Raw genomic sequence first — 57,671 nt, 5'->3', positions numbered from 1 at the left:
GTTCACCGTATAACCTGTAATTCCCTTCAGTACGTTCAGGAGTTGAAAGCAACCCTTCCTTCTCGTAATACCGAATTGTTTGTATCGAACACCCTGTCGTTTTTGAAAGTTCACCTATCTTCATAAAACTTTAGTCCTAAATCTTGACTCTATAGTCACTATAGACTTTATAGTTAAGTTATCAAGCAAATAACTAAGGCCGTGCAATGAGTGGTTGTGGTTGCGAAGTCGAACTAAAAGATGCGAAACAAAAACATGTGCTGTATTGGTTGCTAGGTATTAATGCGGTTATGTTCTGCGTTGAGATTACTGTGGGCCTATATGCAAACTCAACGGCTTTGATAGCAGATTCAATGGATATGCTGGCTGACGCAATTGTCTATGGTATTGCTCTATATGCCGTGAGCCGATCTTTAAAGCATAAAGCCAATGCAGCCCTTATCAGCGGTTACTTTCAGCTGACACTCGGAATACTGGTAATCTTTGACATAGTAAGAAGACTCGGAGAAGGTGAGCCTCACTCTTGGTTCATGATCGGCTTTGGTTTTGTAGCATTAATAGCAAACGTCATTTGTTTAGTTTTAATCAGAAAGCAAAGCAATGGTGAAGTCCATATGCGTGCAAGCTGGATATTTTCAGCCAACGATGTGATCGCAAACTTGGGGGTCATTGCTGCTGGTGTTTTAGTGATGCTACTTGATTCTCGCTGGCCTGACATTGTGATTGGTAGTGTGATTGCAACCCTAATTTTAAGAGGGGCTTACCTGATTATTACTGATGCGAAGAAAGAGCTGAGCAACGCAGAGTTAACAAGCGAAAACAATAGCTGTAGTGGAAGTAAAACAAAATCATGTTCTTAAAGGAGATGGATAATGAGTGCTAATTATTTAGAGAAAACACAAATATTAGACTTAGATGATCACAGCATCCAATCTCTAATAGCAGATCGGAATTGGAATACATTGGATGAATACAACACAATAGGAGCTGCTTACACCTTTGTTAAAGATGAGATTCAGTTTGGTTACAACCGCAGCGATGATATATCTGCGAGTGAAGTTTTAGCGGATGGCTATGGGCAATGTAATACCAAAGGAAACTTGTTGATGGCTCTATTACGGGCACTTGGCATTCAATGCCGATTTCATGGTTTCACGATTGATCAACAACTTCAGAAAGGGGCAATTCCTTCTTATGTATTTTGGTTAGCCCCTAAATACATTATCCATAGCTGGGTAGAAGTGCTTTATGAAGGTAAGTGGATCAATTTAGAAGGCTTCATTCTCGACGAAGCTTATCTAAGTTCAATTCAATCCAAATTCAATCAAGCTAAAGATAGTTTTTGCGGTTATGGAATAGCTACTACCTGCATAAGTAACCCAGAGACGAACTGGGTTGGTAAAGATACTTATATTCAAAAAGAAGGCATACACGACGACTTTGGCTTTTATGACTCACCCGATGAATTCTATGCTGAGCAGGGAACCAATCTAACGGGTATTAAACGTTGGGCGTACCAAAACTTTATCCGTCATATCATTAATTGGAATGTACAAAGGCTTAGAGGAAAAAATGTAAACGCGGAGGCTCAACATGCATAGCCACTCTCACGGTCATGATCACTCTCACCATGATGAGGACGCTTCGAGACGCATTGGCTGGGCTTTTTTTCTAAACCTCACGTTTACCATCATCGAATTTATCGGAGGTTGGTTAACCAATAGTACGGCAATCATGGCAGATGCTATCCATGATTTAGGAGATAGCATTTCCATAGGCACCGCATGGGGATTAAATAAGCTCAGTAACAAGCCTGCCTCTAGCCAGTTTTCATATGGTTACAAGCGCTTTTCATTGCTTGGCGCATTGATTAACGGTTTGGTATTAACTGTTGGTTCTGTTTTTATACTAATTGAGGCTATACCAAGATTAGCTAACCCCGAAATGCCTCAAGTCGAAGGAATGCTTTTATTAGCTATTTTTGGCATGGTGGTAAACGGTTACGCTGCCTATAAGCTAAGTCATGGAAAGACCTTAAATGAACGAGTTTTAAACTGGCACTTGCTTGAAGACGTTTTAGGTTGGATAGCTATATTTATTGTATCAATCGTATTGATGTTTGTTGAATGGCCCATACTCGATCCTATTTTATCAATTGGGTTTACTCTTTTTATTTTATTTAATGTTGTAAGAACACTGAAATCGACACTTATGCTCTTCTTGCAAGCGACACCAGATATTGATCTTATTGAAAATATTAAATCGAAAATAGTTTCTAAAGCCATTGTGGGTGAAGTACATCACTTGCACATCTGGTCACTTGATGGTGAACACAACGTTTTAACCGCCCATATTGTTTTAAACACTGAAATATCTAACGAAGAACTGAAATCGTACAAGCTAGAGTTACGACAGGAGCTTAAAGAGTTTGATTTTGCTCATACAACAATTGAAATAGAGTTCATAGACGAGCAATGTCGTGACGCAAGCTAAACGATAGTGTTAACATTGGCATAACTAAGAGATAGTTGAAACGAAATGAATATTAAACAATTCCCTGCATACATCATGATAGTGCTGATATTACTTCAGTCATTTACTGCTGTGGCAAAAGTTGCTGATGTTCATATTGTTGATTCCGAGCATATAAAAACCGAGCATGTTCATGCTTTAGATGACCATATTTCTTCCGAACAATTAATACAATCATCAGCAGATAATGACCAGCACAACCCCGCTGATTGTCATCATTGCGGACACTGCAATGGCTCGCATGTACAGTTTGCTGCGCATATTTACATCAGTAGAGACATTGATTTCAAATCAAATCAGGTATTTGATTATTTAAAAGTAGTCATTGAAGCTCCCCCTTCCAGATTACTTCGACCTCCCAAAAGTTAGTCCTTTTATTTAATTGGCGCGTTAGGCGGTGAAGCCAACGCTCGTTTCATAAAATAAACAGGACAAAATATGAATATGTCTTATTTTAAGGCCCCCGTACTTGCTTGGAAGAAAGTAAAACGGTTGCTTCTGTTGTCGTTTTTAGTGACAACCAATAATGTATTTGCAAATGACTTAACTGTTGATTCAGTTACATTGTCAGAGGCAATACAACGAACACTTGCAAACAACCCACAGCTAACAGCTTTTAAATACAAACAAAAGCGCTTAGACGGCGAGTTAGCTACCGCAGGATTAAAACCTGAATATAATGTCAGCGCTGAATTGGAAAACTTTGCAGGTACAGGTGATGTATCTGGATTCAGCGACGCTGAATTAACTTTATCAATATCTTCCGTGGTGGAATTGGGAGATAAGGTAAATAGCAGAAAGCTTTATATTAATGCCCAACAGCAAGCTATAGCTGTTGAAAAAAGAATACAAACACTCGATATTTTGGGTGAAGTAGCAGCTCGCTATATCGATGTTTTGACGTTACAACAAGTCATGCTCGTCAATGAAAATGCAGAAAAGCTAGCACGAGAAACCTATCAAACTGTCTCCAAAAAAGTTCGTGTTGGTTCGGCACCGTCATCAGAGCAAAAACGAGCTGATGCAGCTTTAGCAACAGCTCGACTAAAGACGTTAACCATTTCCAAGCAGTTAGAGGCCAGTGTTCGTAAGTTAGCTATTATGTGGGGAGAACAATCACCGCAATTCTCTCGTGTATCAGGCGATTTATTTGCATTTCCCAAAACAATATCACTCGAATACATCATGGCTCAACTTTCTCAAAGCCCTCATATATTAGCTTATGCAGAGCAATCGAGAATTCAGCAAGCTCAATTACAATCAATCAACGCACAAAGCCACGCCAATATAACGTGGAACGCAGGTGTGAAAAGACTTGAAGGTAGCAATGAGACTGCGTTGGTTGCAGGAATTAGCGTCCCTCTGTTTACGAGTGATAGAAATAGAGGCAGCTATCAATCTCAAAAAGCAAAACTTGATGAAGTTGAGCAGCAACGGAAAGCCAGTGAGCGAGCAATTTACAGCCAATTAGCGACATTTTATGCGGCTCAGGAAGAGGCTCGCCTTACGGTTGAAACCTTACAAACCAGTATTATTCCGCCACAAGAAAGTGCTTTGTCATTAGTGCAAAAAGCCTACTCGGACGGGCGCTTTAGTTATTTAGAGCTAATTTCAGTTCAAAAAGAGCTTATTGATATGCAATATGCGCTTATTTTTGCCGCAAGTGAGGTTCACAAACAAAGCGCCTCCATCGAGTCCTTATCAGGCATTCCATTAATTTCTTCCGGCAATACAGAAAGCCAACTTTCAAGCTTTATTGAGAATTAATCATGAAAAAGAAAAATATATTAAATTCACCAATCAGCCTTTTCAAATTAATGCTTGTTGCTGTAATTGGTTTCACCTCCATCACGACCTCAGCCAGTGAAGAACACAAAGATGAAATAGTCTCTATGTCTGTTGAGATGGCTAAACAAAACAGCATTGAAACAGTAGCAGCAACTAGCGGTGTTATTCATAACGAAGAAGTTGTATATGGAAAAATCGTTGCCGATCCAGCATCACTTGCACATGTTAACGCTAGATTCGATGGTGTTATTAAGGAGGTAAAAGTTAATATCGGCGAAGAGGTTAAAAAAGGTGAAACGCTGGTAGTCATTGAATCCAATGAAAGCTTAAACCAATATTCGATAAAAGCACCAATGTCTGGACGTATAGTCGCAAGGCAAGCAAATATTGGCGAACTGACAAATGGTGAAAACTTGCTGACAATAGCCACCTTTGACGTGGTTTGGGCACAACTATCTGTATTTCCTACTCAGCTTAGTAAAATTAACACTAACCAGCAGGTGCTAATCCAAAGCATTGAATTTAATCAAAGTGCGCAAATTAGCTATTTAACACCATCACTAAACGACAAGCCATACTCATTGGCATTTGTAAAATTGGATAACAAAACCAGCAAGTGGCCGCTTGGCACTGTAATTAAAGGTGCGGTTACGACCAGTCAACACTCTGCTCCAGTTGTTGTGCCAAAAGAAGCCATTCAAGAGTTTGAAGGCAAAGATGTTGTTTTTATTAAAGAAGGCAATGAATTCCACCCTAGCGCCGTAAAAACTGGCGCTTCAGACGCTATCAATATTGCTATCATCGACGGTTTGAACGTCGGCGAAAGTGTGGTTGTAAAGAACAGTTATCTGCTAGTTGCTGATCTAAAAAAATCGGAGGCTGGACATGAACACTAATCTCCGACCTTTTTATCCTCTACATATTGGCTTCAGTATTATCGAGGTGAAAATATGATCGCTTGGATACTAGAGTTATCTATCCGTAGACGTGGCACTATGTTGCTTATGGCCTTGTTTATCATCGCTTTAGGAATATGGAACTATCAGAAGCTACCTATTGATGCCGTACCAGATATTACCAATGTACAGGTACAAATAAATACGCAGGCTCAAGGTTATTCACCTTTGGAAACAGAGCAACGGATCACATTTATCGTCGAAACGGGCTTGGCAGGTTTACCTAAGCTGGATTATACCCGTTCACTTTCTCGATATGGCCTGTCGCAAGTGACTGTTGTGTTTGAAGAAGGCACAGATCTGTATTTTGCCAGAAACCTAATCAATGAGCGGCTTAGCGCAATTAAGGAGCAACTACCGTTAGGCATTGAACCAGAAATGGGACCAATTGCTACGGGCCTCGGTGAAATATACATGTACAGTATAACTGCCGACGAAAGTGCAAAGCAGAATAATGGCTTACCCTATGATGCGATGGCGTTAAGGGAGATCCATGACTGGGTAGTGAAACCACAACTTGCATTGGTTAAAGGGATTACGGAAATCAATGCAATTGGTGGCTATAAAAAGCAATACCATATCAATCCCGATCCGTTAAGGATGTTGCACTTCGGTATTACCAGTGAAGCACTATCAAATGCAATAATGCGAAATAATGCAAATCAAGGGGCTGGATTCATCGAAAGAAGCGGACAGCAAATTCTTGTTCGTTCACAAGCTCAGTTGCAATCTATTCAAGACATCCAAAACGTCATTATAAAAAGCGACGACGGCACACTTGTAAAAGTTAAAGATGTCGCCGAAGTTGCGATAGGAAAAGAGCTAAGGACAGGAGCTGCATCACTGGAAGGCAAGGAAAGTGTGATTGGCACCGCAATGATGCTGGTAGGAGAAAATTCACGCTCGGTGGCATTGGCTGTTGGTGACAAGCTTAGTGAAATCCAAAACAGTTTACCTCAAGGCGTGTCCATAGTTCCCTTATATGACAGGACAACTCTGGTTGATAAAGCAATTAGCACCGTACAGAAAAATCTTATTGAAGGTGCATTACTGGTTATCTTCGTATTGTTCCTATTACTGGGTAACATACGCGCCGCTTTGATTACCGCCGCAGTAATTCCTTTGGCAATGTTGGCAACAATCACGGGCATGGTTCAAAGCAAAGTCTCTGCGAATTTAATGAGTCTGGGAGCCTTAGATTTTGGATTGATTGTCGATGGCGCGGTAATAATCGTTGAGAACTGCATTAGGCGGTTAGCAGAAAGCCAAAAACGAAATAGTTCTGTCATTTCCCTGAAAGAACGCCTAGACATTGTTTATTCTGCTACCAATGAGGTTATACGACCTAGTGTTTTTGGCGTATTGATCATAACGATTGTCTATTTACCTTTGTTTACCTTATCGGGTGTCGAGGGCAAAATGTTTCATCCGATGGCCGCAACGGTGATAATCGCTCTATTGTCTGCAATGGTATTTACCTTCACGCTAGTCCCCGCTGCGGTTGCTTTATTCTTGAAAGGCAAAATCAGCGAAAAAGAAAGTCCAGTAATTGTCGGCGCTAAGTCAGTTTATAGTCCGGTTTTGAAGTGGGCTTTAAAACTACGTTGGCTAGTTGTTTGCGGCGCTGCTTTACTTGTGACATTTAGCATATTACTTGGTAGTAAATTAGGATCTGAATTCGTTCCTCAACTTAATGAAGGTGACATTGCACTGCACGCGATGCGTATTCCGGGCACGGGTATTGACCAAGCTGTAGAAATGCAGAAGGTACTTGAACAACAAATTATGAAATATGATGAAGTTGTTACGGTGTTTTCAAAAACGGGCACAGCAGAAGTTGCGACAGACGCGATGCCGCCAAATGTGACTGATACTTTTCTGATATTAAAGCCGAGAGAGCAATGGCCCCACCCTAATTTAACGAAAGAGGATTTTGTTGAAAGGCTGGAAAAAGATCTCAGCTCTATTCCCGGCAATAATTATGAGTTTACTCAACCAATTCAGATGCGATTTAACGAATTAATTAGCGGAGTAAGAGCTGATTTAGGGATTAAGCTCTACGGTGATGATCTATCCCAACTTGTCATTTCTGCACAAGAAGTTTTGGCTACACTCAATACAATTTCAGGTGTTGCTGATGCGCGGCTCGAACAAGTTGATGACGTGCCTATCTTTACCGTTAACCCCAAGCCTGAAGCATTAGCGCTATACGGGTTGGATGCAAGCGACTTACAGTCTTGGTTAAAAACAGTCGTGTCAGGTGAAGGCGCAGGGTTAATATTCGAAGGTGATCGTCGATTTGAAATTGTAGTTAGATATCCTGAGCTGTTGAGAGCCAACCTTGATCAGCTAGGTAATTTGCCAATCGCGACAGAAAGTGGTGAGTTTGTACCTGTAAGCGAAGTTGCAGAGTTAAATTATACGACAGTTCCAAGTCAAATAAGCCGAGAAAATGGTAAGCGACGAATTGTAATTACAGCAAATGTTAGAAACCGAGATCTAGGCTCATTCGTACAAGAGGCACAGCAAAAAATTCAACAAAGTGTTGAATTGCCTGCTGGTTATTGGCTTGAGTACGGCGGAACATTTGAGCAACTTGAGAGTGCAACACAAAGATTATCCATCGTAGTACCTGCCACATTGTTTGTAATTTTGACACTGCTTGTCATAGCATTTAGTTCAATAAAAGATGCCCTGATCATATTTAGTGGTGTGCCTTTAGCACTTACAGGCGGCGTATTGGCTTTGTGGTTAAGAGACATGCCTCTTTCAATTTCTGCTGCTGTTGGATTTATCGCTCTTTCAGGGATAGCTGTATTAAATGGACTGGTGATGCTGTCATTCATTAAACAGCGATTACTTGAAACAGGAGAGCTAATAAACTCAATTATCGAAGGTGCAACTATCAGGCTTCGCCCTGTATTAATGACCGCTTTGGTTGCTAGCTTAGGTTTCATTCCTATGGCATTAAACGTCGGAACTGGGGCTGAAGTTCAGAGGCCATTAGCGACGGTGGTAATTGGAGGAATTATTTCTTCTACTTTACTTACTTTAGTTGTTTTGCCTGTTCTATATAGAATTGTTTACAGTAAATACAAATCTTAACTTTAATTTAGAGGCTTCTCGTAATGTTTTCGAGAAGCCTTTTGTTAAGTTACTTTTGCTCATTCAGGTGTGTAAAAAGACCTATTTAAAACTCAATTACTTTTAAGACGCCGCGATACATTTGTATCTGACAATGAAACTCATGCTCTCCCAGTGACAAGTTGAATAAGGTAATTTGAGTGATTTCATTTAACTTAAGCTGTTCGCTTATATCCAATGAAGGAATAAGCATTATTTCAGCGCAGGGGGATTGATCTTTATGACGGTTATGAACGCACGTCATTATTGCTAATTGCGCAGATTATGAATGAAACTGGTAAACGGATTATCATTTTTAGTACTGAGAGAACCATTAATAATAATAAACATCCCCGGGGCAAGCCCTTCTGCTAACGCAGAACTCACTTCGTGAGCGGGGTATTTGGTTAGAACATAGCTAACTGATGATCCGAATGGAGTTGGTCATAATTATTTCCTTGGTTTTTCACATACTTTCTTATCATTGATTCGTCACCATGTTTTCCTACCGTACTTGCAAAATAACCATCTGACCAAAACTCTCCACCCCATAACTGCTTTTTAACATGAGGGCACTTTTTAAAAACCTCTCTTGCCGTTAAACTTTTAATCATCGTTACCAACTTTGTAATGCTGTAGGTTGGTACTGACTGAACTAAAAAATGAATATGATCTTCATCCGTCCCAATTTCTAAAAATTTGATTTCGTAACGTTTTTCTATTTCAACACAAATTTCTGTGATTGCCCTATCAACTCTCACATCAAGAACTGCTCTTCTATATTTTGCAGGGAAAACTAAGTGATAAAGTAAAACTGTCACATCGTGGCTTTTATGTATAAATTCGCTCATTACTCAATACTACGCCGCAAGCGGCGGGGAATAAACCCGAAGAGATTTAAACAATCGCACCGTTTGTGAGTACTTTCAATGTCCTCAAGAATAGACTTTAATGATCGGCCTAGCCGATCAAGGCGAGTAACAATTACCTCATCACCTTACCTGATGAAATCGATTAGCTTCTTTAACTTTTTTTATTTCTAACTGAAGTACCAGACACATTGCCCTATAATACTTTTCTACAACCATAATAGCCCAACTGAACAGTTGAGCATTCAAATCTTGTTCTCTAGTAGATACTCTTGCAAAACCACTTTCATGTGTAGGAAACTTTTAGCTTTCGAACATGAACGAGATAAAAGATCAATATTCGTTCATTTAAAAAGTGAAATAAATGACAACTCTAATTATCAAGTTTAATTCTTCCACATGCTTTAACTGTGTCTTCACTTGTACACGAGCTTGCCATTTGTTGAAGCTCAGCTTGTAGTACTTTGAGTTCCCACATTAGATTGTTAACTAAAGCCAATTTCGCCTGTGTCTATCACAAGTTCAAAACTTAAACTCTAAATACAAGCTGATTTGATCTCCTTCAAAGAAGATTTTTTGCCCATAAGCTCTTACACCGAAATGTATTGATTAGTACTGATTCACAATAATTACGCTGAAATTGAGTCAATCGTATTACAAATACTCTTATTGATACTGGCTCATTACTTGCAATTTTTCGAGAACATGACCACATGTAGAGAATAATAGGCTAACAGTGGGAAATATTTACACTATCAATGTAAGGATTACTTATGAAATACTCAAGATTTGCTGCAATGATCATCACCTCAACCATTGCTATGTTTGTCATGATGTATCTCAACACTTACGCAGTATCACATATATGGTTTAGTGAAACGCGTATCTATATGGCGTTGTATATGGGAGCAGGTATGGCAATCATCATGCTGGCCTTTATGCTTGGCATGTACAGTAACAAGAAGCTCAACATGACTATTTTTCTATTGGCAGCAATACTCTTCGCCATATGTCTTTATCTTGTTCGCTCTCAAAGCACAATTTCTGACACTGCCTACATGAAAGCGATGATTCCTCATCACTCCATTGCTATTCTTACTAGTGAGCATTCAACTTTGGAGGATGTACGCGTGCGTGAATTGGCAAATGGTATTATTAAAGCCCAACGAAAAGAAATAAAAGAAATGGAATGGCTGATTAAAGATATTTCTGAAAATGGAAAGGTCAGCTCACAAGCTCAGGCTGAGCAACGACCGCTCCCAAAGTTTGAAGGCACACTGAACAAAGGAGACTAAGATGACTAAGACAGCTACCCTGTACAGAATGGTCACTGACGAACATATCTGCCCCTATGGTTTAAGGTCGAAAGATTTGCTGGAGAGGCAAGGGTATGATGTAGAAGATCATAAGCTCACGTCAAGACAACAAGCTGATGACTTCAAAGCTAAGCATGATGTCAAAACTACGCCACAAACCTTTATTGAAGGAAAGCGTGTCGGAGGATACGATAACTTAAGAGAGTATTTTGGTAAAGATGAAGCAGGTCAAACTGGCACAACCTACACGCCCGTTGTAGCCATTTTCTCGATAGCTGCACTTCTTGCTGTTGCATCTCAACATTTTGCTTCCGGCTCATTTATCTCCATCAGAACACTGATGCTATTTATAGCTTTTTCAATGACGCTCTTAGCGGTGCAAAAACTGAAAGACCTATACAGTTTCACAAATTCGTTTATTACTTATGATTTACTAGCGATGAGATGGATAAGATATGGTTATATTTATCCCTTCATTGAAGCATATGCAGGTATTGGTATGGTTGCCCAACTACAGCCTCTCGCAGTGGCACCATTTTCATTGTTTATCGGCACAGTTGGAGCAATTTCAGTTTTCAAAGCCGTTTACATTGACAAACGCCAGTTAAAGTGTGCCTGTGTAGGCGGCGATAGCAGTGTGCCACTTGGATTTGTATCGCTATCTGAAAACTTATTTATGATCGCGGGAGCATTGATTATGCTGCTGATGTAAAGGTATAGCTCTATTCGGCGGCCCCTTAACTGTTAAGATTAGACCTAGGATGCCAGCCCACACCTTTCTAATCCATATGTAACATTTTTTCTGTCGTACTGGCATCAAGATAACCAGAACTGAGCAAACAATCTCAAAGGTTGTACAAAATAACACTAAAGCTTTTTCATTAAGTTTTATTGTTATGCTCTTGTGGTGGCTTTCGCCACCACTTTATTAGTTTTCAAGTTCCACCATATCTTTCGCTGCAATGTCACCAGACACTAGCTTTACAGTTGCGAAATGATCATTCACAATTTTAGTAATTTGTACCGTTCCTACCTTTTCGATAGTGTAGGGATCTTCACCTTCACTCAATACTATTCTTTCATGGAATCTAATAACACTGTATTTTTGCCCAACCTCTGCGCCATGCTTAGCACCAATACAGATTAGAGTTCGATTATCAGAACTTTCTACTACCTGACCTCTCATCATGTATTTATGATAAAAAGTGGTATTAGAACAACCCACTAAATATAAACCGAATGTAAGCAATAAAAGAGCTTTTATATAGGGTGTTTTCATCACTGTTACCTCATTTGACTAACTAATTATCTATACACTTTTTTATGAATTCATTTGTTTTTCCGGCCAGCCCCCGAAGGTGCTTGATGACAACTCCAAGGCTTATGAACAGAGTTATCTTTGATGTTCTGATCAACAAATTTATAGTAACTTTCTTTAGTATGTGTCCACCAATCATCATGAACATCTGCGCCATACTTACGGATTACCTCCTCAATCCCATCAAGGCTTACGTTTGCGGCATCATAGGCAAGGTGTATTTCACCTTCTTTGATGTTGTAACTAACTTCATCTATACCAAAAAGCTGATCTATTTCTTTTACTAACTCGTCACAGCTTTCTTCTGTGACATTGCTAAGCTTTAGATTTCGAACAACTAAATTTTGCTCTCTAACGCCAACTCTATGATCTAAATCGCTCATAATTTTTCTCCTAATGTTTGTGTGAATGCTGTTGATTGCTATCTTTAATTTCTTCCATTTTCCGGTTCATCTGCGGCATCATGTTCTCCATCATTTTTAAATGATGTTCAGTCATCTTGATTTGTTGATGCATTGGCATTTCTTCCATGTTTTTGTGCATGGATTGCATCATCTTCATCATTGAACGGTGATGTTCAACCATCATCTGCTGTTGCTTTTCAGGATCTTTTTCAGTTTTAATGGCATGGACTTCCTTTTTCATTTCCATCATCTTTTTATGCATTTCTCCCATGTTCTCATGTGGTATTGCCATGCCTTGATGCATATCAGCTTTGTTCGCACCTTCATGTTTATGCTCATTGTTTTGGGCAAATGAGCTAGTGGTTATCAGTAGTGAACTAATAAATAAAATTGATTTAGTTAACGTTTTCATGATTTTTACCTTCTACACTTTTATTAAAATTTGGGATCCAACTTGGTGTCGATTCCATATACCTGTGGTACTCCGAACCAAATTCAGCAATCGCTTGTGCTTCTTCGCGTTTCGCTAGCTTGACGTAAACAACGACTAAGATCGGAAACATCGCAAGTGTTGGGATTGTCGGCCACTGCAATAAAAAGCCGAACATGATTAGAATGAAAGCTACATACTGTGGGTGGCGACACCTTGCATACCATCCAGTTGTAGCCAATTGATGATGTTTTTGCGCGTGATGCAATACATTCCATGCTGAAGACAACATAAAGAAACCTGCAACAATAAACACCATACTCACTATATGAAATAGGTCCAAATGGGCATCACCTTGAAATCCAAAGAAAGTATGTAATAAATGCCCATTTTCATGCGCAAAGAAATTTACTTCTGGATAGGTCTCCGTCAGCCACCCCGACAGAAAATAGATAGTTAAAGGAAAGCCATACATTTCAGTAAATAGGGCAACAATAAAGGCAGAGAACGCGCTTAGACTTCTCCAATCAGTTGATGTTTTTGGTTTGACAAAACTAAAGGCAAAAAAGATAAAAATTGCTGAGTTCAGTATCACCATTGACCATAAGCCATAATCATATGTTTCATTCATCACTGCTCTCCTTTTTATGTGATTCCTTACGTGCCTTTTCTAACCCTTGTATGTAGCCATCGCGATAGGCTGCATTTTTATCCGTGAGTTCTTGAAAGCTCTTTTCCTTTTTTTCATCAGGCGCATGTGAATGATCGTGACCATGTTTACCATGACTGCCATGCATAAATACGTGCATCAAGGGGCATAGCAATAAAATCAAGTAGGGAAGAAATTGCAGCACATGTTGACCATGCTCAAGCACTAAGAAGTAGGTCACTGCGGCAATAAGTGCCAGTGCAGCCCAGCCTGTAGGTGTTGACCAAAAATCAGGGTGTTGATTTTTCATATTGCCCTCCTAAACGACTTTTAAGACGCCGCGATACATTTGCATCTGACAATGAAACTCATGCTCTCCCGGTGACAAGTTTAATAAGGTAATTTGAGTAATTTCATTCAACTTAAGCTGTTCGCTTATATCCAATGAAGGAATAAGCATTGTTTCAGCGCAGGGGGATTGATCTTTGCGTATAAACTTCAAGGTAACAGGTTGGCTAGCAGACACCTGAATTGAAGATGGGGAATACACGCCATCTTTCACTTCAATTAACACTTCACTGTTTTGCACAATTGTTTTGTTAGGTTCGTACAGCCAAAACCACCAAACAATCAGCGCGATCAACACTAAGCCTAATAAGTTAATAACCATCATTGTGATTCTCCTTAATGCTCTTTTGCTTTAAAAAAGCGAAGTCGATTTGCATTTGACACTACAGTCAATGACGAAAACGCCATTGCAGCACCTGCAATTACAGGGCTAAGCAGAATGCCAAAGAAGGGATATAGAACCCCCGCAGCAAAAGGAATCCCGGCAACGTTATAGACAAACGCGCCAAACAAGTTTTGTTTGATATTTCGTAAAGTGGCTTTGCTTACCGCTATGGCATCAGCAAGGCCATGAAGTGAACCACGCATTAGGGTAATGTCAGCACTTTCGATAGCTACATCAGTCCCTGTGCCTATGGCGAAGCCAACATCGGCTAACGCTAGCGCAGGAGCATCGTTGATGCCATCTCCTGTCATACCAACAATTTCGCCGCCTTCTTGTAGCTCTTTCACCTTGTTGGCTTTATCTTCTGGCAGCACTTCAGCAAGAAACTCACTAATACCCGCTTTTTTAGCTACGGCGGCAGCGGTTTCCTTGTTATCACCCGTTAACATGATGACGCGTATACCATTAGCCTGAAGCCGTTTGATAGCAGAGATTGAGTCTGACTTGATAGGATCTGCAACAGCAATGATTGCTGCAAGTTCACCATCTACAGCAAAGTACATAGGTGTTTTGGCTTCTTTGGCTAAAGACTGTGCTTGTTCAACAAAGCCTGTGAGGTCTATGCCTTTTAACTTCATTAGTTTATCGTTTCCGAAAAGCAGGGCTTTGTTGTTGCAGCTTGCTTCTACACCAAAACCCGTAATGGCGTTAAAGGCTTCAATTTTTAGTAACTCAATATCCTGATCTAACGCACTTTCAACAATCGCTTGCGCTAAAGGATGCTCTGAGCCGCTTTCTAAACTTGCTGCAAGCTGTAGTACGTCTTTTTCGTCAGTAGCTTTTGCTAAAATAATATCGGTTACCTTAGGTGCCCCTTCAGTAATAGTGCCCGTTTTATCTAAAATCATGGCAGTGATTTTAGAGGCGGTTTGCAGTGCCTCACCGTTGCGAATAAGCACTCCGGCTTCTGCTGCTTTTCCTACTCCCACCATGACAGACATGGGTGTTGCCAAGCCTAAAGCACATGGGCAGGCAATAATAAGCACAGTAGTTGCTGAAACGATGGCAAAAGCAATGGCTGGCTCAGGTCCAAAGTTAAGCCATGCTAGCGCACTTAACACAGAGGTGATCATCACGACAGGTACGAAGAAAGCTGAAATAACATCGGCCAAACGGCCAATCGGCGGTTTTGAATTTTGCGCTCGTTTCACCATATTGATGATTTGCGCAAGCGCCGTGTCTTTGCCTACACGTGTGGCTCTAAATAAAATCATGCCTGATTTGTTCAAAGTACCAGCGACAACCTCATCTTCTTCGGCTTTTTCAACAGGCATAGGTTCGCCTGTCAGCATGGACTCATCAATAGAGGTGTAGCCTTCCAATACCACACCATCTACGGGAATTTTTTCGCCCGGTTTTACCTTCACAACATCATTCAGTAAAACCTGCTCAATACCAATCTGAACCTCTTTGTTGTCGCGAATCACTGTTGCAGTTTTAGCCTGTAAGCCGATAAGGCGTTTGATGGCTTCAGAGGTTTTTCCTCTGGCTTTTATTTCTAATGCTAGACCTAGATCAATTAAGCCAATGATCATGGCGGTAGCTTCAAAATAAACATGACGAGCCATCAATGGAACTGTTTCGGGTGCAAACACAACAACCATTGAATACAGCCAAGCCGTACCTGTACCTAAAGCTATTAGGGTGTCCATATTGGCGGAGTGGTTTTTAAAGCTCTTCCATGCACCTACATAGAAATGTTTACCTGAAAAATACATAACACCAAAAGTCAAAATGCCAACAACCAGCCAAGACATGCGTTCAAGGTTTGTTTCAACCGTCATTTCTCCAACCACAATGCTGTAGATCATCAAAGGAACGCCGAGTGAAAGGGCAATAAACGTATCGCGCATTAGCTTTTTGTAATATGCCCAATCCGCCGCCTCTTTCTCGTCAAGCGCATCTGTTGCTGAGCTATCATCAATTGGCTTCGCGTTATACCCCACAGACTCAACAGCTTTGATCAATTCTTCTGTCTTAGCTGTTCCAGAAACTGTTACAGTCCTATCAGCAAAATTCATTTCCGCACTGACTACACCAAGAGTTGCCTTTAACGCCCCTTCAATTTTGCCTACACAGCTAGCACACCCAGCTCCTTCAATGATGAGCTGTTGGTTATGTGATACTTTCTCCAACGTATTCTCCTTACTTTTACACGAAGAGGATTGAGCTTTTGCCTGACAGCAACAGCCTGATTCGGTTTCTATATTTGTATTAGTAGTCACCATTTTTCCTCCTATGCCTTTTTAATTTGTTCAAAGTTTTCGATGAGATGACAAACCATGTTTGCAGTCGGTGCTTTGTCTTCCATCTCTTCCCATTGAGAAAGAGCTGAAGACATTTTTCCTCGAAGTGCCAACATTGCTTGAAACTGTTTTTCTGTTTCTTCAAGCCGCTCTTTGATCAGGCTTCTGACTAATGGGCACGCACTTTTACCATCTTCAGATTCATTAAGAATTTGCTTGATATCAGCAACGGCAAAACCAAGGTTTCTGGCACTTAAAATGAATTTAAGTCTCGATACCTCTTTATTCGAGTATGACTTGTAGCCGTTCACTGACTTAGCAGGTTTTAACAGTCCCAATCGCGTGTAATAGCGCACCGTATCAGCAGTCGTTCCAAGGCTTTTTGCCAGCTCTGTTACTTTCATATTTACTCCTTAGTTTTTCACCTAAGTTTGTACTCTCACCTACAGCTTAGACCCGTGTCTAAGACACAGGTCAAGTACTAATTCTAGTGAATAAGCTAAAAACTAATTTTTTGGTAAAAGAGAAATCTCGGTCAAAATCGACAGCATTAAGTACTGTAAATGGCAATAGTTTGAGAGTTTTCATAGTGCCTTCAAAATATCGTACTAATCGTTCAAAACAATTGATTATTTAAATCAATGAATAAGTCATTCTATTTTTGATGGGAGTGGCGAAAAAAAGACGCACTGATCCCGTGATTAGCCAATAATTGGTGGACGATAAAGTAAGAGATGGATACCAGATTTTGGTAGAGGTGTACGCTGTAGAATTAGCTCAGAGTAAATATTGCAAATACCTTCCTCTTGCGCTTGCACAAGATAGGCATTTAAATGAAAGCTTGCACAAAATCCCCCCTCACAACAAACACAATCACCAGCTTTGCATTTTTCACAGACTTCATCACCATGACGGTGTTTAGAATCTTGCGAGTTTACATTGTGATAGTGACTATTGTCATTCATTGATTGATGGTGAATATTTTTGCTTCGTTGCATAATATACGTGTCGGAAGATCCATTTTGATGTTCTTCACAATTCATTGGCTTAGCTGTAACAAAACTATGCTGCGTAAGCAACACAGTTATTATCACTATTTTAAACCACCTGAAAAGTCCAAACATTATCATTCCTTCTATAGCACCTACAATATTAGCCACTTTATAAAAATAATTTTATGATCTTGATCAACCTTTGAACTAAAACCTAAACTTTTTACTTTTTACTTTTTACTTTTTACTTTTTACTTTTTACTTTTTTAAACAGCTTAAACTTCACAAGTATAAAAGGGGTGTCTAATTTATACTCATGAGATTGAAGCCAAGTATGAGCACCATTAAAAAAAATAAAAACCCTACGCTCATAACTAGGTATTGAATAAGGGATCATTTTTCCAATTGTTCAGCTTTAAGCGCAGTACTTTGCAACAATCGGTTCTATCCCGTGCACACCCACTTCCCGTTCATCAAAAGTGATAAAATCGCCTATTGTACGTCTTTCAATGGCGATGTTTTTTGGCTTGACTCTTTAACCTTAACTATTCGCCAATTTTACTTCTTAGCTGATATTCCACCTTGATAGGTATACACCTGACTGGCACCGACTGAAAACAAGAAGTAGCTTACTATTACTGCTCTTAGTTCTTTCCAAAAATACTATTAGCTAGGCCTTTCCTAACATAACTAAAATGGTTTAAATCCCAAAAAACGAAAGCTACCATCAATATAGTTGCGGTAGCTCTCATCAAGTCAATATAGTATTTCTTCACATCAGAGCCAGAACTTGATACCTGCAACAAAAGCAGTATCACGAGTACTTTGCCCATTTAACTTCGCAAAGTCGGCTGTATTACCAAATTTATTTGTCCACTCAACGCCAATATAGGGAGCAAACTGGCGGGTAAACTCATAACGAACCCGAAAACCAATAGCACTGCTAGATAAGCCACTACCAAGGTTATTTTGGACGTCATCCTTACCGTAAAGCGTCAACTCTGCTCGTGGTTGAACAATTAACTTTTGAGTAAGTAATAGCTCATACTCAGCTTCGATCGAAAATGCACTATTACCTTGCTCTCCTAAATACGCAGTCATATCAATTTCAAACCAGTAGGGGGCTAGACCTTGTAAACCAAAAGCTAGCCATTTGCGGTTTTCACCTTCGTTATTGTAATCAAGTCGAATTCCGACTTGTGTATCCCAATAAGCAGATATTGCGTGGCCCCATAGAAAGTCTGTTTGGTTCTCCTCTAAATTACCTTCGCTAAAATCTCCCTCAGTTTTGATGACTAATCTATCAAAAGTAGTGCCATACCATGCCTGAAAGTCAAAAACACCTGCGTTTGTTTGCTCATTATATTCAAGACGATCCCCTAGTAGCGCGTAAAATGAATGCTCATCTGCCAAAGTCAGCCGTTTGTCGCTATTGAGTGCATAAGGACCTTCAGTCAATGTTGTACCTGCGGCATAAGCATGAGGGTCTCTAGCATCTTTAGGTGCATCTCCACCTTGTGCTTGCATTTTAGAATCACCCATCTCAGTCATCTCATCTTTTGCAGATACAGATACACTTATAAGGGGCAAACCTATTAATAATAGTCTTAACGTATTGGTTAGTATTAATTTTCTCATGATACAACTACCTCTCTAAACATACCTGCATCCATGTGGAATAATAAATGGCAATGCCATGCCCAGCGACCTACGTCATGAGGTGTTGTTAAAAAACTAATTCTTTGCGCTGGTTGTACAGGGATAGTATGGCGACGAACCTGTACATCACCTTTTTCATTCTCCAAATCGCTCCACATACCGTGCAGGTGCATGGGGTGTGTCATCATTGTATCGTTTTGTAAAATAACTCTTAAACGTTGATTATGCTTCATGTGAACTGGCGTGCTTTTTCCAAATTCCAAGCCATCAAATGACCAGCTATAACGCTCCATGTTTCCAGTTAAATGTAATTCAATTTCAGCCTCTGGCTCTTGCTGGTTTGTAATTCCCTCAAGAGAATGTAAATCTGCAAGTGTTAAAACACGGCGTCCATTTTTACGTAAACCTATGCCGGGATCATCAAGGTTTGTTCTAGGCATATCAACACGCATATCAACAGAAGCTCCATACTCTGTTTTTGCATGACGCACTTTAGTGCTAGCAACAGCTAATGGGTTTTTAGTCATTCCATGTTTACTATGATCCATTGCCATCGCTCCATGACCCATTGCACTATGATCCATTTGATTAGAATTCATGCCCGACATACCTGCCGTATCAGCCATTGTAGAATGCACACTATCATGGGTCATATTGCCCATCATATCTGTCATCGTTAACCACTCAACGGGGTCTAAAGAAGGTACTGGTGCATCAACGTTAGGTGCCATTGATAAAGTACCTTTAGCATAACCTGAGCGATCCATGCTTTGTGCAAAAATCGTATATGCATCATTTTTTGGCTCGACAAGTACATCATAAGTTTCACCGGGACCAAATCTAAATTCATCTACTGTCACAGGTTCAACATTTTGTCCATCAGCTTGTACAACTGTTAACTTCAGCTCAGGTATTCTTACATCAAAAAACGTATTGCTAGAACCGTTAATAAATCTAAGCCTAACCTTTTCGCCAGCTTTAAACATTCCACGCCAGTTTGTCAAAGGCGCACAACCATTCATTAAAAAAGTCATTGCAGATGCTGATAAGTCTGCAAGATCTGTAGGGTTCATTCTCATTTTATTCCACATTTCCCGGCGTTGTAGCGCATTTGAAACGCTGCTATTTGAAATGTCATCAAAAAACTCTGGAACAGTAGGTTGATTAAAGTTAAATACATCGCTCTGTACTTTTAACTTGCGAAACAAATCCATTGGGTCATCATCAGTCCAATCAGACAATTGGATGACATGCTCATTGTCAGCACTAATAATATCCTTTTCTCTTGGCTCAATAATTAATGCGCCGTACATACCTGTCATTTCTTGAAAGCCACTGTGTGAGTGATACCAATATGTGCCGCTTTGTTGCAGCTTAAATTTATAAACAAAGGTTTCACCCGGCATTATACCTTTAAAGCTAATACCCGGTACGCCATCCATTTGATACGGAAGAATGATCCCATGCCAATGAATTGAACTCGGCACTGATAATTTATTAGTTACCCTGATAGTAACGTCATCACCTTCTCTGAGGCGCAAGGTAGGAGCTGGTATTGAGCCATTGATTGTTGTAGCCATTCTTACAACACCTGTGAAGTTTACGGGTGACTCATCTATCACTAAATCTATTACTTCTCCACTTAGTTCGGGCGCAGTACCTGTTGAAGTTCCAGCAATCAAAGATGAAGCTGCATGAAGAACACTTGGAAAAGCAGCTAATACACCGCCAGCAATTACACCTTGTACAAAGCGTCTACGTGGCGTAGAAACTTGATGTAATGGACTTTTAATTCTCATTTTGTACTCCGTTATTTAACCAATAAATTAATGTGACCAATGAATGTGCTTAATCTTCCATTCACCATTTTGTTTTTCCAGCACCATCGTTTCCATGCCTTGATAATCGCGTTCAACACCTTTATGAGTACCTGTAGTTTGACTACGCGACGCAGAGATAGCGGTATTTCCAAGTATCGTCACTTGATGTTCAAGTGTGTCGCTCTTCATCGCTGCTAAATACTTCATATCCGACAACATATGATGATGAGCATATTCATCAGCGCTCCTTTCAACGCGGCCTCCCTCGAAAATGGTGACATCGTCCGCTAACTGCGCTCTAGCCTGTTTTTGATTGCCAGTTTCAAGTGCTTGATGAAATGCCAAAACAACTTTTGCGGCAGGGGTATCTATACCTTTAAACAAACCTTTGTCTTTGTTCTTATCACCATGAGCGTTTGCTGCGAAACTAAACGTCATTAATAAAACGAGTAATATATTTATTGTTTTCATTTTCATTCTCTCTTTTAGGTTTTAATTTGCAGGGCCAACAACACTAGTAAGCCCAGCCGTTACAGATAAAATGGCAAAAGCTACTACCATTTCTATCGAGATAGATTTAGATAAAGCCTCTCTGCCTTGACTATTTTTAAGTTGTGGAACGAGTATTAGTTTATGTTTAGCAGCAAGTGCCAAAATAGACACTACAAGAGCCAATTTAAACAACATTGTTTGTCCGTAACTTGAGCTTATTAGTGCATCAAGACTTCCGACCAATTGAATCACGAGCCAGAGGCCTGCTACCAACAATAGGCTCAATGTAAAACTTGCTTGTTTGCCAAAGCTTTCCATCAGCAAATGAAGTTCTGCATAACTTAGCTGATGGCAAGCCTGTTTTAGTGGCAATAACGCCCCAAACCACCATGCCATAACGAGCACATGCAAAATAAGCAAGCCTTTTTCAATTGTGCCTAACTCAGAAATATGACCCAGTAACGTGAATGAGTATGCAAGGATTAATAAACTCAACATTAAAGCGCTTTGTTTTAAGTACGAGTTCACAGCGAGTTTGAACCTTAAAGCTAAAGCGATTATTGCGGTAACTAGCCCAAGCGCTCGAAGCAAAGCTCCAGTGCCGACAGAGGAGTCCCACATAATAGCCAATATATCAGCGTCTATCGCCCCCTGAATTCCCTCTTCTGCCATTGCACCAGTACTGGCAAAGAACCAAGTAATATTAGCGATCAAAGCCATAACTATATAAGTTCTTGTCCACGTTAAATTCGCTATTACAGCATTACTATGAGATTCATTATGCTCAAAAATTTGTCTGAAAAATGTATAGCCGGCAATACAGGCAAAGCCGACGTAAAATACAATTTTTGACAGTACAATGACTGTATTCCAGATATACATTTCCATATCAATCACACAGCCTTACTAATGAACCATAAAGCCGAAGCTATCTTTCATTTTATGTCCATCTTTACCTAAATAGGTCACATCAACGATATAGTTTGTTGGAGCTAATTTAGGTAGTTCCCATGAAAACTCTCTGGAAGCTTCTTTTGATGGTTTAAAGTCAAATTTAATATTTTCACCTTTTTTATTTTTCAACGTAACTTTAACTACACGTACCTCTTTGCTAAATCCCAATGTCAATTTTTCTGGAGTATTCATTAGCATTGCATTATCAGCAGGCACGCTTTTTTCAAGATGCACATGTGCAAATACTGCACTACTAAAAACAACACTGATTATGGTTAAAAGTTTAATTAATGTTTTCATATATACCTCTATTTATTTAATGGATTAACGACTAAATTTATCTTTGAAAATTTGATTACTTGGAATCCCAGCATTTGTAATTATTTTTTCCACTTCACTCATCATTGCTTCTGGACCGCACAAGTAAAACTCAGCCAAATGCAGTTCTGATTTTTGGTTCATATACGGCAGAAGTACTTTTTGAACATAGCCTGAGTGCCCTTGCCATTCTTCTGAAGGATTAGAAAGAGTAGGAATATAAGAGAAGTTTTTATGCTTCTCACTCAGTGACTTCAATTCATTATGGTATAGCAAGTCATCTTCAGTTCGCGCACCATAGATAAGAGTCAAACCACTTTTATCTTTATGCTTTTTCAACTGTTCAAAAATAATAGACCTCAGTGGTGCAAGTCCTGAACCCGCACCTATAAACACGCGACTAACTTTTTTATTTGAAGTGGCATAAAAATCAGAAAAAGGGCCTCTTGCAGTTATCGTTTCACCTACTTGGAGTGAACCTAAATAACTTGAACCTATTCCTGCTTTAAAACCATTCTTTGCGGTCTGCCAACGGATATTAAACATTAACTCATCAGACTCCTCGTCAAAGTTAACTAATGAGTAGTGGCGAGTTACACCGTTATGAGAAAATTTTCCATGATAGTAGCTATCCCAGTATTTTTCATAGCACTCTGGCATATCATCTGGACGTAAGCTATTCATCCCTGCTGGCACATCAAATTGCATATATGCACCAGCTTTAAATGCCAACTGTTTGCCTGATTTCACCTTAAACTTCACTTCCTTGATAAAAGGAGTAATGAAGTTAGTCGCAACCACAACTAGCTCATGATTTTCAATATTGCGATCAGTATTAACTTCAATCGAACTAATTTCAGAGAACCTATGCTGACATCCAAGCCGATAACCTTCCTTAAGTTGCTCCTGAGATAAATGTTCCTGTTCAGATAGTGTGATAGGTAATTTAGTTGAACTTAAGAACACGCATTTGCCACAAGTACCGCCACCACCGCAACCTGAAGGAAGGTATACATGTGAACTAGCTAGCCCTTCTAATACAGTTGAGCGACCAACTGCTGAGATGTCAGTAATAGTATTTTCATTGGAAAACGTCACTGCCACTTTTTGCCTGTTAGTGCCCCAACCTAGCTTCAGTAAACCACTTCGATACTGTTGTATCAGCCAAGTAACACCAGTAATTGAAAGGAATAGCGTTGCAAAAGCAAATGCAATGATCAACCAATGGTTAAATCCTCCAGAATTGCCATAGTCCATAAAGTGAAGCTTCATCATCAGATCTTTCAATCTGAAATCATCATTGGCATGGCGAAGTACTTGACCTGTAATACTATCTAAATAAATAGTTGTATTGTTCTCATCCTCAACGGCAACTTGCCACATAGGATTTTGCTGCCTTACGTGATCAGAAAACGGAGGTTGAGATAACACTGGAGTAGTTAACTTACCCTGTCCTGAGTAGGAGTTTTTTGCCAAAGTTAGTACTTGTTCTTCAGACAAATTAAATGGCTTTCCTGTTACAGCATCAAATAGCTTTGAGTGGCGTTCTTGATAGCTATGCTGCCCCTTATCGAACACAAAATGATAGTAAGGCTGATGTAAAACCCATATAAGGTTTACTTCCTGCGGAGCATTACTAGTAATGTCTTTAATAGGGAATAGGTCAAAGCCTGTAATGCTACCTTCATGATGAGAATGAACTCTAAGTTCATTACCACTGGCTTTACTGTGATCCATCAAATTGAAGTAAAGGCCCGTTCCCAACCAAATAAGCAGTTGTAAACCAACAAATAAAGAAAGCCACTTGTGTATCGTTGTATTTAACTTAAATAGTCGCATCAAATGACTCCCTTTTTATTTGGGGAAAGCACTCGGTAATAAGTCAATACTGCGCCAGTAATTGCTCCCATTAGACCTAGAGTTGCGACCAAGAACAAAAACCAGTTAGATACGTTTTCTCCATCATAGTAATCCATAATGTGGAACCGCCACATCCAATCAAACAATCGCCAGTAATCATGACGCTTGGCAACAAGTGATCCTGTTTGTTGACTTATATAAAATGTCGGTGTGGAGAATTGCTCAAACGTCACTCTCCAAACAGGTAAATGCCTTGGGGACAACTCAGCAGGCAAGTTTGTCGCTGACTTAATCAACCTTATGCTGTCGATTTGATGATTCAGTGCATAATGGTATTGTGCGATTTCTTTAGCCTTGATTTCATCTACAAGGGCCTGAACAGCTCCAGTTTTAGCATCTATTGCTACTTTTCCATTTTCTCCATTAATAAAAGAATACAAAGGACGGCCCATACTTTGAGTAAGTGTAACTTGGCTAGCTTTAGGATAATCCGCAGCTAGCTTTACAATGGAGTAATCCATACTTGCTAAATCTATTTTGGCTTCCTCACTCTTAGCCAAGGTTTCGCCGTGTATATAGTGAATATCCATAGTCACCATATACACGCCTGTAATAGACCAGAAGAGGAATTGTATTCCGACAAATGCCATTAGCCATTTGTGATATTTTCTAGCCGTGCTAAGCATTATTCTCAGGCTCCACGTTAGAAAGCTCTTTGTTAAAGGCATTTACTTCAGGCTTTTTAATGATTGAGTAAATTGCAGGGAGTACAATAAGCGTGAGCAGCACAGCACTTGTCATTCCGCCTACCATAGGAGCAGCAATGCGGCTCATGACCTCAGAACCTGTACCAGTACCATATAAAATAGGCATTAAACCTATAATGATTGTAGCTACCGTCATCATTACTGGACGAACTCGTAAGCCAGCACCGTGCAATAATGCATCTTGATATGCATCATTTGAGATGAGTTCTGCTCGCTCCACCGCTTTTTCCTTAAGCTCAGCAAGTGCTTGATTAAGATAAACCAGCATTATCACGCCAATCTCAACCGCAACACCAGCTAGAGCGATAAAGCCCACACCAACAGCTACTGAGAAATTAAACCCTTCTAGATACATCAACCATAAGCCACCGATCATTGCCATCGGCAAGGTAACGATAATGATAGCCACTTCACTAAACGCTCTGAAATTCAGGTAAAGCAGAATAACAATAATGGCGAGTGTTAAAGGCAATACATAGGTGAGCTTTTCTTTCGCTCTTTCCATATATTCGTATTGTCCGGCCCAAGTAATTGAATAGCCTGCTGGTAATGTCAGGTTATTTGCTAAGTGTTCTTTAGCATTTTCAACATAAGTACCTACATCAACGCTATCAATATCAATGAAAGTCCAACCATTGATTCTGGCATTCTCACTTTTAATACCCGGTGGGCCATTCTCTATTCGAATATCAGCAACATCACCTAGTGCAATGCGTTGACCACTTGGTGTTACAACAGGTAATCGTGCTAGCTGCTCAGGAGAATCTCGATAATCTTGCGGATAGCGCAGATTAACAGGGTAACGCTCTTGACCTTCTATCGTTTGTGTCACATTCATACCGCCAATCGCAGTAGAAACTACTTGTTGGACATCTTCGATATTTAACCCAAAGCGACTTGATTTATCTCGTGAAATATCAACCTTGATATATCGTCCACCTGCAACTCGTTCAGAGTAAACTGACGCTGTGCCTGTCACTTCTGGCAAGAGTTGTTCTATTTGTTGGCCGATATCCTGAATTACATCAAGTTCTGGTCCGGCGACTTTAATACCGACAGGCGTTTTTATACCTGTAGCTAACATGTCAATGCGGGTCTTGATTGGCATGACCCAAGCATTGGTTAAGCCCGGAAATTTAACCAACTTATCAAACTCAGCTTTTAACGACTCAGTTGTCACGCCTTCTCGCCACTCCTCCCGTGGCTTCAATTGAATAAAGGTTTCAATCATGGTTAGAGGCGCAGGGTCAGTTGCGGTTTCAGCTCGTCCTACTTTACCGAATACATTTTCAACTTCTGGCACAGTGCGAATAAGCTTGTCCGTTTGCTGCAATAACTCTCTTGCTTTACCGATTGAAATGCCGGGATATGTAGTAGGCATATACATAAGGTCGCCTTCATCCAATGGCGGAATGAATTCACTACCAATTTTATCGACAGGCCAAAAACCAACGATAGTCACTAATACTGCTGCGACTATTGTCGATTTTGGAAACCTCATGACTCGCTTTAAAACAGGCATGTAGATAGCAATCAATAATCGGTTTAACGGGTTTTTCTTTTCAGAGACGACTTTGCCTCGAATAAAGTAGCCCATCAAAACAGGAACCAATGTTATTGCCAAGCCTGCTGATGCAGCCATTGCATAGGTTTTTGTATAGGCGAGCGGTGAAAACATTCTTCCTTCTTGCGCTTCTAAGATAAACACAGGTAAGAATGAGACTGTTATGATCAGCAAGCTAAAAAATAATGCAGGGCCTACCTCACTCGCAGCCTTAGCTACAATTTGCCAACGGTTTTCATCTGTTAGTGGTGTTTTCTCCATATGTTTATGCATATTTTCAATCATCACTATTGCACCATCAGTCATCGCACCAATAGCAATAGCGATACCGCCTAAAGACATAATATTGGCATTGATGCCTTGCATATACATGATGATGAATGACACCAATATACCTAATGGTAGAGTAACAACTGCCACAATTGATGAGCGAAGATGAAATAGGAAAGCAACACAGACAATAGCAACGACTGCAAGCTCCTCTAGCAACTTGCTCCAAAGGTTATCAACAGCACGATCTATTAACTTCGATCTGTCATAGACAGGGACAACCTCCACCCCCTCTGGTAAAGAAGATTTGAGCGACTCAAGCTTTTCTTTTACCCCATTTATGGTTTGTTGAGCGTTTTCACCAAAGCGCATAACGACAACACCACCAACAACTTCGCCTTCGCCATTAAGTTCTGCGATACCACGGCGCATTTGAGGACCAAGGTTAACGTTGGCAACATCACCAATACGCAACGGCGTGCCTTGCTCGTTAATGCCAAGTGGAATTTTTTCGATGTCCGCAACTGATTGAATATATCCCGTAGCAGTAACCATATATTCAGCTTCAGCCATTTCCACAACGGATGCGCCAGTTTCTTTGTTCCCTTTTTGTAAGGCTATTTGTATTAAACTTAGAGGAATATCGTAAGCTCTCAATTTGTCAGGATCTACTTGCACTTGATACTGCTTAACCATACCACCAACGGCGGCAACTTCGGACACGCCCGGAACAGTTTGTAGTTCATACTTTAAGAACCAGTCTTGAATGCTTCTTAATTGGCTTAGATCATGGTTTCCAGACTTATCTGTTAAAGCGTAAATGTATACCCAACCCACACCTGTTGCATCAGGTCCTAATTGAGGTTTTGCCGAATCAGGCAGGCTTGATGCTACTTGGCTTAAGTATTCAAGTACTCTGCTTCTAGCCCAATACAAATCAGTATCATCATCAAAAATGATATAGACGTAGGAATCACCAAAAAATGAGTAACCACGAACAGTTTGCGCTCCCGGTACTGACAACATCGCTGTAGTAAGGGGAAACGTCACTTGATCTTGCACTACTTGTGGTGCCTGTCCCGGATAGCTCGTCTTAATTATCACCTGCACATCAGAAAGATCTGGGAGTGCATCTACTGGCGTTTTTTGTAATGAGTACAAACCACCAAACGCGACAATTAAGGTAATCAACAAAACAAAGAAACGATTGCCGATAGACCATCTAATAATTGATTCAATCATTATTTTTCTCCCACTTAATGATTAGAATGATCAACAGCAGCTTTATTTTCCTTGCCGTGTTGTTCATCTGATTCAAGAGAGATTTCAGTGATAACTAAGTCATCTCTAACCTCAAAAGTGAAAGTGACATTATCACCAACATTGAAATCAACTATTTCTATATTGTCCGCGACGATAAAATCCATCGTCGCAGCAGGTCTATCCCATTTCTCTATTGGCCCTCGGCTAATATTCAATGTTCGCATATCAATGTTAATGTCATTAATTAAACCTGATACTGTTGCTGATGATACTTCTTCACTCATATCAGCAGGCTCACTCATGATATGAATTCCAGTAACTTCATATCCACCGTCTTCGGTTTTGCTCACTTCAAAGTGCAAAGATTGCCCAGACTTTAATGAGTCAATATCGACTTTTTCAGCCACAGTAAAATCCATAACCATCTCAGGCCAGTCCCAAGCTTCAGCAGGGCCATGCGAAATATTAACCATACGGTGTCCTGCCATAACACTATTAACATCACCTTGCATCCAAACAGAGTTAGGCACTTCATCATGAGTCATTCGTTTAAAGTCAGAGCTTTTACTTGATTCAGAATCAATCAAGAACTGAGCTGATGTCACCACAACGTCATCTTCATTTAAGCCGTCTAATATTTCGATGCTGTCGATATCAACCCGGCCAATCGTCACTTCGATAGACTTAAATTGCCCATCCCCCAACGCAAGTACAACTCTGTCTTGTTTACCTGTGCGAATGACGGCTTCTTTAGGTACGAGTATCGTGCTATCAGCTTGATTAGCGTGAATAGAGACTTGTGCAAACATGTTTGGTTTTAGCTGGTAATCTGTGTTGTCGAATTTCAATCGCACTCTAAGAGTACGAGTTTTACTGTTCAACGTTGGATAGACATAATCAACAACACCAGCCCAGTCCTCACCCGGTAAATAATCCAGAGTCATTGATACTGGCAATCCTTCTTTAATCAAAGCCGCATCACGTTCAAACACTTCTGCTTCAACCCAAACTTGATCTAACTGACCAATGCTTAATAAGGTGTTTCCCGGTTTTACATAAAAACCTTCCCTAATCTTCAAACCATCAACAACACCTGCTTGTGGTGAGTAAAAAGTGATTGTTTGCTGAACCTTTCGTGTCTTTTCTAGCTTTTGAACAAAGTCTGCTGAAAGCTGTAACGCTTTAAGGCGATCTTTGGCTGCTGAAATTAAAGAACTATTATTGCGTTTTAACGCTATCAACAGCTCTTCTTGCGCGTTAACTAACTGAGGAGAATAAAGCGTGTAAAGAGGTTGCCCTTTCTCTACAGGATTACCTGCTGCTTTGACGTAGAGCTTTTCAATCCAACCATCAACACGAGGATGGATGTGAATTAGCTTATCTTCATCATATTGAACGTAACCTACGGTTGAGATTTCAGTATGCATATTTTTAAGCTCAACAGGAGCAGTGCGAACCCCAAGATTATTCACTACATGAGGCGCGATTTTTACGGCTCCGGGGCCAAAGTCATCACCAGATGATTCTTCCTCATACACAGGAATTAAATCCATACCCATAGGCGACTTACCGGGCTTGTCCCGGCGGTAATTAGAATCCATCGGTGCAACCCAATACAGCGGTTTTTTCTCTGCTGATGTAGCTTCATTGCCATTACCGCTTGAACCTGTACCTTGATATAAACTTAATGCTCCAGCACCTAGTGCTGCCCCAATGATGATGGCGGCTACTAGTTTCAAATTTGGTGTTTTAGTATTCGTTGACATTATTTTTCTCCAAATTGCTGATTGGATAAGTGCTGATTCATTCTGTGTGAAGTTTGCATCGACTTATGTTCAGCATTTGAGTTAGATTGAGAATGCGCAAAGAAATAGTTGATACGAGCAACTGTTTTAAGTGCGTCAACGTCAATTCTTAAGGCTGATATTCTGGCATTTAATTCTGCGATTCTTGCTCGAACAACTTCGGCAAAATCGCCATCATCATTTGTGTAAGCTGTCAATGACGCTTCTGCTTGGTCATGAGTTTGTTTAAGGAGTTGTTCTTGATAGATAGATTGCCTATCAGATAAACGCTTAAGCTGTCTAAGCTCCTTTTCCACCATACTGATCATTTGCTTTGTCAGTAATAGTTTCTCGGTTTTAATAGTCTCTGAATCTGCAATAGAAGCTGCAACTTGCTTATCTTGTCTGTTCTCGGTGAACAAGGGTAAATCAAACGTTACTCCAACAGAAAATAAATCAGCTCGGCTATCACCAGAGGGCATATTGTCACGATAGGCATAACTAGCATTAACACCCCATTGCGGCTCATATTGCTGTTTAGCTAACTCAACTGCTTTTTCTGAAGCTTTGCGTTTTATATCAATTGCAAGTATGGCTGGGTGATTCGAAAGCTCCTGAGCCAATAGATTTCTTGAGTAATTAGATGCTTTTAGGACTGTTGAATTGTTCAAATGAATTGTAGGCAACTTTTTAGAAACCCTAAACTCTAATGGTTGCGTATCAAAGTTGAATGATTCATTCAAGCCAGCAGCATCGTAGATATGAAGCCACTCATTAAGGCGAGCGATTGTTGTTTCTAGTTTCTGCTTTTGCGAAGTTAATCGGTCATCTAACTGCACGATTTCCAATTGAGCACGAATAACATCTTGTTGTCTGGTTTTACCAACAACATTTGAGTAGCTAGCTTTAGTAACTTCCGCCATCTGCTCAAAGAGCGCCCAATCCGCTTCAATCAATTTAATGGTTTGTTGGGCTAAGTAAGCATCTAACCATAACTGTGATACTTGGCTTATCAGTTTAGCCTTACGATCCTCTCGTAGCAGTGGAAATTTCGTTGACTCAATTTTTAATTGCTCTTGTTTAATCTTTAAACTATCACCTCTAGGAAACATTTGAGAAACACCAACCTTTAGTTGAGTCATTCCTTCCTGATCTAAGTCCCAAGTATCTGTTGGTAAATTCATTATCCCTAGTGATACTTTGGGGTCAGGCAAAGTACCTGAAGCGATACTTCTATTTTCAACCGCACTTTGTTTCAACTGACTCCCATGAAGCCAAGGATCATTTTGCTGAGCTAAGGTGATAGCTTGTTCGAGTGACACTACTTTCTCAGCTTGAGCTGAGAATACAGATAAGCCGAGTATTAGTGCAGTTGAAAGTGAAGTAAGGTTTGAAGCGTTCAATTTCATTAGAATTGCTCCTCGTATGTCTTAACTTTTGCATAGACTTCGCTCGTTCCATCTTTAAATAAAATTAACACGTTATATGACATAAAGCGGTCGCCGACTTCCATACCCGGAGAGCCAACAGGCATTGCTGGGACAGATAATCCAATCGCATTGGGGTGCTCTTCTGACAAGAACTGCTGAATAAACTTAGCGGGTACATGGCCTTCAAAGGCAAATCCATTTCTACTCACTGCCGTGTGGCATGAACGGTAATTAGGTTTAATACCATACTTAGTTTTGATATTGCCGATGTTTCGGAAATCTTTGGAATGCGCAACGATCCCTTTGTCTTCAATATGAGTTATCCATTTTTTACAACACCCACAAGTAGGGGTTTTATAAACGATTAACTCCAAAGGTGTTACGTCGTTATTGTGTGCATGCTTATGTTCATTGGCGTTTGCAAACGCAGGTGAAAGCAGCATTACAACTGCTATTTTTAAATACTTATTGATCATTTTTGCCCCCAGACATCGCTGGAAAATAGCTATAGCGCTACGACGCTATATTGACTAACAGAAAAATTAATTACATGTGCGCGAAATTTAGACGCACTAATCCTGTATTAGGCAAAAATTGGTGGACGATAAAGGGAAGTGGAAATTGAATGAGGTTGTTTAGATTGCAGAGCAGCTACAGATTCACTCAATATTTGAATATCTGTCGAATCAATACTGGAATTTAGGACTGTCGTAGATGAGCAAGCATTTGCAGGACAAACACATTCAACGTCACAACAATCTTCTGATTGACCATTACTGCTTTTATTCATATCACCATGATCCATGTTCATGTTCATGTTCATGTTCATGTTCATGTTCATGTGTGATTCGTGAGAACCTGATGACATTTCGCACGGCATAGCAGAATACGCAAATGCTTGCCCTACAAAGGCAAACAGCATAAGCGTTATTACTAAGACTTTTGAAAATGCTTTAGACATAAAATTCTCATAAAAATATACATTGTCTATGCTAATACAAATTTTCGAATAAGTAAATTGATGTCATGTAAACATTTATGAATATTTGACTAACGTCAATTTTTTCAAAGAGGTAAGTGACAAATAATAATCTCATCAGACTTTTTATCTTCGTTATTCAATGGCTTTTATTTTGAGACTTAAGTTGCTCTCTCATTTCTAAAACTCGATCTACCGAATAAGCTCCCGCCCTCATAACAACCAGTTCAACAAACGAAATATCAATTAACTTATGGTCAGCATCAATCACATAACAACTCTCACTATGTGTGTATATTTCTAACTTATCCTCATCAGCAGATTTGCTAACAACCTTTGAAGTCACGATTTGCTGAAATGGCCGGAACCTGAATGTTTCATCTTCAATAACCACCCCTGATAAAAACTCGCCAAGAAATATTTTTTCAAATTCTTTATAGTCGTAAACAGATACTATGTAGGCATCCTTTAAATATATTCTATCCAACGTATTCCCTTACTAATAACTAGCCGGGAGCATATTTCGCAGCTCTAATAACTTATTAGGAGAATACATACACTCATGCATTAAATTAAACTCAAATGCATTTACATCAAACTCTTTTGGTACAGCATCTAAGATATAAAAGTCAACACCAAAGCACTTACTTTCTTGACCATTGATTTCCAGAACCTTTATCGTGAATAAAGCATCTCCTTCTTTACCATTTTCATTTTCGTCAGCAAATGTGCCGTAAAGCACCCGTTCAACTTTTTCCTCTGTATCAGATTGAATTGAGATAAGTTTTGCGTTGGTTAGTTTTACTCTAGGTCTCATGCTTGAACTCCTTTCATATCTTCTACAGAAAAAGGACGAAAGAAACTTAGATATTTAACCCCATCAACTTTAAGTAAATTGTTGTCAGCATCAAAATGTGACAGAACACTAGATTGATACAACGAAATGTATTTTTCATAATCGATGGTGTTAAAAAAATTGGTATCAACGCGCCTCGCATAAAAAACAAGATCTTGCTGATCGATACGAACAATGAACTTCTGATCGCCATCTAGATTTTTAACACGTAAACACAAATTAGGTTTGTGCCAATCAGATACAAAGGAAGGAATCAGAGGGAAGCCGTATACCAAATAGCGCATACCTTCGATTTTGAAGGTTGTTGGATTGAACTGAGCCTTATTTACTTTGCCGCTACTGAATAATTCAAGTGTCAACACCAGCCAGTGCACATGCTTAGAAAATGTATTTCCTTCAGAAATACAGCCTTCGAACTCACCATTATGGTTTACATGATTGATGTACATGTATTTTTTAATGTCATCCAAGGAAAGCTTTTCAACCGGAAACTTTGAAGCTATGAGCCTGAAATAACAACCATGAACTTTTAAATCTGCATATTGAACTATCAACGGATCATCAAAGGCATCAAAGTATGGTCGCCACTCTAAGCGGAAGTCTGCGCCTGTATTAACAATAAACTTGGCATCTTCAGGTAACCCTAAAACTTGGTATATCAATGAAACTAAATCTAAAGTTTCAATATCTACCAGCATCAGGCTTTCAATACGGTTTGCCATTGACTCAATTTCTTTATGAAGCGATTCAATAATTTCTTGATCATCGTGTTCGTTGATCATTAAATATTTCAGGGAATCGTGCTTTAGAATTGAATCCAGTTTTTTCTGTTCAAATGCTTCAGTGAGGCTATTATGGGTATCAGAAAAATGAGGGCAGTTATAAACACCTCTAGCCCACAGGCCTTGGGCGTAAAGATCAGGAAACTCTAATAACTCAGCAAACTCTTTTGCTTGTTTATTGAGTTTATTCTTTAATTGATAAAGTGAGATCATTTAGTTCTCCAAACAACTTTTTAATAAACAATGGCCTACCAACACATTGCTTTATTTATTGTTCAAATAACCAAATTTTTACGGATGCTCCGCTTCACTGTTCACGTTTTCAAGGCGAAAAACATGTGTAGGCGTAGGCTGTCCGTTCAGCCTTCTTATTATAATATCGCCAAAAAACAAAATGACAACTTACGTATTTGTACAACTTTAGGTAGATATTTTGAGTTTGAACTCTGAAAAGCTAAGCCCAAACAAGGATACGACCATCTCTTCATTTATATTGGAGCCGGGAAATTTTTTTTCAAAATTTCCAATAATGCTATCTAGGTGGCTAGCTAATATTTTTACTAAAAATATTTCCGAGTTTGGTGAGAGTGCAGACAGTGCTATCAATGGGTTATCAAAGGATTCAGCTTTTATTTTTACTAGTAAATCGCTGTAACTGTCACAGCCATATAGACAAATAGCTGCCCCTTCTTGGGCTTGTCCAAGGGGAATAGTTAATAATTTAGATAATCGTTTTGCCTGCCTTTTTATATTTACTAGCAGGTCTTCTTTATTAAAAGACATCAATACACCAAAAAACGGCAACGCTAGGCCACGCACCTATGTCACTCAGTTTTTATGTGAATATTTAATCTTTTAGTTCAGAGTAAATCCATTTCGTCCTGTTTTCGTGGGAACGGGCTTCTCTGAAAAGCCACTGCAAAAAGCAGTGGCCATTGTCGCAATATTATAAGGAAATGTGAATGGTAGTTTGATGCCTACATATTCTTTTCAGTGAATTCAGCCAAGCTACTACGCTCTACTTCATCAAAAATCAGCACTGATCCTTTTTCATAATGACGAAACACATTAACAGCCGCACTTGCACCAGAAGAAGCAGGTGTTACAAACTTATCGTCAATCTGGGCTAGGTTGCCCAATACGATTGTCCGACAATTTTTCCCACCACGGCTTAACATGCCCTTGATTTGCGCTCTAGTCATGTTTTGAGCTTCATCAATGATTAAAACAGCATCGTCTATTGAACGGCCACGAAAATAAGCCATGCTAGTAAATTCTATATTGGCTTTTTCAATCACATGCTCGACTGTAGCGTAGACATTTCCTTCATGATTATCATCCGAGTGCATCGAAATTAATGCGTCAGTAATACCTGCCAGAAGAGGCATTGATTTTTCAGTTAAATCCCCCGGTAAGAATCCCGGATCGTCGTCCATAAAGTCTCTGGAGCGCACCACAACGATTTTTTTGTACTTTTTCAACTCCAATACTTGATGCAGCGCCGAAGCAACTGCCAAAAAAGTTTTTCCGGAGCCAGCAGGACCAAGGATGATATTTAAATCATAGTAAGGGTCTGTTAATTGGCTTAAAGCTACCGACTGACGCTGATTTTTAGGCAAAATGCCCCATACTTTTTCTTGTTTACGAGGCAATAGCTTTGTGAATACCTCAGTATCTGTTACTTCTGAAATTCGCCCAATGTGTCCAGCTTCATCGTACCAATACATGTTTGGCTGAACTTCATCATTAAATAGACTTATTGGGAAAGTATAAACTTCTCCTGAAACCTTGAAGTCTTTGTCTGATTTAATTCGATCAAAAAGATCTCCTTTAAAGGCTTGTACCCCTGTGTATAAAAGATCAATATCTGATATTTGATTATCTACGGCAACGTCTTCTGCCATGACCCCTACGGTTCGAGCTTTCAAGCGCATATTAATGTCACGGCTAACAATTATTACGTCTTTATTGAGTTCTTTTTGAAGATATAAAGCATAATTAATTATTCTGTTATCAGCATCACTTCCTATCCCGTGCTTTAACTCCTTAGCCAGATCCAATTGAGTGTCAATTCCAATGAAAAGCTTTCCTCTCTGGGCTGTTTCGGTAGATGGTAAAGGAATACCTATTTCCATTTCCTCGGCTGTATGTCCATTTATAATGTCTTCAAGCATTCTAATGCACATACGGGCATCGGCACTTACCGATTTATTAGTTCTTTCTTTCAGGTTATCAAGCTCTTCAAGGACAGTTAGACAGATGTAAATATCATCTTTGTAGCTAAAAATAGATTTTGGATCATGTACTAATGCAGATGTATCAAGTACACGAGGATTTCGATTATCAATAGAGCTTTTCATTACGCAGCCTCCCAAAAGATTGAATCGTTGCTAGGCTTTGTGTTGTACTTTTCTTGTAAATTACAAATTTTGAGTAAAGGTTTATTGTTGAGAGACTGCTCAGAGTAGCTAAGGTAATCAATTTTTTTGGAAATTCTTTTTACTTTTTCTACAGGCCAATAAAAACAAGGGGGTAAAAACTTTAAAATATCCCCAATTCGGGGTTGTAAAATAACAACAGCATTTTGAATACTACGACCACGCATAAAGTTTACCGATTTAAACTGTACGTTGGCTTTTTCCATAATGTAATTACGGCTTGAAATCGGATTCTCATCTCCTTTATGCAGCACTTCTAACGTATCGGTGATAGCAGCTAACCACGGCGCCATTTTCTCTTCTTCGGTGCCCGGTAAAAAACCAATCGACTCAGCAATCTCTGGGGTATTACGAGTGACAATAACTTTATCGTAAATGCCTTTTTCAATAATCATTTCAAGCGCACTGGCAAGGGCGAGCAAGGTTTTACCACAGCCAGCGGGGCCAGTTAAAATCACCAACTCAATGCTTGGGTCAAGCAGCGCATCAAGTGCCATTCCTTGATACACATTTTTTGGTTTAACACCCCACGCGGTATGGCTCATCAAACGCTCAACACTGATATCTTTTAAAGTAATTTGTTTATCATCGTAGCTTGTTACTCGAGCCGCAAAGTGGTCGCTTTCATCTAAAATATATTCGTTACAGAACACATCGCTAATCGTGCTTTTTGCCACATGATGATAGGTATCTCGGCCTTGCTGCTCTGTTTCGCATTCTCCAACCTGTTGCCAAAAATCACCGTCAATTTTTTTATAGCCGCTAGTTAGCAACGCTATGTCGTCAATTAATTGGTCTGTTCTGTAATCTTCAACAAATTTAAGCCCTGCCCCTTTCGCTTTGAGGCGCATATTGATGTCTTTAGTGACAAGCACAACCTTGCTATCGCTGTGTTGCTTCTGTAAATGAACAGCACAATTGATAATGCGATGGTCGTTTTCGTTGCCAGGTAACCCTGAAATACTGTCTGCAAATAAATGGTCATTAACGATAATTAAGCGACCACGAGATTCTGTTTTAGCCTTCTTATTACTAGGGAGCGCGACACCCTGCAACATTTGCTCTGGAGAAGCGTCCTTTAGCACTTCATCTAAACCACGAATAGCAACACGGGCGTCACGGCTGACGTCATGTTTCCTATCTTTAATGTGGTCGAGCTCTTCTAATACTGTCATCGGGATAACGACATCATGTTCTTGGAAAGATAAATAAGCGAGGGGTTCGTGGAGTAATACATTGGTATCGAGCACATACATTTTACTATCAAGGTTCGAAGCTTTTTCCATAGCACTTTCCTTACGTTTTATGATTTTTATGCTATACCCAATAAACTAAACAAGCGGCGGATGAAGCTATGATTTATTTGTCAGGTATATACTCAGTTTAGTCTATTTACGACAAAAGTCCTTTTTATGACATACAAATATACAATTATTTAACTGGTTAAAATACATACAATTTTTACCCTTTATAATGACTTAAAAAGGTTGACTAAATTTAATTGTGTGCGGCGAGTTTACTGCCTTGAAGTAGCATGGCGTTACAGGTAACATAGCCGCCTTTTTTCTTCATAGACGAGACATACATGAATTTTTCCTTAGGTCAGCGTTGGATCAGTGATACTGAGTCAGATTTAGGATTAGGCACCGTTGTTGCCCTTGAAGGCCGTCAGGTCAGCATTTTATTTCCAGCCAGTGGAGAAAACAGAGTTTATTCTTTAACAGAAGCACCTGTTACTCGTGTCGCATTTAATCCAGGTGATATTATTCGCAGCGTTGAAGAGTGGGAATTAGAAGTCGAGTCTGTTGAAGCGCAAGGCGAGTTACTATGCTATCACGGCACTCGCGTTGATAATGGTGAAAAAGCGCAGTTAAAAGAAACCTTTTTAGATCACTTTATCAAATTCAATAAACCACAAGACCGTTTATTTGCAGGCCAAGTAGACCGCTTTGACCGCTATACGCTGCGCTACCAAACTTGGCAGCACCAGTTTGAGCGCCAGCAATCACCTTTAAAAGGTTTAATTGGTCAACGTGCAAACCTTATTCCGCATCAGCTTTATATCGCACAAGAAGTGGGTAAACGTTTTGCGCCGCGCGTATTACTTTCTGATGAAGTGGGGTTAGGTAAAACCATTGAAGCAGGTATGATTTTACACCAGCAAATCATCAGTGGCCGTGCTAGCCGTGTATTGATTGTTGTGCCTGAAAACTTACAGCATCAGTGGTTAGTCGAAATGCTACGCCGCTTTAACTTACGTTTTTCAATCTTTGATGAAGAACGTTGTGATGAGGCATTTGCAGACTCACCAAACGTATTCGAAACAGAACAGTTAGTACTTACTAGCCTTGAGTTCTTAAGCAAGAAAAAACGCTGGTTTGAGCAAGCTACGCTGGCTGATTGGGATTTATTAGTGGTTGATGAAGCGCACCATTTAAGTATCAACAATGGTAAGCCAAGCACTGAATACCAACGTATGGCAGAGTTAAGCCAAGACATTCCAGGCCTTATCTTATTAACTGCGACGCCAGATCAACTTGGTCACCGCAGTCACTTTGCCCGCTTACAATTACTCGACCCAGATCGTTTCTACGACTACGATGCGTTTGTTGAAGAAGAAAGTAACTACAAAGAGGTTGCCGAAGCTGCTAACCAATTACTGGGTGAAAAAGGCCTTGATGATGCATCTAGAGCAACATTAAAAGAGCTATTAAAAGAAACTGATATCACAGAGCTTTTAGCCAAAGCAGAGCAAGGTGATAAAACGGCACGTAACGAAATTTTATCAATGCTGCTAGACCGCCATGGTACAGGTCGTATTTTATTTAGAAATAGCCGTAGCGGAATTGATGGCTACCCAAGCCGTAAACTTCATGCTTATCCAATGGCGATGCCTAAACAATATAAAACGGCGATGTCAGTACTGGGTAACATGGCTGGTATTCAAAATGCAGAGCTAACTGCTCTTCGCGCTTTATTCCCTGAAAAAATATTCCAAGAGTTTGAGGGTGAAAATGCCAGTTGGGGCGCATTTGACCCACGTGTTGATTGGTTAATCGAAACATTAAAAACCCTTAAACACGAAAAAGTACTGCTTATCTGCGCTAAAGCCGAAACCGCACTTAGCCTAGAACAGATTTTACGTGAGCGTGAAGCAATTAAAGCCTCAGTTTTCCATGAAGGCATGTCGATTGTAGAACGTGACCGTGCAGCAGCTTACTTTGCCGATGAGTACGACAGCGCACAAATTCTTCTTTGTTCTGAAATTGGCTCTGAAGGTCGTAACTTCCAATTCTCGCATCACTTAGTACTGTTTGATTTACCACTTAATCCAGACTTACTCGAGCAACGCATTGGTCGTCTTGACCGTATTGGTCAAACGCAAGACGTAAACATCCACGTACCGTATTTCGAAAACACCGCACAAGAAGTATTACTTCGATGGTACAACGAAGGTTTAGATGCGTTTGAAACAACATCGACAACAGGACAAATGCTGTATAAAGAGTATGGCGAAGAACTACTTGAGTTTATTGGTGCACACAACTGTGACGAAGAAGAGCTAGACCCACTACTAGAACAAGTTGCCAGCCAAAATGCTAAGCTTCGTAAACAAATGGAAAGTGGTCGTGACCGTTTATTAGAGCTGCACTCAAGTGGCCAAGGACGAGCTGAAAGTCTTGTTGCTGATATCGAAGAGTTAGATGATCAATTCACGCTACCAAGTTATATGATCAATGTGTTCGACACCTTTGGTGTAAGCCAAGAGGATAAAGGTGAAAATACCATCATCTTAAAGCCAACTGAGCACATGCTAAATCCATCTTTCCCATGCTTGAAAGATGATGGCATCACAGTAACGTTTGATCGTAGCACCTCGCTTTCGCAAGAAGACGCGCATTTCATCAGCTGGGACCACCCTATGGTGCAAGGCAGCTTAGATATGATTTGTGATGATGACTTTGGTACTGCCTCTGTGGCGTTATTGAAAAACAAAAAGTTACCTGCTGGCACCTTCTTTGTTGAAATGATCTTTATTGCTGAGGCGATGGCACCTAAAGCGTTGCAGGTTGGTCGCTTCTTACCGCCTACGCCAATTCGTATCTTATTAGATAAGAGCAGCAATAACTTGGCCGACAATGTTGCCTTTGATGCCTTCAACCAGCAGTTGTCTGCGGTTGGTCGCCAAACGGCAAGTAAGTTAGCCAGTGCACTACAAAGCGCCATTCACCCAATGATCACCAGCGCACAAGGCATGGCACAAACCAAGCTTGAAACACTACGCGCTGAATCACTAGAGAAAATGCAAACTGCACTCGGTGAAGAGCAAGCTCGTTTAACAGCACTTAAGCAGATCAACCCGAATATTCGTGATGAAGAGCTTAGCTTCTTTGATAAACAACGTAGTGAACTCACTACTTACATTGAAAAAGCACAAGTTAAACTGGATGCAATTCGTTTAATTGTGGTTTCTCACTAACCCATTGGCTCGTAAGCGAAAGCTTTAAGGTTTGCTTAAAGCTTTCGTGCTTACCTTCCATCATGCTATTGCATTATCGTTAATAACTTCTCTAGCATACTTTTATTCAACTCACCCATTTGCTCGTTATTGCTTAAAGCGTAAATAGCCCCCTCAACGGCACTTTCGTCGATATCTTGTCTGGACTCTACTACATTTGCCCAAAGCTCTAACTCATCGATATCTATTTCGCCGTCGATAACACGCTGTAAAACCTGACAGAAAACGTCTTGCGTCAGAATATACACATCACCTTGTGTGTCAGGAGTGCTTGTAATCACTGAGATTGCCTCAAATCGATTATCACCAAAACGGGCAAACTCATCTAATGCGTCTAATTTATCCATTTGCTATGCTTACCTTTTCAATCTCAAAGCATCTTTTTACTAAATGACAACCCTTACTTGCTCACAATGCAAAGCAACCCTTCACTGCCAAGCTGATAATATTAATGCCTGCTGGTGTAACGAGCTGCCCAACATTTTACCACTCGATGAGGCAGCAACAGAGTGTTTATGCCGAGACTGTACTATAAAAAAGATAAATTCATTTTTATCTAAACTTTACCAACAACCTTTAGAACAGCAACTTGCCTTTGCTAAGCCTTATTTTTCTCAAGGAAATTTAATAGAAAATCTTGATTACACCATGCAAAACAATTACATGGTATTTAGCCGCTGGTTCTTTTTAAAACGCGGCCATTGCTGCAGTAATGGCTGCACTCACTGCCCTTATTCCGATAACTAACCCCAGGTAGAGTATTTATTCAATTAGTTTGCATTTAATTGCAAATATTGCATGGACGAAAAGAATAAAAATACACTATAATTGGATATAAATTCACTAAATTAATCATTTTTAAGCTTAAACTATTAATAACGTCTATTTTTTAAGCATAAATTTACTGTAACTAAATCGGAATCAATCATGAACACCTTTAAGCCTGCTCTACTTGCAAGTGCAATTTCTGCGGTTTTATTCAATAGCAATATGGCGTTTGCAGCTGAAGATGCTATCGAAGTTGATAAATCAATTGAAACTATTCAAATCACTGCAACACGACGTGCAGGCTCAGTGCAAGATGCGCCACTGAACATTACAGCGCTAAACGGCGATGTAATTAGCGATCAAAACATTGGTGATCTTGAAGATGTCGCGCGCTGGGTACCTGGCTTAACAATTTCTGATCAAGGTGGCCGTGAAGGTTCTCCGATCATCGTTCGTGGTTTAAACACGAATACCTCTGACCGTATTTCTGATAGTGGCACAGTGGCCACTTATGTTGGTGAAATTCCACTTAGCATCGACTTACGTTTAACTGATGTTGACCGTGTTGAAGTGCTAATTGGCCCACAAGGTACACTGTATGGCGCAGGGACTTTAGGCGGTGCGATCCGTTATTTGCTTAAACAACCCGATCTAGATTTAACAGAAGGTCAGGTAACAGGTGATGTATTTAGCATTAACGAAAGTGACGGCACAGGCGGTGAGTTTGGCGTGGTATTCAACACTCCGCTAATTGAAGAAAAACTAGCTCTTCGCGCTAGCTTAAATTATTACGATAACCCGGGTTACATTGACTACACGCACGTGGTTCAAGAGCCAGGTGTATCAAATCCGAACCCTGACTTTTCTGACAGCAGCGATGTAAATGCCAACTTAAAAAGCGTAAGCGATGTTAACGATGAGCAAATCACCACAGCACGTTTATCACTGCGTTGGCTTGCAACCGAAGATGTAGATGCAACGCTTAACTACTTCTATCAAAAACAAGAAAATGGCGGTAACTCAACATCGCAATACGGCTCACTTGCTGATAGCAGTGCGCTACAAGGTATCCCAGGAAAGTACGAAAACGTTGCCCGTGTACTTGAGCCAGGCGAAGAAGAAAACGATTTATTAAGCTTAGAGATTAAAGCGGATCTTGGTTTTGCTGAGCTGGTATCTGCATCAGGTTGGTCTAGCTATGAGCAATCAGGTCAGCGCGACCAAACCGATCTACTTTACGATATTTGGTCAGGTTATGCCGACTTCCCTTCATTCGTTGGCTACACACACGACACCTCTGAGCGCGATACCTTCACGCAAGAACTTCGTTTAGTTTCAAATAGTAGTAGCGCTTTTAACTGGATCGTAGGTGGCTTCTATAACAAATTAGAAAGTCACTCAGATGACCGTGAGTACACGCCAGGTCTGACTGAATATTGGGGTGGCGGTATCCCTAATGTTGAACAAGACCTTGAGTACATTCTAATTTCAGATAGCGAAACCACTGAAAAAGCACTTTTTGGTGAAATCGGCTACAGCATTACAGATCAGCTTGATGTAACTCTAGGTGCACGTTTTTACGAATACGATGTTTCTACAACATCAGGTTCTGCTACACCGCTTTACTCAGGGGATTTTGATTCACTTGCTAATCTAGATATGGAAACGGTTAGTGCCAGCGATAGCGGTAACTTATTTAAGTTTAATGCTAATTACACATTTGATAACGGTATTCTTGCTTACTTTACTGTAAGTGAAGGCTTCCGTATTGGTGGTGGTAACGGTATTGCTCCTTGCCCTGATGTATTACCTGAGCAACAAATAGTTTGTGCCCTGCCAAACGAAGAAGATTACAAACCAGATACAACGGTCAACTATGAGCTAGGCTTTAAGTCATCATGGTTACGTAACCGCCTACACTTCAATGCAGCACTATTTAATGTTGATTGGAAAGATGCGCAAGTAGGTAGCAGCACTGTAAATGGCCAAGAGCTAATTACCTCGAACGCAGGCTCTGCTAATTCAAAAGGTGTTGAGCTTTCTACTCGTGCAATGATTGGTGACAACTGGGCTGCATATGCGACATACGCGTATGCAAAGGCTGAATTGACCGAAGATGCGCCGTACTTATTTGGCGTGTTAGGCGATGACTTAGCGCAGTACCAAAGCTACTATGATGGTGCTAAAGGCGACCGTTTACCAGGTGCTCCTGAGCATCAATTCTCGTTTGGTCTTCGTTACGAGCAAGATGTCTTAGGTGATAAGTTATTAAGCGTAAACTACGGTATCACAGCGCAAAGTGATGTAATCACCAAAGTAGGCTTAAAAGCAGACGGCGAAGTATTACCAGGTTATGCACTAAGTAACTTATCTGCCAAAATTACTGGCGATATGTGGTCTGCAACGCTTTACGTAGACAACTTATTCGATAAATATGCATTCACTTCTGTACGTCGTGATAAGTCTTGGGCAGGTATGTCGCAATATGCTGAGCTTAACAAAGAGCTACCTGAGCTACAGCGTGTTTATGGTCACTACACCACCGCGCCTCGTACTATCGGTGTGAAGTTTAGCTATAACTTTGAGCTGTAATTAAATATACCCATAAAAGCCTTGCCTCCTTTAGGCAGGGCTTTTATTGGGATTGGTATAAGCCTGAAAATAATTAAGTATTATGGAGAATTGGTATACTATGCGCTTATGCTAAATGATACCCAACAAGCGCTTCGCGCTCATATCCAACAGTTGTTAAGCAACAAACAACTAACCGATGCACATCACTTACTTGTGCAGCGGCTAAAACAAAATCCTGAAGACCACGTTTGTTACTTTTTACTCAGCGAAGTCAACACCGCAGCTGGCGATATCAACAAAGCGATTAAGCTACTTGAGAAAGCGATAATCCTAGCCCCTTTTGCGATTTATCATTTAGCACTTGCCAAGTTATACGTACTGTTAGGCAAAGTAAGTAATGCGGCTGTGCATTATGAAAGCGCTCTACAAACAGCTGACTTTGGTGCCGCTGACTTTGATACATTAGCCAATATTGCGACCCGTTTAGGGCATTATGACGACGCCCTTAGCTTTCAACAAGCAGCCTACCAACGCAATAAAGATAACCCACAAATTAGCTATAATTTGGCGGTGTGTTATAAAATTCACGGACTGTTCGATGAAGCTAAAAGCTTGTTACAGCAACTAACCACAAAGCAAGCTAGTTTTTATCAAGCCCACTATTCGCAGGCTGAACTCAATACTGTTATAGATGCAGAGCAACATATTCAAAAACTACAAGCCTTGGCGGATAGAGAAAAAAGCATTATTGACCAACAAGTGTATTTTCATAGTCTTGCTCTTAATTATGAGCACCTCAATGACTACAAAAATGCATTTAAATACTTTGCACAAAGTAAGCAAGCAATAGCCGGTAAACTTAATTATCAAGCCACACAGCATCGCCACTTTTGTCAAAAACTGATTACCCAGAGCAAGCAGCAAGCAATTAAAAGTAGTGACTCTGAGTTCTCGCCAGTTTTTGTCGTTGGCATGCCCCGCTCTGGTACAACCTTAGTTGAGAAAATCCTTAATCAAAGTTCAAAGCTACGAGGCATTGGGGAATTAAATGATATTGCGCAATTGATACAACACGCCACGCAATCCGCGCGTGTGATTGACAGCGAAATGCTCGATAAGGCATATGAATCTGAGGCGATAAAGACAGCACTGACTAGCTATCAACAAAGAGCCCAGCTGCTAAGTGGTGGCCAAAGAAGTTGTGATAAACAGCCATTTAACTTTTACTATATTGATTTTATTTTAGCGGCTTTTCCTAATGCAAAAATCGTTTGTATGCAGCGGGACTGGCAAGATTGCAGCATTGCCAATTTTAGGCAGATGTATAGCCCGCAAAGTGTGTTCCATCACTACAGTTTTACACTTGAAGATATTGCCTCGTTCCATCAAGATTACTCGGTATTAGTCAGTCATTTTGCCAACAAGTATCCTGAGAACGTTTTTTTGCAAAGCTATGAGCAATTGGTGGCAGAGCCGACCCTACAAACTCAAAAGCTCTATGCGTTTTGTGATTTAAGCTGGCAGGAAAACAGCCTTACTTTTTATAAAAACAATGCAGCATCAGCCACGGCGAGTAAAAAGCAAATTCGCCAGCCACTGAATAAAAACAGTATCGGCAGCTGGCAAAATTACGCTGAGTTTATTGATGTGGGCCTGTTTCAATAGGTAAGTCGTGACGAGCGCCCCACTCACTCCATGAGCCATCGTAAACACGTAAGTTAGCGTAACCGCATTCATCGGCACACAATGCAATTGCGCAAGCGGTTACACCTGAACCACAGCTAAACTGCAACTGGGTGTGATGCGGCGCTATATGTTGCTCAAATAATGCCTGCAACTCGCTTAGCGATTTAAGCTCACCGTTATTTAGCACTGTTGCAAGAGATAAACTGCGACTATTTGGAATATGACCACTGCGCATGCCTTCGCGCGGCTCAGCGTGTTCACCGGTAAAGCGCTCATAAGGGCGAGCATCAAGTGTTAGTGTGCTTTGTTCATCAAGTGAGTTAAGTACTTGCTCAGCACTGATGAAGTAATCAACACGCGGGCTGGCAACAAAGTTGCCTTGACCAGAAGCAGCTGAATAACTTGCTTGTGTTGCAAAGCCAAGTGCTTGCCACTTAGCCAAACCACCGCTTAAAACTTTTACATTATCAAAGCCCATTGCTTTAAACATCCACCACGCACGGGCAGAACTGAATAAGCCTTGGTCTTCATAAATCACAACTAGAGAGTCTTGGTTAACACCAGCAAGCTGCATATGCTCTTCAAACTGCTCGCTATTGCACATCATGCTTGGTACAGGATTACTGTTATCTGCTAGCGCCTTCTTGAAATCAAAACGCTGTGCATTAGGAAGCATAGCCTTAGGCGCATACTCACCCGGTAAACCAGGACGTACCATTCCTGCATCGAAGATAACCAAGTTATCCTGGTTTAAATGCTCGTTAAGCCATTCTGGCGAGACGATGTTCTTCATTAGCTTTCCTTTTGCGATAGCTGTGCAAATGTATCTTGTTGAGTTAAGCGTTTTTCGACCGCTTCAACATGCTCAGTTGTACATTCTTTCCAAACACCAGGCAAGCAATACACATGCTTTAAGTAGGTAAAAAACTTATCTCTCAGAATACTGTTGGTCTGCCAGCCATTTTGTAGTTTTTCCAAGCTCTTAATCAAGGCAGTTTGATCACTTGCGTGTAGTACGAGCTCATCAATGTTGTAACAAGCAAGCCCCAAGGTAATCACTTTTTTATCAAGTAATAAAGATTCTAAGCCAACTGTCGAGTTAATAGTTATAACGGCTTCAGCACCATTAATAAGTTCTCGAGTACAATTTCCGTTGGCAAAAACGGCAACATCATTTCTATCGTACAAGTGCTCATAGTGCTTATGCCATGAAGGATGTTCTTTAAAAACAACTTTAAGTTCTGGATCATTTAACTGTTTTACAGCTGAAACAACAGCATCGTAATACTCTTCCATTGACTTAAGCCAAGGAGAGTAACAAGCTATTTGAGTATCGTGTGGAACTTGAAATGGCACAAATAAGTATTTTTTGGGTAACTCGATAGCGTCAAACTTACAACGCTTTTTATGGTTCGCTCTAGGAATTAAATCAGGCGCAGAAAATGGCAACTTCCCCTGCGGATCAAAGTTTAAATAGAATTGATTATCTCGCGGTACAGAAGCCGCAAAATTAATACCTTTTGGATCTAAGCTTGTTGTTCCGGGCAGTAACCCATTTTCATAGTAATAGGTGGTCACTCCTAAAGCCTTAGCAGCCATACAAACAGTAACATTCGGTAATTTATTACCATTCCAAATGACTAAAGCTTGTGGCGATTCTGACTTCAATAAATCATAATACTTAGCGAACCGACACCGCTCCACAAGCAGCATCAAAGCAGAGTAACTTTTAATTATTAGCGGGTTATTCCATAAACTATTACGCGCTTGTTTACGTAATAGTTGCTCCGAGATTATTTTACTAAAATCATACTTAGTCGTATTTTTGATGTATTTCAGAGCACCGAATCTTGGTACCCCCATCGTGTGCACTTTGCAATTTAAGGGTAACTTCTCAATTAGTTCTTTGTAATAGCGGGCGTGTACATTATTGCGAGAGATAAATAGAAAAGACATGCTTTTAGCCATACATTAAATAATTCTGTTGAAGTTTAAGGACTACAGTCAAAGAATGCAATAAAGTAAAAATTTAATATAAACAATAGCTAAATATCAATTACCTCAGGGCGCAGCGGTGCTAAACGACTCAGAATCTTATTTTGTACCGTTTGCGGGATCTGTTGTTCGTCCATAGCATTAATCAAAAGCTCTACTACACGGTTAAAGTCTTTTTCAGGGATGTTCATTCCCGTGTGGATATCTACCATATTGTCGCCTTTGTATTCACAAGGGCCGTCGGTGACGCTACACAAATGAGTAATAAAACCTTGGCGAAAATGGGCAACATTCGTTTGTTTAAAATAAGCTAAAATTTGTTCGTCACGGCCAATTTGATTAATAAAACTATCAACCAGCTTTTCAACTCCTTGCTCACCATTAATTTGCTGATACAAGGTGCTATTGTTGCTACTCGCACAACCAACTAACATAGCTGCAAATACAAATGTAAAAAGTGTTTTCATCATTACCAATACCCTGTTACAGAAAGATACCAACCTGTTTGATCCTCAGCCCCAGCAATACTTCCTAAGTCTAACCAAGCTGCGGTCACACTAACATGCTTGTTAGGGAACCAAGCAACAAACACATCCTGCCAATCTTGCTCTCCTAAGCCAAGGTTATTGGACTTTTCACGATACTCAACACCCACAGCTATTTGATGGGTTAAAAACACTGCAGTAGATGCTTCAAATAACAATTCTTTATCGCTATCAGGGCCGCCAAAGCCTAACAAGCCTAGCTGATTAGCATCGCTATAACGAAAGGTGATGTTCCAAAACCAGTTATACCCAGCAAGCGCCCCTAAGTGTAATTTACTGGCAGCAAGATAAATATCGGTACCACTGGTGTCTTTGGCGCCGAGTAGGTTTGCGATACTGCCGTCATCCAGTGATTTATGTTGCACACCCAAGCTCAACTGCGGCCATTTACTGTAAACGATATCGCCGTATAAGCGCACTTTTGCCCCTGTTATTGATTGTTCAATATCGGTATTTAATGCCGGAACTTCGAAGCGTTGTTCTGCGTAACTAAATTCAACGCGATCATAAATATTTAGCTGCGCGCCACAAACATCTAGGCGATAATCACTCACATCTGCACGGCTACAAAAACCATTTATTGCTATTTCATCATCACTTGCATAGCCTGCAAGCTGCGCCCAAGGGACAATACCACCACCCGCACTACCTTCTACCTGGGAGACTCCGGGTGTTGCTAATAATTTACCTGACGCCGCAAAGCCAGAACTTGCAAAAGCAAGGCATGTTAACCCAAACAACCAATTAAGACGCTTCATTGTACACCTCTAACCACTGCAAAAACTGCTCTGATTTTAGTGGCCTACTTAAATAATACCCTTGTGCATAATCGCATTTGTTTTGCACTAAAATATCCAGTGAATCTTTGTTCTCAACGCCTTCCGCTACAACCGAAAAGCCCAACTGATGACCTAAAGTCACCGTCGATTGCACTATATATTGATCTTGACGTGACTGGTCTAGTTGCAAAATAAAACACTTATCAAGCTTTAGCTCATCAATCGGTAATGACTTTAAGCGCCCAAGCGATGTTTGCCCTACACCATAGTCATCCAACGAGATTTTAACACCCAAGGTTTTAAGGTTTTCGAGTGCCTTAATGCCTTGCTCTTCGTTCTCAATCATATCTCGCTCTGTAAGTTCAATCGTAATTAAACGCCCATTAACAGCATGTTTCTCAAGTTGTTTAGCAAGGTGTGAGTAAAAGCTTGGGTATGCAATATCTTGTGCAGAGACATTAATCGCAGCCTGCATAGTAATACCTTGCTGTTGCCATGCAGCAACTTGAGACACTACGGTTTTCACAACCCAAGAAGTTAACTCAACAATCACCCCCGATTGCTCAGCTAAATCAATGAACAGCTCTGGTGAAACCCACTGACCATCTTTGCGTTGCCAACGAATTAACGACTCAACTTTATCAATACAATTGGTTTTAATATTTAGTTTTGGCTGATAGGTCATAAACAGCTGACCATCATCATCGACAAGGGCTTGCTTAAGTTCATCGATAATAGCAAGGCGCTCAAGGTGCTCTTCGTCTTCACCTTCTTGATAATAGTGAATGGTTTTATGCTCACAGGATGCGGTATCAACGGCAATTAACGAGCGACGCATTAAGTCCTCAGGGCTGACATTTTGTGAAAGACAATGCACTACCCCAACGCTAAAGCGTAACGTAATATTCAAGCTTTGAATTAAGTAGCCTGCTTGTAGCTGAGTAACCAGCTTCATTACTGCATCTTTAAATTGTTTCGTTTCATCTGCTGGCAATAAAGTTAAAAACTCGTCACCGCCAATCCGAGCATTCACCCCATTATGATGAGCTGAGTATTCGCCAATCCGTTCAGCAACGGCTTTTAAACAATCATCACCAATACGCGGGCCTAATTTATCATTGATATGACGAAGACCGCGTATATCAATAGCAACGAGTGTGTACTCAGCCCCTTCAGCAAACAAGCTTTCCATGCTCTCTAACATCGCAGAACGGGTATAAAAGCCAGTTAAAGAATCATGGCTGGCTTGAAAACTAATTTGCTGCTCACGCTCTTGTATGTCATTACCCATGTTATTAAATGCATCGACTAAGGTAGTGATTTCGCTACTTTGTTTTTTACCTACAAATTCAGCTTTATAATTACCTCGCGCAAATTGCTGAGCAAGTAGGGTAAGCTTTGAAAGCGGTGTGGTCAGGTTTTTGGCCAAAATCCCACTGGCCAGCACACCGATGACAACCGTGATAGCAGCAAGCACAATTATAGTGAAAAACAACTGCTCAAACTCACGATAACTTTGCGTTAAATCGGCACTTAACAACACTGAGACAAAATGACCTGGTAACGACGGAAGTTCAACCAATCGGTTTCTATAAACAGGCTTTTCGCCAAAAATTCGCTGGGTTGTTTTGTTATTAAAATGCGCTAACACTGAATCACTTTGTGGCTGCTTGGTGAGTGATGTCTCTACAACACCATCCTCTTCACCAATAAAACTCACATCCATTGTGGTGAGGTTTTTAAGCTCTGCTGCAACTAGGTCGTTGATTTCAAATCCCACAAGGCTGTAGGCAACAGTACGAGGCGCACGTACTGGCAGTAAAATTACTTGGTAAAGGGTTTGGTCAAGTACAATGAAATTTGATTGTTCTGCATTAATGAGTAATTCATTCATCAGTGCAGAAAACTCATCTGGCGTATGGTTAAACTCAGTATTTGCAGAAACCAATTGCCCTGATAAATCAATCAGTAACATCAAATCAGCATTGATACGACGACTGTGGTTATTCAGTACACTACTGATAGTATCAGCATCTTGAGTGGCGATTGCTTGCTTAAAGCCAAAATCTGCGGTGAGTACCTTTGCGGCTGTTAATAGCAGGCTTTCTTTAGCACTTAAATATTGCTTAAAAACATTTTCAGCGACATTAATATCTTCACGTAACTTTTGATCATTAAAGCGATTAGTCGACCACCAAGAGCTCGCTAAACTGACTAAACTAGTTAATAAAACCAAGCTTACGCATAAGGCTATGATACGCCCTCTTAAACTATGAATCATTATCTGCCTTAAACATCTCACCAAACGTATTACGCGGTGCAGGTTCATTCGTATTAATTGTAATATCAGCAACTTGCTCAGTTACAGTAACCGATAATTTTTTGTTAATTTCACTGGTTTGGTTTGGGTGCCAAATAGTTAAACTGGCCGGTAAAGTAATCCCTTTTAATTGTACTTTGCCATCCTCTGCTGTTTTTAGTGTGTTAGCACTGTTTGCGACATAGATATAACCCACCATAGAATCGTGGATATTACAGCCAAGGACTACAACCCCAGAGTTATCAAACAACTCTGGTTTCTCTGGACGGTCAGCGTAAAGCCTAATATTGAAAGGTTTAGCACTCGAAAAAGAATAAACATGATGACGGATATTATCGCTATTTGGAAAATCAACAGATTGTCCTTGCTGTATGACCAATACATTAGGTGAAAATTGTTTATCAACCTGGTCCATTATCGCTATGGGTAATTGCGTGCTCGGTAAGTTCGCATTACTTTCTAATTCGATTACAGCATCAGCTAACGGCTTACCAAACTGGTCACGAACGGTAAATGAAATATCACCAGCAAAAGCATTTGCTGAGCAACAAAGAACTACAAAAGAGCATACAGTGCGGGCACAATGCGAAAAAAACGTCATAATTAGACCTTGCTTAGCTTAGTTTGCTAATAAGTATAGATTAATCTTAGCTTAAGTTAATGAGAGAGGATATGAAAAGCAAGAAAAAAGCCAAGCAGTTTTACTAGAAAACTAACTTGGCTTTAATAATATTGACTTAGCACATGACTAAGTTAAAAAACGACAATTAATTGTGCTTAATTAAGCCGTATTCTTTATCTAAAATAGCGATCACTTCACTACGTGGGTCGCTTGGAATCGTGATTTCTTGACCAATAATTTTACTCGCAATGCCAACGTAGGTATCAGACACTTCAAGCATCACTGATTCTGGCAAGGTGTAGTCTTTAGCAAGCTGCTCACGCTCGCCCATACGGTCTTTATTTAATAACACGTCGCTGTCTGGCACGTTATTAATTAATAGCTGGCGGAAACCCTCTTTTGAGTTTTCAATGATTTTACCGTCACGGTAAGCTGAGCCATCCCAAATACGTGATGAATCAGGTGTACCTACTTCATCGATATAGATAAGCTTATCTGAACCATCAACGTCTTCAACATAACCAAATTCAAATTTAGTATCGACAAATATTTGATCAAGCTTTGCAAGTTCATCACTGATCAGCTTAAAGCCTTCAACAAGTAATTGCTCATATTTAGCCACATCATCTTCAGACTTGAAGTTAAAAACAGCTAAGTTATTCGTGATGTTTTCACGGGTAATATTTACATCATCGACTGCAGGAATATCTGCAACACCTGTGATAATGCCTTTGGTTGATGGCGTAATTAACACGTCATCTAGCTTTTGGTTCGCAGCTAAGCCCTCTGGTAAATCAATACCACAGAAATTACGCGTACCTTTCGCGTAATCACGCCACATGCTGCCAGTAATATATTGGCGCGCAATGGCTTCAACTTTTACTGTACTTGCTTTACGTACAATCCATACATAAGGGTGTGGAATATCAACAATATGGTTACCAGCAAGGCCAGCTTTATCAAATAGCTTAAACCAATGAGATGCCACAGAGTTTAGCGCGATACCTTTACCAGGCACACCATTTAAACCGTTTTCACCTTGCCAAATACAATCAAACGCAGAAATACGGTCAGAAATAACCATAATAGCTAGCTCAGTTCCTTTTGGAACTTGGTAACCTTTTTCATTAATTAAACGAGCGCTGTCTTCATCAGTTAACCAATAAACTGAACGCACTTTACCACTGTGTACCGCACCTTTGGTACGGATCGGTAAATCATCGTTTACGTCTAAAACTTTATAGCTAGTCATGCTATCTCCGATAGTATTTGGCATGCTCTTGTGAGCACATGTATGGGATTGGGGTTATGGCCGCCTATAATAATCTAGACGCCTTGAAAGCTCAATCATTGCACTATCATCATCAGCCTGCGGATGCGATAAAAACCATAAAAATTTAAACTTTCAGTAATTTTGCTGTCATAAACATTATTTCGTTATACTAGTGCCCTCGCAATAGGAGGTTTTCTTGGATTACTTAGCAGCTACCGCAGAAAAAAAATATTTAATGTTTATTTCACAGAACTATTCGTACGCGATCTTACGCCCACTACAACGGGAGATTTTAGCGCGTGGCGGTGAAGTTAAGTGGTTTTTCTATGGTGATGAAGTTAATCAGAACTTCCTCCGTTCAGATGAATCGTGTTTAGAAACTATAGATGATGTAATCCAGTGGCAACCAGACATTTCATACATTCCAGGAAATGTGATTCCAAATTTTATTCCAGGAAAAAAAGTAGCAGTTTTTCACGGTTTTAATTCTGGAAAACTAAATCGAAAAGGATACGAAGATCATTTTAATATCCGAGGCTGCTTTGACCTGTATTGTACCCAAGGTCCTAATACAACTTCTAAGTTTGAGGAACTAGCTGAAAAGCATGGTTTCTTTTTAGCTAAAGAAACGGGCTGGCCTACCCTAGATCCGCTATTTTCAAAAATAGGAAACAATCCATACTTAGATGAAAGCGATAGAAGACAAACTCTTTTAATTTGTTCAACTTTTTCTCGGAACCTTTCTCTTGCTCCTAAATTATACGAACAAATAAAAGCATACAGTGAGCAAGGCAAGTGGCGAATTTTGGTGCAATTTCACCCCAAAATGCCAAGCGAGCTTGTTGATAAATACAAGGCTCTACAAAACGACAATCTAACCTTTGTCGAGACTGATAACGTATTACCACTATTACAAGCTGCTGATGCCATGCTGTGTGATACCTCATCTATTTTGCTTATGTTTATCTTACAGAGAAAGCCTGTCGTGACGTTCTGCAACCAAGCACCTGGCGAACACCTTATTGATGTCACAGATGTCGATAAACTAACTGAGGCGATTGATTATGCCTTCACACGACCCACTGAATTAATGGCGAAAATCGAACACTTCTGCCAGCAACTGCATCCATACCAAGACGGCTTATCGAGTCAACGTGTACTTGCTGCTAGCAATGAATTACTATTGAGCAATCCTGCACTTAAGCCGAAACCACGTAATTTTATTCGTAATTTTAAAATGCGTAGAAAATTAAATTACTGGCGATGGTAACAATTCATAGGTCGTTATGATCACGCTTGAAAATGTGCTTTTCAAATGGCACGCAAAACAACCTGAGCCGACGATCAATATTCCTGAGCTAGATATTGATCAAGGCGAGCATGTTTTTCTTCACGGTCCGAGTGGTTGTGGTAAATCAACGTTATTATCCCTGCTTGCTGGTGTCACAGTGCCAACACAGGGCAATATCGTGCTTCTTGGTAAAGCGATAAACCAACTGAGTAATAGTAAACGTGACCGTTTTCGTGCCGACCATATTGGTTATATTTTTCAAAACTTTAATTTACTGCCCTATTTATCGCCCATTGAAAACGTGACCTTAGGTTGCCAGTTTTCAAAACAAAGGCAAAACAACGCTCTAAAAAATAGTGCAACAATAGCAGCGGAAGCAAGTCGCTTACTCACTGCTTTAGGACTAAACGACGCCTTGCAACATCAAGCAGTTGCACAGCTGAGTATTGGTCAGCAACAAAGAGTTGCCGCAGCACGCGCCTTTATTGGCAGCCCTGAAATTATCATTGCAGATGAACCTACCTCAGCACTCGACACACAAAATCGCCAAGCCTTCGTAAAATTGTTATTTGAGCAGGCAAGCGCAGCAAATAGCACGCTAATTTTTGTTAGTCATGATGAAACATTACAAACGCTATTTACCCGAAGTATCAGCCTGGTCGAGTTACAAGGAGGCACAGATGCTACTCATTAAACTCGCCACAAAAAGTTTATTAAACCGTAAAGCCAGCGCCCTACTCACTTTGTTTACAATAGCCATAAGCGTGATGCTACTCATGTCGATTGAACGGGTTCGGGTCGATGCTAAAAGTAGCTTTAGCAATACAATTTCTGGCACTGATTTAATTGTTGGTGCGCGTACTGGTGACATCCAACTACTGCTGTCTTCGGTATTTCGCATTGGTCATGCAAACAATGGCGTGAGTTGGAAAAGCTATCAATTCATCTCTGAGCAGCGAGGTGTAAAATGGGCTATCCCTATGTCGCTTGGCGACAGCCATAAAGGCTTGGCTGTACTTGGTACAAATAAAGACTATTTTGAGCACTATCGCTTTGCTAAAAAGCAGCCCTTAAGCTTTTTACAAGGTCATGAGTTTAATCATTTATTTGAGGTTGTACTCGGTGCTGAGGTTGCCAATACCCTTGGCTATCAACTTGGTGATGAAGTGGTGATTGCACACGGCATGGGCAATACCAGCTTTCATAACCATGACGATAACCCATTTAAAGTGGTTGGTATTTTAAAACCAACGGGGACACCTGTTGATAAAACCCTGCATATTCCACTTGCAGCAATTGACGCAATTCATGGCAGTCATGCCCATCAGCATGAACCCGCTCAGGCTGATGCAAATGACCATGACCATGACCAGCATGATGATGTTGATTTAGTTGGCACACCAAAACAAATAACCGCTTTTTTACTTGGTTTTGATTCACCACTTTATACCTTACAAGTGCGCCGTAATATTAACCAATACAAAGATGAGGCACTGCTAGCCATCATGCCGGGGGTTACCTTGCGTGAACTCTGGGAAATGCTCTCTATCGTTGAAAAAATCTTGCTGTTATTTTCTATCGTCGTGGTGCTGATCAGTTTACTTGGCATGTTAACGAGCCTGCTTTCGAGCCTCAATCAACGCCGTAGAGAGCTTGCTATTTTGCGCTCTGTTGGCGCAAGGCCATGGCATATTTTCACCTTGATCAGTGTCGAATCGTTACTTATCACAGGGCTTGGCTGCATTGTTGGCACCGCGCTGTTCTATGCTTTAATGCTACTCGGCGCAGATTACTTGCAAAGCCATGCCGGAATAAGCCTAAATATTGCTTTACTGTCATCCTATGAACTCATGCTCTTAGCTGCAATAATGGTCGCAGGCTTTATTGTTGGGTTAATTCCTGCAACCCGTGCGTATTTCTACTCTCTTGCTGATGGTATGAGTATTAAAATTTAAGGAATGTTATGCCGTTTTTTCGAAAATTCGTCGCTTTAGTCGCATTAGTTGTGTGTGCTAGCGCTAATGCTGGCGCACCTAAAGAAATCTTCTGGGAAGATTTAATTCCAAAAGGTCATGTGCAAATCGACACCCAAGCACAAGCAAACCATGAAGGATCTGAGCAAAACTGGGTGCAGCCAGACCTTGATGCACCTGTGGTAAAAGAGCTTAATGGCCAATCTGTGAGTATTCCTGGCTTTGTTGTACCACTTGAAGGCGATAGTGAGGTGATCACCGAGTTTTTATTGGTCCCTTATTTTGGCGCCTGTATTCACGTGCCACCACCGCCGCCAAATCAAATTGTGCATGTCACGATTAAAGACGGCGTTCCAATCGAAAGCCTCTACGATGCGATTGTCGTGACTGGCGTTATCAGCACCGAAACCTGGTCTGGTGAAATTGCCCAAGTCGGCTATAAAATGAAAGCCGTCGGTGTAGCACCATTTGAGTTATAAGTTTTAAAGAGCATGCTTTTGCATGCTCTAATCCATAACTTGTTCTTTTTCCAGTCCCTGTTCGCTTAATTCATACCAATTCGCTTAATTAAGTGATCTATTTTGAGGCAATAAAACCTCGTTGATAGCAAGGCAAAAATTTCGTTATTTAGTTGTTCTAAATCAGAAATTTTTAACGTAGATAGCGACAGGTTT

55 protein-coding genes (1 of these 55 running past the window's edge) are annotated in these 57,671 nt (G+C 40.3%); 17 read left to right on the top strand and 38 right to left on the bottom strand.

Annotated features, from left to right (window positions below; genetic code table 11):
- Positions 1 to 124, bottom strand: the 5' end (the start) of a protein-coding gene (cadR, locus tag CWC28_RS14615; RefSeq protein WP_138625344.1) for a Cd(II)/Pb(II)-responsive transcriptional regulator. 266 nt of this gene lie to the left of the window's left edge; only the first 124 of its 390 coding nucleotides appear in the window; the start codon lies at positions 122 to 124; its stop codon lies beyond the left edge, outside the window.
- An 82-nt stretch (positions 125 to 206) separates the two neighbouring features.
- Here cadR and CWC28_RS14610 point away from each other — a divergent pair, with 82 nt between their 5' ends.
- From CWC28_RS14610 to CWC28_RS14580, 7 genes are all read left to right on the top strand, one after another.
- The gene (locus CWC28_RS14610) at positions 207 to 860 is read left to right on the top strand and encodes a cation efflux transmembrane domain-containing protein (protein WP_138625343.1); all 654 of its coding nucleotides are present in this window, start codon (positions 207 to 209) and stop codon (positions 858 to 860) included.
- Between the two features lie 12 nt (positions 861 to 872).
- A complete protein-coding gene (locus CWC28_RS14605) occupies positions 873 to 1,601 on the top strand; it encodes a transglutaminase-like domain-containing protein (protein WP_138625342.1) in 729 nt (242 codons plus the stop codon).
- Positions 1,594 to 2,493, top strand: a complete 900-nt coding sequence (locus tag CWC28_RS14600) for a cation diffusion facilitator family transporter (RefSeq protein WP_138625341.1) — start codon at positions 1,594 to 1,596, stop codon at positions 2,491 to 2,493. Before CWC28_RS14605 ends, CWC28_RS14600 begins: the two co-directional genes overlap by 8 nt.
- Before the next feature lie 45 nt (positions 2,494 to 2,538).
- Entirely contained in the window at positions 2,539 to 2,901 is a 363-nt protein-coding gene (locus CWC28_RS14595; RefSeq protein ID WP_138625340.1) for a hypothetical protein, read from the top strand.
- Between the two features lie 69 nt (positions 2,902 to 2,970).
- Positions 2,971 to 4,299: a TolC family protein gene (locus CWC28_RS14590; RefSeq protein ID WP_249324974.1), complete on the top strand. Its 1,329-nt coding sequence runs from the start codon at positions 2,971 to 2,973 to the stop codon at positions 4,297 to 4,299.
- Between the two features lie 2 nt (positions 4,300 to 4,301).
- Positions 4,302 to 5,216 carry an efflux RND transporter periplasmic adaptor subunit gene (locus tag CWC28_RS14585; RefSeq protein WP_138625339.1) on the top strand — a complete coding sequence of 305 codons (915 nt, stop codon included), beginning with the start codon at positions 4,302 to 4,304 and terminating at the stop codon, positions 5,214 to 5,216.
- Positions 5,217 to 5,270: 54 nt separating this feature from the next.
- On the top strand, positions 5,271 to 8,381 hold the full coding sequence (locus CWC28_RS14580) for an efflux RND transporter permease subunit (RefSeq protein WP_138625338.1): 3,111 nt from the start codon (positions 5,271 to 5,273) through the stop codon (positions 8,379 to 8,381).
- A gap of 85 nt (positions 8,382 to 8,466) precedes the next feature.
- On the opposite strand, the gene CWC28_RS14575 is transcribed toward CWC28_RS14580, so the two are convergent.
- Together CWC28_RS14575 and tnpA are read right to left on the bottom strand one after the other, a co-directional pair.
- Positions 8,467 to 8,664, bottom strand: a complete 198-nt coding sequence (locus CWC28_RS14575) for a cupredoxin domain-containing protein (RefSeq protein WP_283206553.1) — start codon at positions 8,662 to 8,664, stop codon at positions 8,467 to 8,469.
- A gap of 142 nt (positions 8,665 to 8,806) precedes the next feature.
- Positions 8,807 to 9,250: an IS200/IS605 family transposase gene (gene tnpA, locus CWC28_RS14570; protein ID WP_138625337.1), complete on the bottom strand. Its 444-nt coding sequence runs from the start codon at positions 9,248 to 9,250 to the stop codon at positions 8,807 to 8,809.
- 791 nt (positions 9,251 to 10,041) lie between these two features.
- Here tnpA and CWC28_RS14565 point away from each other — a divergent pair.
- Together CWC28_RS14565 and CWC28_RS14560 are read left to right on the top strand one after the other, a co-directional pair.
- Positions 10,042 to 10,563, top strand: coding sequence for a DUF305 domain-containing protein (locus tag CWC28_RS14565; RefSeq protein ID WP_138625336.1), 522 nt, complete (start codon positions 10,042 to 10,044; stop codon positions 10,561 to 10,563).
- A 1-nt stretch (position 10,564) separates the two neighbouring features.
- Positions 10,565 to 11,296, top strand: a complete 732-nt coding sequence (locus CWC28_RS14560; RefSeq protein WP_138625335.1) for a MauE/DoxX family redox-associated membrane protein — start codon at positions 10,565 to 10,567, stop codon at positions 11,294 to 11,296.
- A gap of 216 nt (positions 11,297 to 11,512) precedes the next feature.
- Here the strand turns inward: CWC28_RS14560 and CWC28_RS14555 are convergent, their stop codons facing one another.
- From CWC28_RS14555 to CWC28_RS14420, 27 genes are all read right to left on the bottom strand, one after another.
- Entirely contained in the window at positions 11,513 to 11,863 is a 351-nt protein-coding gene (locus tag CWC28_RS14555; RefSeq protein ID WP_004589646.1) for a hypothetical protein, read from the bottom strand.
- A 50-nt stretch (positions 11,864 to 11,913) separates the two neighbouring features.
- Positions 11,914 to 12,285: a hypothetical protein gene (locus tag CWC28_RS14550; RefSeq protein WP_019677951.1), complete on the bottom strand. Its 372-nt coding sequence runs from the start codon at positions 12,283 to 12,285 to the stop codon at positions 11,914 to 11,916.
- A gap of 10 nt (positions 12,286 to 12,295) precedes the next feature.
- The gene (locus tag CWC28_RS14545; protein ID WP_138625334.1) at positions 12,296 to 12,718 is read right to left on the bottom strand and encodes a hypothetical protein; all 423 of its coding nucleotides are present in this window, start codon (positions 12,716 to 12,718) and stop codon (positions 12,296 to 12,298) included.
- Positions 12,702 to 13,367: a methyltransferase family protein gene (locus CWC28_RS14540; protein ID WP_138625333.1), complete on the bottom strand. Its 666-nt coding sequence runs from the start codon at positions 13,365 to 13,367 to the stop codon at positions 12,702 to 12,704. Before CWC28_RS14540 ends, CWC28_RS14545 begins: the two co-directional genes overlap by 17 nt.
- Positions 13,360 to 13,695 (bottom strand): DUF2933 domain-containing protein, encoded by a 336-nt coding sequence (locus CWC28_RS14535; protein WP_138625332.1) that lies wholly within the window; start codon positions 13,693 to 13,695, stop codon positions 13,360 to 13,362. Before CWC28_RS14535 ends, CWC28_RS14540 begins: the two co-directional genes overlap by 8 nt.
- A gap of 9 nt (positions 13,696 to 13,704) precedes the next feature.
- A complete protein-coding gene (locus CWC28_RS14530; RefSeq protein WP_138625331.1) occupies positions 13,705 to 14,058 on the bottom strand; it encodes a cupredoxin domain-containing protein in 354 nt (117 codons plus the stop codon).
- A gap of 11 nt (positions 14,059 to 14,069) precedes the next feature.
- Complete coding sequence (locus CWC28_RS14525) at positions 14,070 to 16,313, bottom strand: heavy metal translocating P-type ATPase (RefSeq protein ID WP_138625330.1); 2,244 nt, start codon at positions 16,311 to 16,313, stop codon at positions 14,070 to 14,072.
- Between the two features lie 101 nt (positions 16,314 to 16,414).
- The gene (locus tag CWC28_RS14520; protein WP_085281994.1) at positions 16,415 to 16,828 is read right to left on the bottom strand and encodes a MerR family transcriptional regulator; all 414 of its coding nucleotides are present in this window, start codon (positions 16,826 to 16,828) and stop codon (positions 16,415 to 16,417) included.
- Positions 16,829 to 17,125: 297 nt separating this feature from the next.
- Positions 17,126 to 17,548 (bottom strand): hypothetical protein, encoded by a 423-nt coding sequence (locus CWC28_RS14515; protein WP_138625329.1) that lies wholly within the window; start codon positions 17,546 to 17,548, stop codon positions 17,126 to 17,128.
- Positions 17,549 to 18,193: 645 nt separating this feature from the next.
- On the bottom strand, positions 18,194 to 19,054 hold the full coding sequence (locus CWC28_RS14505) for a copper resistance protein B (protein ID WP_138625328.1): 861 nt from the start codon (positions 19,052 to 19,054) through the stop codon (positions 18,194 to 18,196).
- The gene (locus tag CWC28_RS14500) at positions 19,051 to 20,874 is read right to left on the bottom strand and encodes a copper resistance system multicopper oxidase (protein WP_138625327.1); all 1,824 of its coding nucleotides are present in this window, start codon (positions 20,872 to 20,874) and stop codon (positions 19,051 to 19,053) included. The genes CWC28_RS14505 and CWC28_RS14500 overlap by 4 nt, the downstream gene beginning before the upstream one ends.
- 27 nt (positions 20,875 to 20,901) lie before the next feature.
- The gene (locus tag CWC28_RS14495) at positions 20,902 to 21,372 is read right to left on the bottom strand and encodes a YybH family protein (protein ID WP_008467847.1); all 471 of its coding nucleotides are present in this window, start codon (positions 21,370 to 21,372) and stop codon (positions 20,902 to 20,904) included.
- Positions 21,373 to 21,387: 15 nt separating this feature from the next.
- The gene (locus CWC28_RS14490; RefSeq protein WP_135923582.1) at positions 21,388 to 22,275 is read right to left on the bottom strand and encodes a CopD family protein; all 888 of its coding nucleotides are present in this window, start codon (positions 22,273 to 22,275) and stop codon (positions 21,388 to 21,390) included.
- 18 nt (positions 22,276 to 22,293) lie between these two features.
- A complete protein-coding gene (locus tag CWC28_RS14485; RefSeq protein ID WP_016708251.1) occupies positions 22,294 to 22,641 on the bottom strand; it encodes a copper resistance CopC family protein in 348 nt (115 codons plus the stop codon).
- A 24-nt stretch (positions 22,642 to 22,665) separates the two neighbouring features.
- Positions 22,666 to 24,498, bottom strand: a complete 1,833-nt coding sequence (locus CWC28_RS14480; RefSeq protein WP_135923581.1) for a 2Fe-2S iron-sulfur cluster-binding protein — start codon at positions 24,496 to 24,498, stop codon at positions 22,666 to 22,668.
- Positions 24,498 to 25,109 (bottom strand): PepSY domain-containing protein, encoded by a 612-nt coding sequence (locus tag CWC28_RS14475; RefSeq protein ID WP_249324973.1) that lies wholly within the window; start codon positions 25,107 to 25,109, stop codon positions 24,498 to 24,500. The genes CWC28_RS14480 and CWC28_RS14475 overlap by 1 nt, the downstream gene beginning before the upstream one ends.
- 88 nt (positions 25,110 to 25,197) lie before the next feature.
- The gene (locus tag CWC28_RS14470; protein ID WP_138625325.1) at positions 25,198 to 28,362 is read right to left on the bottom strand and encodes an efflux RND transporter permease subunit; all 3,165 of its coding nucleotides are present in this window, start codon (positions 28,360 to 28,362) and stop codon (positions 25,198 to 25,200) included.
- Between the two features lie 14 nt (positions 28,363 to 28,376).
- Entirely contained in the window at positions 28,377 to 30,149 is a 1,773-nt protein-coding gene (locus CWC28_RS14465) for an efflux RND transporter periplasmic adaptor subunit (RefSeq protein WP_138625324.1), read from the bottom strand.
- A complete protein-coding gene (locus CWC28_RS14460; RefSeq protein ID WP_138625323.1) occupies positions 30,149 to 31,576 on the bottom strand; it encodes a TolC family protein in 1,428 nt (475 codons plus the stop codon). Before CWC28_RS14460 ends, CWC28_RS14465 begins: the two co-directional genes overlap by 1 nt.
- Complete coding sequence (locus CWC28_RS14455) at positions 31,576 to 32,073, bottom strand: DUF411 domain-containing protein (protein WP_138625322.1); 498 nt, start codon at positions 32,071 to 32,073, stop codon at positions 31,576 to 31,578. Before CWC28_RS14455 ends, CWC28_RS14460 begins: the two co-directional genes overlap by 1 nt.
- A 107-nt stretch (positions 32,074 to 32,180) precedes the next feature.
- Positions 32,181 to 32,558, bottom strand: coding sequence for a hypothetical protein (locus tag CWC28_RS14450; RefSeq protein WP_138625321.1), 378 nt, complete (start codon positions 32,556 to 32,558; stop codon positions 32,181 to 32,183).
- Between the two features lie 157 nt (positions 32,559 to 32,715).
- A complete protein-coding gene (locus CWC28_RS14445; protein WP_135923575.1) occupies positions 32,716 to 33,063 on the bottom strand; it encodes a hypothetical protein in 348 nt (115 codons plus the stop codon).
- A 12-nt stretch (positions 33,064 to 33,075) separates the two neighbouring features.
- A complete protein-coding gene (locus CWC28_RS14440; RefSeq protein ID WP_135923574.1) occupies positions 33,076 to 33,393 on the bottom strand; it encodes a hypothetical protein in 318 nt (105 codons plus the stop codon).
- A complete protein-coding gene (locus tag CWC28_RS14435; RefSeq protein ID WP_135923573.1) occupies positions 33,390 to 34,427 on the bottom strand; it encodes a hypothetical protein in 1,038 nt (345 codons plus the stop codon). The genes CWC28_RS14440 and CWC28_RS14435 overlap by 4 nt, the downstream gene beginning before the upstream one ends.
- Positions 34,428 to 34,634: 207 nt before the next feature.
- The gene (locus CWC28_RS14430) at positions 34,635 to 34,997 is read right to left on the bottom strand and encodes a hypothetical protein (RefSeq protein ID WP_076920056.1); all 363 of its coding nucleotides are present in this window, start codon (positions 34,995 to 34,997) and stop codon (positions 34,635 to 34,637) included.
- A gap of 194 nt (positions 34,998 to 35,191) precedes the next feature.
- Positions 35,192 to 36,574, bottom strand: coding sequence for a PhoH family protein (locus CWC28_RS14425; protein ID WP_062566157.1), 1,383 nt, complete (start codon positions 36,572 to 36,574; stop codon positions 35,192 to 35,194).
- A complete protein-coding gene (locus tag CWC28_RS14420) occupies positions 36,574 to 37,938 on the bottom strand; it encodes a PhoH family protein (protein ID WP_063702027.1) in 1,365 nt (454 codons plus the stop codon). The genes CWC28_RS14425 and CWC28_RS14420 overlap by 1 nt, the downstream gene beginning before the upstream one ends.
- A gap of 299 nt (positions 37,939 to 38,237) precedes the next feature.
- Between CWC28_RS14420 and rapA the strand changes: the two genes are divergently transcribed.
- Complete coding sequence (gene rapA, locus CWC28_RS14415) at positions 38,238 to 41,132, top strand: RNA polymerase-associated protein RapA (RefSeq protein ID WP_063702025.1); 2,895 nt, start codon at positions 38,238 to 38,240, stop codon at positions 41,130 to 41,132.
- Between the two features lie 65 nt (positions 41,133 to 41,197).
- Here the strand turns inward: rapA and CWC28_RS14410 are convergent, their stop codons facing one another.
- Positions 41,198 to 41,518: a hypothetical protein gene (locus CWC28_RS14410; RefSeq protein WP_105174518.1), complete on the bottom strand. Its 321-nt coding sequence runs from the start codon at positions 41,516 to 41,518 to the stop codon at positions 41,198 to 41,200.
- Between the two features lie 43 nt (positions 41,519 to 41,561).
- Here CWC28_RS14410 and CWC28_RS14405 point away from each other — a divergent pair, with 43 nt between their 5' ends.
- From CWC28_RS14405 to CWC28_RS14395, 3 genes are all read left to right on the top strand, one after another.
- Positions 41,562 to 41,918, top strand: a complete 357-nt coding sequence (locus tag CWC28_RS14405; RefSeq protein ID WP_082874001.1) for a DUF5522 domain-containing protein — start codon at positions 41,562 to 41,564, stop codon at positions 41,916 to 41,918.
- Between the two features lie 180 nt (positions 41,919 to 42,098).
- The gene (locus CWC28_RS14400; protein WP_105174517.1) at positions 42,099 to 44,531 is read left to right on the top strand and encodes a TonB-dependent receptor; all 2,433 of its coding nucleotides are present in this window, start codon (positions 42,099 to 42,101) and stop codon (positions 44,529 to 44,531) included.
- 108 nt (positions 44,532 to 44,639) lie between these two features.
- Positions 44,640 to 46,178 carry a tetratricopeptide repeat-containing sulfotransferase family protein gene (locus CWC28_RS14395; protein ID WP_063702018.1) on the top strand — a complete coding sequence of 513 codons (1,539 nt, stop codon included), beginning with the start codon at positions 44,640 to 44,642 and terminating at the stop codon, positions 46,176 to 46,178.
- On the opposite strand, the gene CWC28_RS14390 is transcribed toward CWC28_RS14395, so the two are convergent.
- From CWC28_RS14390 to CWC28_RS14360, 7 genes are all read right to left on the bottom strand, one after another.
- Positions 46,153 to 46,992: a sulfurtransferase gene (locus tag CWC28_RS14390; RefSeq protein ID WP_063702016.1), complete on the bottom strand. Its 840-nt coding sequence runs from the start codon at positions 46,990 to 46,992 to the stop codon at positions 46,153 to 46,155. The genes CWC28_RS14395 and CWC28_RS14390 overlap by 26 nt on opposite strands.
- Complete coding sequence (locus CWC28_RS14385; RefSeq protein ID WP_063702014.1) at positions 46,992 to 48,155, bottom strand: capsular polysaccharide export protein, LipB/KpsS family; 1,164 nt, start codon at positions 48,153 to 48,155, stop codon at positions 46,992 to 46,994. Before CWC28_RS14385 ends, CWC28_RS14390 begins: the two co-directional genes overlap by 1 nt.
- An 89-nt stretch (positions 48,156 to 48,244) precedes the next feature.
- Entirely contained in the window at positions 48,245 to 48,664 is a 420-nt protein-coding gene (locus CWC28_RS14380) for a group I truncated hemoglobin (RefSeq protein ID WP_063702012.1), read from the bottom strand.
- On the bottom strand, positions 48,664 to 49,497 hold the full coding sequence (locus tag CWC28_RS14375) for a DUF3034 family protein (RefSeq protein WP_138625320.1): 834 nt from the start codon (positions 49,495 to 49,497) through the stop codon (positions 48,664 to 48,666). Before CWC28_RS14375 ends, CWC28_RS14380 begins: the two co-directional genes overlap by 1 nt.
- Entirely contained in the window at positions 49,484 to 51,799 is a 2,316-nt protein-coding gene (locus tag CWC28_RS14370) for an EAL domain-containing protein (RefSeq protein ID WP_138625319.1), read from the bottom strand. Before CWC28_RS14370 ends, CWC28_RS14375 begins: the two co-directional genes overlap by 14 nt.
- On the bottom strand, positions 51,789 to 52,439 hold the full coding sequence (locus CWC28_RS14365; protein ID WP_063702006.1) for a methylamine utilization protein: 651 nt from the start codon (positions 52,437 to 52,439) through the stop codon (positions 51,789 to 51,791). The genes CWC28_RS14370 and CWC28_RS14365 overlap by 11 nt, the downstream gene beginning before the upstream one ends.
- Before the next feature lie 166 nt (positions 52,440 to 52,605).
- Positions 52,606 to 53,712: a phosphoribosylaminoimidazolesuccinocarboxamide synthase gene (locus tag CWC28_RS14360; protein WP_063702004.1), complete on the bottom strand. Its 1,107-nt coding sequence runs from the start codon at positions 53,710 to 53,712 to the stop codon at positions 52,606 to 52,608.
- A gap of 217 nt (positions 53,713 to 53,929) precedes the next feature.
- On the opposite strand from CWC28_RS14360, the gene CWC28_RS14355 reads away from it, so the two are divergent.
- Genes CWC28_RS14355 through CWC28_RS14340 form a run of 4 tightly spaced genes read left to right on the top strand, consistent with a single transcriptional unit; the run spans position 53,930 to position 57,476 of the window.
- Positions 53,930 to 55,003, top strand: coding sequence for a CDP-glycerol glycerophosphotransferase family protein (locus tag CWC28_RS14355; RefSeq protein WP_233999179.1), 1,074 nt, complete (start codon positions 53,930 to 53,932; stop codon positions 55,001 to 55,003).
- 16 nt (positions 55,004 to 55,019) lie between these two features.
- The gene (locus CWC28_RS14350; RefSeq protein ID WP_063702002.1) at positions 55,020 to 55,718 is read left to right on the top strand and encodes an ABC transporter ATP-binding protein; all 699 of its coding nucleotides are present in this window, start codon (positions 55,020 to 55,022) and stop codon (positions 55,716 to 55,718) included.
- A complete protein-coding gene (locus CWC28_RS14345; RefSeq protein WP_138625318.1) occupies positions 55,705 to 56,979 on the top strand; it encodes an ABC transporter permease in 1,275 nt (424 codons plus the stop codon). Before CWC28_RS14350 ends, CWC28_RS14345 begins: the two co-directional genes overlap by 14 nt.
- 8 nt (positions 56,980 to 56,987) lie before the next feature.
- Entirely contained in the window at positions 56,988 to 57,476 is a 489-nt protein-coding gene (locus tag CWC28_RS14340) for a DUF3299 domain-containing protein (RefSeq protein ID WP_063701997.1), read from the top strand.
- Positions 57,477 to 57,671: the final 195 nt, after the last annotated feature.

Origin of the sequence: Pseudoalteromonas sp. S4492 (assembly GCF_005886115.1) — a bacterium.
GTDB lineage: Bacteria > Pseudomonadota > Gammaproteobacteria > Enterobacterales > Alteromonadaceae > Pseudoalteromonas > Pseudoalteromonas gelatinilytica.
The sequence above is the reverse complement of the archived record's forward strand: the minus strand, read 5'-3'. Positions and strand labels throughout refer to the sequence as shown.

Bases quoted from the DNA above. Each gene is read 5' to 3' on its own strand.
- CWC28_RS14505 (WP_138625328.1), bottom strand. From the start codon at position 19,054: ATGAGAAAATTAATACTAACCAATACGTTAAGACTATTATTAATAGGT.
- CWC28_RS14490 (WP_135923582.1), bottom strand. From the start codon at position 22,275: ATGGAAATGTATATCTGGAATACAGTCATTGTACTGTCAAAAATTGTA.
- CWC28_RS14565 (WP_138625336.1), top strand. From the start codon at position 10,042: ATGAAATACTCAAGATTTGCTGCAATGATCATCACCTCAACCATTGCT.
- CWC28_RS14495 (WP_008467847.1), bottom strand. From the start codon at position 21,372: ATGAAAATGAAAACAATAAATATATTACTCGTTTTATTAATGACGTTT.
- CWC28_RS14475 (WP_249324973.1), bottom strand. From the start codon at position 25,109: ATGGATATTCACTATATACACGGCGAAACCTTGGCTAAGAGTGAGGAA.
- CWC28_RS14500 (WP_138625327.1), bottom strand. From the start codon at position 20,874: ATGAGAATTAAAAGTCCATTACATCAAGTTTCTACGCCACGTAGACGC.
- CWC28_RS14375 (WP_138625320.1), bottom strand. From the start codon at position 49,497: ATGAAGCGTCTTAATTGGTTGTTTGGGTTAACATGCCTTGCTTTTGCA.
- CWC28_RS14385 (WP_063702014.1), bottom strand. From the start codon at position 48,155: ATGTCTTTTCTATTTATCTCTCGCAATAATGTACACGCCCGCTATTAC.
- CWC28_RS14480 (WP_135923581.1), bottom strand. From the start codon at position 24,498: ATGCGACTATTTAAGTTAAATACAACGATACACAAGTGGCTTTCTTTA.
- CWC28_RS14460 (WP_138625323.1), bottom strand. From the start codon at position 31,576: ATGAAATTGAACGCTTCAAACCTTACTTCACTTTCAACTGCACTAATA.
- CWC28_RS14340 (WP_063701997.1), top strand. From the start codon at position 56,988: ATGCCGTTTTTTCGAAAATTCGTCGCTTTAGTCGCATTAGTTGTGTGT.
- CWC28_RS14485 (WP_016708251.1), bottom strand. From the start codon at position 22,641: ATGAAAACATTAATTAAACTTTTAACCATAATCAGTGTTGTTTTTAGT.
- CWC28_RS14440 (WP_135923574.1), bottom strand. From the start codon at position 33,393: ATGAGACCTAGAGTAAAACTAACCAACGCAAAACTTATCTCAATTCAA.
- CWC28_RS14390 (WP_063702016.1), bottom strand. From the start codon at position 46,992: ATGAAGAACATCGTCTCGCCAGAATGGCTTAACGAGCATTTAAACCAG.
- CWC28_RS14395 (WP_063702018.1), top strand. From the start codon at position 44,640: ATGCTAAATGATACCCAACAAGCGCTTCGCGCTCATATCCAACAGTTG.
- CWC28_RS14455 (WP_138625322.1), bottom strand. From the start codon at position 32,073: ATGATCAATAAGTATTTAAAAATAGCAGTTGTAATGCTGCTTTCACCT.
- CWC28_RS14410 (WP_105174518.1), bottom strand. From the start codon at position 41,518: ATGGATAAATTAGACGCATTAGATGAGTTTGCCCGTTTTGGTGATAAT.
- CWC28_RS14425 (WP_062566157.1), bottom strand. From the start codon at position 36,574: ATGAAAAGCTCTATTGATAATCGAAATCCTCGTGTACTTGATACATCT.
- CWC28_RS14540 (WP_138625333.1), bottom strand. From the start codon at position 13,367: ATGAATGAAACATATGATTATGGCTTATGGTCAATGGTGATACTGAAC.
- CWC28_RS14370 (WP_138625319.1), bottom strand. From the start codon at position 51,799: ATGATTCATAGTTTAAGAGGGCGTATCATAGCCTTATGCGTAAGCTTG.
- CWC28_RS14555 (WP_004589646.1), bottom strand. From the start codon at position 11,863: ATGAAAACACCCTATATAAAAGCTCTTTTATTGCTTACATTCGGTTTA.
- CWC28_RS14405 (WP_082874001.1), top strand. From the start codon at position 41,562: ATGACAACCCTTACTTGCTCACAATGCAAAGCAACCCTTCACTGCCAA.
- CWC28_RS14535 (WP_138625332.1), bottom strand. From the start codon at position 13,695: ATGAAAAATCAACACCCTGATTTTTGGTCAACACCTACAGGCTGGGCT.
- CWC28_RS14520 (WP_085281994.1), bottom strand. From the start codon at position 16,828: ATGAAAGTAACAGAGCTGGCAAAAAGCCTTGGAACGACTGCTGATACG.
- CWC28_RS14575 (WP_283206553.1), bottom strand. From the start codon at position 8,664: ATGACGTGCGTTCATAACCGTCATAAAGATCAATCCCCCTGCGCTGAA.
- CWC28_RS14430 (WP_076920056.1), bottom strand. From the start codon at position 34,997: ATGTCTTTTAATAAAGAAGACCTGCTAGTAAATATAAAAAGGCAGGCA.
- CWC28_RS14580 (WP_138625338.1), top strand. From the start codon at position 5,271: ATGATCGCTTGGATACTAGAGTTATCTATCCGTAGACGTGGCACTATG.
- CWC28_RS14550 (WP_019677951.1), bottom strand. From the start codon at position 12,285: ATGAGCGATTTAGATCATAGAGTTGGCGTTAGAGAGCAAAATTTAGTT.
- rapA (WP_063702025.1), top strand. From the start codon at position 38,238: ATGAATTTTTCCTTAGGTCAGCGTTGGATCAGTGATACTGAGTCAGAT.
- CWC28_RS14470 (WP_138625325.1), bottom strand. From the start codon at position 28,362: ATGATTGAATCAATTATTAGATGGTCTATCGGCAATCGTTTCTTTGTT.
- CWC28_RS14610 (WP_138625343.1), top strand. From the start codon at position 207: ATGAGTGGTTGTGGTTGCGAAGTCGAACTAAAAGATGCGAAACAAAAA.
- CWC28_RS14420 (WP_063702027.1), bottom strand. From the start codon at position 37,938: ATGGAAAAAGCTTCGAACCTTGATAGTAAAATGTATGTGCTCGATACC.
- CWC28_RS14595 (WP_138625340.1), top strand. From the start codon at position 2,539: ATGAATATTAAACAATTCCCTGCATACATCATGATAGTGCTGATATTA.
- CWC28_RS14560 (WP_138625335.1), top strand. From the start codon at position 10,565: ATGACTAAGACAGCTACCCTGTACAGAATGGTCACTGACGAACATATC.
- CWC28_RS14515 (WP_138625329.1), bottom strand. From the start codon at position 17,548: ATGTTTGGACTTTTCAGGTGGTTTAAAATAGTGATAATAACTGTGTTG.
- CWC28_RS14590 (WP_249324974.1), top strand. From the start codon at position 2,971: ATGAATATGTCTTATTTTAAGGCCCCCGTACTTGCTTGGAAGAAAGTA.
- CWC28_RS14530 (WP_138625331.1), bottom strand. From the start codon at position 14,058: ATGATGGTTATTAACTTATTAGGCTTAGTGTTGATCGCGCTGATTGTT.
- CWC28_RS14465 (WP_138625324.1), bottom strand. From the start codon at position 30,149: ATGTCAACGAATACTAAAACACCAAATTTGAAACTAGTAGCCGCCATC.
- CWC28_RS14365 (WP_063702006.1), bottom strand. From the start codon at position 52,439: ATGACGTTTTTTTCGCATTGTGCCCGCACTGTATGCTCTTTTGTAGTT.
- CWC28_RS14600 (WP_138625341.1), top strand. From the start codon at position 1,594: ATGCATAGCCACTCTCACGGTCATGATCACTCTCACCATGATGAGGAC.
- CWC28_RS14345 (WP_138625318.1), top strand. From the start codon at position 55,705: ATGCTACTCATTAAACTCGCCACAAAAAGTTTATTAAACCGTAAAGCC.
- CWC28_RS14380 (WP_063702012.1), bottom strand. From the start codon at position 48,664: ATGATGAAAACACTTTTTACATTTGTATTTGCAGCTATGTTAGTTGGT.
- CWC28_RS14400 (WP_105174517.1), top strand. From the start codon at position 42,099: ATGAACACCTTTAAGCCTGCTCTACTTGCAAGTGCAATTTCTGCGGTT.
- CWC28_RS14360 (WP_063702004.1), bottom strand. From the start codon at position 53,712: ATGACTAGCTATAAAGTTTTAGACGTAAACGATGATTTACCGATCCGT.
- CWC28_RS14545 (WP_138625334.1), bottom strand. From the start codon at position 12,718: ATGAAAACGTTAACTAAATCAATTTTATTTATTAGTTCACTACTGATA.
- CWC28_RS14450 (WP_138625321.1), bottom strand. From the start codon at position 32,558: ATGTCTAAAGCATTTTCAAAAGTCTTAGTAATAACGCTTATGCTGTTT.
- CWC28_RS14585 (WP_138625339.1), top strand. From the start codon at position 4,302: ATGAAAAAGAAAAATATATTAAATTCACCAATCAGCCTTTTCAAATTA.
- CWC28_RS14605 (WP_138625342.1), top strand. From the start codon at position 873: ATGAGTGCTAATTATTTAGAGAAAACACAAATATTAGACTTAGATGAT.
- tnpA (WP_138625337.1), bottom strand. From the start codon at position 9,250: ATGAGCGAATTTATACATAAAAGCCACGATGTGACAGTTTTACTTTAT.
- CWC28_RS14350 (WP_063702002.1), top strand. From the start codon at position 55,020: ATGATCACGCTTGAAAATGTGCTTTTCAAATGGCACGCAAAACAACCT.
- CWC28_RS14435 (WP_135923573.1), bottom strand. From the start codon at position 34,427: ATGATCTCACTTTATCAATTAAAGAATAAACTCAATAAACAAGCAAAA.